At 65.3% G+C, this 57,671-nt stretch carries 44 protein-coding genes and 1 tRNA gene; 21 read left to right on the forward strand and 24 right to left on the reverse strand.

All coding sequences use genetic code 11. From position 1 onward, the window contains the following. Window positions 1–1,721, reverse strand: a 1,721-nt coding sequence (locus R2834_19770) for a protein kinase (protein ID MEZ4702582.1), incomplete at its 3' end; no start/stop codon positions are given. Between the two features lie 380 nt (window positions 1,722–2,101). Next, window positions 2,102–3,895 carry an arylsulfatase gene (locus tag R2834_19775; GenBank protein ID MEZ4702583.1) on the reverse strand — a complete coding sequence of 598 codons (1,794 nt, stop codon included), beginning with the start codon at window positions 3,893–3,895 and terminating at the stop codon, window positions 2,102–2,104. Window positions 3,896–3,996: 101 nt separating this feature from the next. On the opposite strand from R2834_19775, the gene soxC reads away from it, so the two are divergent. The 4 genes from soxC (at window position 3,997) to R2834_19795 (ending at window position 6,598) form a co-directional block, all read left to right on the forward strand. Next, window positions 3,997–5,205, forward strand: coding sequence for a sulfite dehydrogenase (soxC, locus tag R2834_19780; GenBank protein MEZ4702584.1), 1,209 nt, complete (start codon window positions 3,997–3,999; stop codon window positions 5,203–5,205). A gap of 1 nt (window position 5,206) precedes the next feature. Next, window positions 5,207–5,824, forward strand: coding sequence for a c-type cytochrome (locus R2834_19785; protein ID MEZ4702585.1), 618 nt, complete (start codon window positions 5,207–5,209; stop codon window positions 5,822–5,824). 59 nt (window positions 5,825–5,883) lie between these two features. Continuing rightward, complete coding sequence (locus R2834_19790) at window positions 5,884–6,213, forward strand: amino acid permease (GenBank protein MEZ4702586.1); 330 nt, start codon at window positions 5,884–5,886, stop codon at window positions 6,211–6,213. A gap of 97 nt (window positions 6,214–6,310) precedes the next feature. Continuing rightward, window positions 6,311–6,598 (forward strand): TrkA C-terminal domain-containing protein, encoded by a 288-nt coding sequence (locus R2834_19795; protein MEZ4702587.1) that lies wholly within the window; start codon window positions 6,311–6,313, stop codon window positions 6,596–6,598. Between the two features lie 55 nt (window positions 6,599–6,653). Here the strand turns inward: R2834_19795 and R2834_19800 are convergent, their stop codons facing one another. From R2834_19800 to thiO, 7 genes are all read right to left on the reverse strand, one after another. Beyond that, window positions 6,654–6,902 (reverse strand): ATP-binding protein, encoded by a 249-nt coding sequence (locus R2834_19800; protein ID MEZ4702588.1) that lies wholly within the window; start codon window positions 6,900–6,902, stop codon window positions 6,654–6,656. A gap of 451 nt (window positions 6,903–7,353) precedes the next feature. After that, window positions 7,354–7,427 (reverse strand) — tRNA-Arg (locus tag R2834_19805). Window positions 7,428–7,558: 131 nt separating this feature from the next. Further along, window positions 7,559–8,395, reverse strand: coding sequence for a bifunctional hydroxymethylpyrimidine kinase/phosphomethylpyrimidine kinase (thiD, locus tag R2834_19810; GenBank protein MEZ4702589.1), 837 nt, complete (start codon window positions 8,393–8,395; stop codon window positions 7,559–7,561). Between the two features lie 61 nt (window positions 8,396–8,456). Next, window positions 8,457–9,086 (reverse strand): thiamine phosphate synthase, encoded by a 630-nt coding sequence (locus R2834_19815; protein ID MEZ4702590.1) that lies wholly within the window; start codon window positions 9,084–9,086, stop codon window positions 8,457–8,459. Continuing rightward, the gene (locus R2834_19820; GenBank protein ID MEZ4702591.1) at window positions 9,083–9,928 is read right to left on the reverse strand and encodes a thiazole synthase; all 846 of its coding nucleotides are present in this window, start codon (window positions 9,926–9,928) and stop codon (window positions 9,083–9,085) included. Before R2834_19820 ends, R2834_19815 begins: the two co-directional genes overlap by 4 nt. Window positions 9,929–9,969: 41 nt before the next feature. Beyond that, on the reverse strand, window positions 9,970–10,191 hold the full coding sequence (gene thiS / locus R2834_19825) for a sulfur carrier protein ThiS (GenBank protein MEZ4702592.1): 222 nt from the start codon (window positions 10,189–10,191) through the stop codon (window positions 9,970–9,972). A gap of 49 nt (window positions 10,192–10,240) precedes the next feature. After that, window positions 10,241–11,359 carry a glycine oxidase ThiO gene (gene thiO, locus R2834_19830; protein MEZ4702593.1) on the reverse strand — a complete coding sequence of 373 codons (1,119 nt, stop codon included), beginning with the start codon at window positions 11,357–11,359 and terminating at the stop codon, window positions 10,241–10,243. 334 nt (window positions 11,360–11,693) lie between these two features. Here thiO and R2834_19835 point away from each other — a divergent pair, with 334 nt between their 5' ends. The 10 genes from R2834_19835 (at window position 11,694) to R2834_19880 (ending at window position 22,042) form a co-directional block, all read left to right on the forward strand. Then, window positions 11,694–12,779 carry an FAD-dependent oxidoreductase gene (locus tag R2834_19835; protein MEZ4702594.1) on the forward strand — a complete coding sequence of 362 codons (1,086 nt, stop codon included), beginning with the start codon at window positions 11,694–11,696 and terminating at the stop codon, window positions 12,777–12,779. 225 nt (window positions 12,780–13,004) lie between these two features. Then, a complete protein-coding gene (locus tag R2834_19840; GenBank protein MEZ4702595.1) occupies window positions 13,005–14,084 on the forward strand; it encodes a class I fructose-bisphosphate aldolase in 1,080 nt (359 codons plus the stop codon). Between the two features lie 284 nt (window positions 14,085–14,368). After that, a complete protein-coding gene (locus tag R2834_19845) occupies window positions 14,369–14,914 on the forward strand; it encodes a phosphatase PAP2 family protein (GenBank protein MEZ4702596.1) in 546 nt (181 codons plus the stop codon). 32 nt (window positions 14,915–14,946) lie between these two features. Then, complete coding sequence (locus R2834_19850) at window positions 14,947–15,444, forward strand: hypothetical protein (protein ID MEZ4702597.1); 498 nt, start codon at window positions 14,947–14,949, stop codon at window positions 15,442–15,444. 39 nt (window positions 15,445–15,483) lie between these two features. Beyond that, window positions 15,484–16,155, forward strand: a complete 672-nt coding sequence (locus tag R2834_19855) for a hypothetical protein (protein ID MEZ4702598.1) — start codon at window positions 15,484–15,486, stop codon at window positions 16,153–16,155. A gap of 5 nt (window positions 16,156–16,160) precedes the next feature. Further along, window positions 16,161–16,931: a hypothetical protein gene (locus R2834_19860; protein ID MEZ4702599.1), complete on the forward strand. Its 771-nt coding sequence runs from the start codon at window positions 16,161–16,163 to the stop codon at window positions 16,929–16,931. An 8-nt stretch (window positions 16,932–16,939) separates the two neighbouring features. Beyond that, window positions 16,940–18,163: a hypothetical protein gene (locus tag R2834_19865; GenBank protein ID MEZ4702600.1), complete on the forward strand. Its 1,224-nt coding sequence runs from the start codon at window positions 16,940–16,942 to the stop codon at window positions 18,161–18,163. Beyond that, on the forward strand, window positions 18,160–20,265 hold the full coding sequence (locus tag R2834_19870) for a DUF362 domain-containing protein (protein MEZ4702601.1): 2,106 nt from the start codon (window positions 18,160–18,162) through the stop codon (window positions 20,263–20,265). The genes R2834_19865 and R2834_19870 overlap by 4 nt, the downstream gene beginning before the upstream one ends. 1 nt (window position 20,266) lies before the next feature. Further along, window positions 20,267–21,301, forward strand: a complete 1,035-nt coding sequence (locus tag R2834_19875) for an NAD-dependent epimerase/dehydratase family protein (GenBank protein MEZ4702602.1) — start codon at window positions 20,267–20,269, stop codon at window positions 21,299–21,301. Window positions 21,302–21,517: 216 nt separating this feature from the next. Next, window positions 21,518–22,042, forward strand: a complete 525-nt coding sequence (locus R2834_19880; GenBank protein ID MEZ4702603.1) for a hypothetical protein — start codon at window positions 21,518–21,520, stop codon at window positions 22,040–22,042. Here R2834_19880 and R2834_19885 read toward each other — a convergent pair. Further along, window positions 22,039–26,832, reverse strand: coding sequence for a hypothetical protein (locus R2834_19885; GenBank protein MEZ4702604.1), 4,794 nt, complete (start codon window positions 26,830–26,832; stop codon window positions 22,039–22,041). The two genes, R2834_19880 and R2834_19885, sit on opposite strands and share 4 nt — an antisense overlap. 133 nt (window positions 26,833–26,965) lie before the next feature. Further along, window positions 26,966–31,753, reverse strand: a complete 4,788-nt coding sequence (locus tag R2834_19890; GenBank protein ID MEZ4702605.1) for a T9SS type A sorting domain-containing protein — start codon at window positions 31,751–31,753, stop codon at window positions 26,966–26,968. 242 nt (window positions 31,754–31,995) lie between these two features. Between R2834_19890 and R2834_19895 the strand changes: the two genes are divergently transcribed. From R2834_19895 to R2834_19910, 4 genes are all read left to right on the forward strand, one after another. Then, window positions 31,996–33,828, forward strand: coding sequence for an AAA family ATPase (locus tag R2834_19895; protein MEZ4702606.1), 1,833 nt, complete (start codon window positions 31,996–31,998; stop codon window positions 33,826–33,828). A gap of 246 nt (window positions 33,829–34,074) precedes the next feature. Next, the gene (locus R2834_19900) at window positions 34,075–35,814 is read left to right on the forward strand and encodes an amidohydrolase family protein (protein ID MEZ4702607.1); all 1,740 of its coding nucleotides are present in this window, start codon (window positions 34,075–34,077) and stop codon (window positions 35,812–35,814) included. Between the two features lie 55 nt (window positions 35,815–35,869). Continuing rightward, complete coding sequence (locus R2834_19905; GenBank protein MEZ4702608.1) at window positions 35,870–37,243, forward strand: amidohydrolase family protein; 1,374 nt, start codon at window positions 35,870–35,872, stop codon at window positions 37,241–37,243. Between the two features lie 62 nt (window positions 37,244–37,305). Continuing rightward, window positions 37,306–38,673, forward strand: coding sequence for an amidohydrolase family protein (locus tag R2834_19910; GenBank protein ID MEZ4702609.1), 1,368 nt, complete (start codon window positions 37,306–37,308; stop codon window positions 38,671–38,673). A 135-nt stretch (window positions 38,674–38,808) separates the two neighbouring features. Here R2834_19910 and R2834_19915 read toward each other — a convergent pair whose 3' ends face one another. The 7 genes from R2834_19915 to R2834_19945 all read right to left on the reverse strand — a co-directional run bounded on the left by R2834_19915 (window position 38,809) and on the right by R2834_19945 (window position 46,018). After that, on the reverse strand, window positions 38,809–39,765 hold the full coding sequence (locus tag R2834_19915) for an NAD-dependent epimerase/dehydratase family protein (protein ID MEZ4702610.1): 957 nt from the start codon (window positions 39,763–39,765) through the stop codon (window positions 38,809–38,811). A 23-nt stretch (window positions 39,766–39,788) separates the two neighbouring features. Beyond that, on the reverse strand, window positions 39,789–40,688 hold the full coding sequence (locus tag R2834_19920; protein ID MEZ4702611.1) for a hypothetical protein: 900 nt from the start codon (window positions 40,686–40,688) through the stop codon (window positions 39,789–39,791). Beyond that, entirely contained in the window at window positions 40,678–41,478 is an 801-nt protein-coding gene (locus R2834_19925) for an SDR family oxidoreductase (GenBank protein MEZ4702612.1), read from the reverse strand. The genes R2834_19920 and R2834_19925 overlap by 11 nt, the downstream gene beginning before the upstream one ends. A 130-nt stretch (window positions 41,479–41,608) precedes the next feature. Then, window positions 41,609–42,361 (reverse strand): SDR family NAD(P)-dependent oxidoreductase, encoded by a 753-nt coding sequence (locus tag R2834_19930; protein MEZ4702613.1) that lies wholly within the window; start codon window positions 42,359–42,361, stop codon window positions 41,609–41,611. A gap of 101 nt (window positions 42,362–42,462) precedes the next feature. Then, entirely contained in the window at window positions 42,463–44,184 is a 1,722-nt protein-coding gene (araD, locus tag R2834_19935) for an L-arabinonate dehydratase (GenBank protein ID MEZ4702614.1), read from the reverse strand. Window positions 44,185–44,327: 143 nt separating this feature from the next. Continuing rightward, window positions 44,328–45,107, reverse strand: coding sequence for an SDR family oxidoreductase (locus tag R2834_19940; GenBank protein ID MEZ4702615.1), 780 nt, complete (start codon window positions 45,105–45,107; stop codon window positions 44,328–44,330). Window positions 45,108–45,154: 47 nt separating this feature from the next. Beyond that, window positions 45,155–46,018 (reverse strand): SMP-30/gluconolactonase/LRE family protein, encoded by an 864-nt coding sequence (locus tag R2834_19945; protein ID MEZ4702616.1) that lies wholly within the window; start codon window positions 46,016–46,018, stop codon window positions 45,155–45,157. A gap of 145 nt (window positions 46,019–46,163) precedes the next feature. On the opposite strand from R2834_19945, the gene R2834_19950 reads away from it, so the two are divergent. Both R2834_19950 and R2834_19955 read left to right on the forward strand, forming a co-directional pair. Continuing rightward, window positions 46,164–46,607 (forward strand): PIN domain-containing protein, encoded by a 444-nt coding sequence (locus R2834_19950; protein MEZ4702617.1) that lies wholly within the window; start codon window positions 46,164–46,166, stop codon window positions 46,605–46,607. Window positions 46,608–47,210: 603 nt separating this feature from the next. Next, a complete protein-coding gene (locus tag R2834_19955) occupies window positions 47,211–47,987 on the forward strand; it encodes an SDR family oxidoreductase (GenBank protein MEZ4702618.1) in 777 nt (258 codons plus the stop codon). A gap of 117 nt (window positions 47,988–48,104) precedes the next feature. Here R2834_19955 and R2834_19960 read toward each other — a convergent pair whose 3' ends face one another. Beyond that, window positions 48,105–51,065: a S8 family serine peptidase gene (locus tag R2834_19960; GenBank protein MEZ4702619.1), complete on the reverse strand. Its 2,961-nt coding sequence runs from the start codon at window positions 51,063–51,065 to the stop codon at window positions 48,105–48,107. Between the two features lie 201 nt (window positions 51,066–51,266). After that, entirely contained in the window at window positions 51,267–52,082 is an 816-nt protein-coding gene (gene mazG, locus R2834_19965) for a nucleoside triphosphate pyrophosphohydrolase (protein ID MEZ4702620.1), read from the reverse strand. 444 nt (window positions 52,083–52,526) lie between these two features. Here mazG and R2834_19970 point away from each other — a divergent pair, with 444 nt between their 5' ends. Next, on the forward strand, window positions 52,527–53,009 hold the full coding sequence (locus R2834_19970) for a single-stranded DNA-binding protein (GenBank protein MEZ4702621.1): 483 nt from the start codon (window positions 52,527–52,529) through the stop codon (window positions 53,007–53,009). A gap of 98 nt (window positions 53,010–53,107) precedes the next feature. On the opposite strand, the gene R2834_19975 is transcribed toward R2834_19970, so the two are convergent. The 4 genes from R2834_19975 to R2834_19990 all read right to left on the reverse strand — a co-directional run bounded on the left by R2834_19975 (window position 53,108) and on the right by R2834_19990 (window position 57,494). Further along, the gene (locus R2834_19975; protein ID MEZ4702622.1) at window positions 53,108–54,040 is read right to left on the reverse strand and encodes a hypothetical protein; all 933 of its coding nucleotides are present in this window, start codon (window positions 54,038–54,040) and stop codon (window positions 53,108–53,110) included. 27 nt (window positions 54,041–54,067) lie between these two features. Then, window positions 54,068–55,138 (reverse strand): glycosyltransferase, encoded by a 1,071-nt coding sequence (locus tag R2834_19980; GenBank protein MEZ4702623.1) that lies wholly within the window; start codon window positions 55,136–55,138, stop codon window positions 54,068–54,070. A gap of 128 nt (window positions 55,139–55,266) precedes the next feature. Further along, window positions 55,267–56,559 carry a hypothetical protein gene (locus tag R2834_19985; GenBank protein MEZ4702624.1) on the reverse strand — a complete coding sequence of 431 codons (1,293 nt, stop codon included), beginning with the start codon at window positions 56,557–56,559 and terminating at the stop codon, window positions 55,267–55,269. Then, a complete protein-coding gene (locus tag R2834_19990; protein MEZ4702625.1) occupies window positions 56,556–57,494 on the reverse strand; it encodes a sulfotransferase in 939 nt (312 codons plus the stop codon). Before R2834_19990 ends, R2834_19985 begins: the two co-directional genes overlap by 4 nt. Between the last annotated feature and the right edge of the window lie 177 nt (window positions 57,495–57,671).

Below are 57,671 nucleotides of genomic sequence, written 5' to 3' on the forward strand. Positions count from 1 at the left end.
TCGAAGACGTCGTAAAACGTGCCGCTCACGTCGCGCGCCGTGGTCGTGAACGCGTAGATGCTGCACTCACGGCGCTCCGGGAACGCGACGGGCAGGATGGCTTCCTGAATCCGCCGCGCCACCTCCATCTCCTGCTGGACCGCCGCCATCTGCTGCTGCCCGTGCATCGCCTTCCGGTAGGCCTGCAGCTCCCGCCACGTTTTTTCGATCGTCACCTCGAGGTCGCTGAAGTCCACCGGCTTCGTGATGAAATCGAACGCCCCGCGGTTCATGGCCGTCCGGATGTTCTTGAGGTCGCCATAGGCCGACACGACGACCGTCTTGAGGGGGGTGCCGAGCTCGGCGAGCCGGCCGAGCAGCGTCAGCCCGTCCATGACGGGCATGTTCAGGTCAGTCAACACCAGCGCGATCGACGGATCGGCGCGGACGGTCGCGAGGGCCTCCTTGCCGTCGCCGGCGAAAGCGAAGCTCCAGGTGTTGGCGCTGAGCTGCCGGCGGAATTTCTGCCGCATCAGCAGCTCCATCTCCGGCTCGTCGTCCACGACGAGGATGCGGACCGGTCCGCCGTCGCCGCCGGATGCGGCCAGCGCCGTCTCGGCAGCCGTCTCGCCCGACAGCACAGTATGGTTGAGCGCGTACCGTTCGGCGTTCCGCTGCCGGATGGTTTTCAGATCCTGGATGAGATCCTGCATCGAGGGATACCGGGCGTCGGCAAGTTTCGAGAGAGCTTTCTCGATAACGCGCGCCAGCTGGAGGGGCACGCCAGCGCGGAGGCCAGTCACCGGCTGCGGCTCCAGGTTCAGCACGGCATAAAGCGCCGCCTGGGGATAGTCGCCCCCAAAGGCGCGCACGCCGGCGACCATCTCGTAGAGCACGGCCCCGAGGCTCCAGATATCCACCCGGTGGTCGATATTTTCGCCGCGCGCCTGCTCGGGAGCCATGTAGGACGCCGTGCCCAGCATCGTCCCCAGCCGCGTGATTTTGGAGCCGCTGGACAGCTTCGCGAGACCGAAATCCAGCAATTTGACCTGCCCTTCCTCGGTGATCATCACGTTGGCCGGCTTAACGTCCCGATGCACAATGCCGCGCGCGTGTGCATGGGCCAGCCCCTCGGCAATCTGGAGGCACAGATCGATCGCCGTATCGATCGGGAGCGGTCCTTCGTTGAGCCGCACGTCGAGCGTCATGCCGGCGTAGCAGGGCATGACGATAAAGAAGTGCCCTTCTTCCGCCTCGTTCACTTCATAGACCGTGCAGATATTCGCATGGTCCAGGGCCGACGAGGCGCGGGCCTCGCGCATAAAGCGCCGGCGCGCCTGTTCGTCCTCCTTCAACAGCGGGGGCAACAGCTTGATGGCGACCGTACGGTGCAGGCGGGTGTCTTCCGCACGGTAGACGACTCCCATCCCGCCGCTGCCGATGACCTCGATCACCTGGTAATGCGCGAGGGGCTGGCCGACCAGGAAATAGGGATCCGGCGCCGGGGTGCGCTCGCGTTCGACCCGGCCGATCTTCGGAAAACGCGGCTCGTCGAGCTTCTTGTAGTAGTTCGGGGCCTGGGTGTAGGCCGCCAGCAGGGATTCCACTTCTGCGCGAAGCGCCGTATCCCCTCCACAGGCCTCGTCGAGAAAATCGACACGCTCCTCCGGCGGCAACGCCAGCACGCTGACGATCAGCTTACCAAGGTCATTCCAGCTTCCGGAATCCATCTGTTTGCTCACGGTGTGGCGAGCGGGAGCATGATTTTTATGTCCAAATCTTCATCCACCAATGCCTGATAACCGATCTGACGCACCATAGCCTCAAGTCTTCTGATGCAGGATACAAGGATGCAGGATCACGATCAAACGTACGGTTTTTTGGTAAACATCCTGCATCTTGTATCCCGTATCCCTGGGTCGCCGCGCTAACGTGCGTAACGTCACCTGATAATATAATGCAGCCAGGCGGCACGCGCTGCCCGTTTTTTGACGGATGATGTTCGCACGCTGGCCCGCCGACCTTCCGATGCGGGATCACCGATCGATGCCAGGGCTATTCGAAAAAATCCTGCATCTTGCATCCATCCCTCGATGGGCTGAGGTGTAAAACGTCACGTACGTTAGCGGTTAAAGAACTGCTCGTACGTCCGCCGTCGGCCCGGCGGGCTTTCCAGGAGCGGCAGCGCGCCGTTTTTCTCCGCCTCGGCCCACCACAACCGCTGCATCTCCTCGACCTTCTCCGGATACCTATCCGCCAGGTCCACCGCTTCGGCGAAATCCTGCGCGACGTGGTACAGCTCCCAGCGATCGGCATCGAAATCGGTGCCCGGCGTATGGATGGCGATGGCCTTCCAGCCGGCATGATAGATCGAGCGGCTGCCCCACAACTCGAAATACTGGGTGTCGCGTGAGGCCGGCTGCCCCGGATCGTTGAAGGTGCCCAGGATGCTCCGGCCCTGCATGGGGATCTGGCACACTCCGCCGAACCGCGCGGGCGCCTCGATCCCCGTGATATCGAGCACCGTCGGCGTGATATCGATGATGTCGACGAACTGGGTGCGGATCCCCTGCTGGCGGATGCCGGCCGGCCAGGAAACGATCAACGGGGTCTGCACGCCGCCCCGATGCGGCCAGAGTTTGTAGTACTGGAACGGCGTGCTGGATACCATAGCCCAGGCGCGCTGGTACAGGGGCTGGGATCGCGGGCTGCCGAGATCGTCGAGGCGGTCGTACATCTGCTGGACGGACAGGGTGTCGCCGTAGGGCCGGGCGAAATTCCCCTCCGGGCCGGCCTCGGGCGCACCGCCGTTATCGGACAGCAGGAAGATGACCGTGTTGTCGAATTTGCCGTTGTCCTTGAGGAATTGCACCAGCCGGCCGACCTGCGCATCGGTGTGCTCGAGGAAGCCGGCGTACGCCGCCATGAAGCGGGCGTAGACGGTCTTCTCCACGTCGCTGAGGTCGTCCCACGCGGGGTCGCCCGGGTTGCGGGGAGGCAGTTTGGTGTCGGCGGGGATGATGCCGAGTTCGATCTGCCGGCGGAATCGTTCCTCACGGATCCGGTCCCACCCGCCGTCGAACGCCGCTTTGTATTTCTCGATGTAGGCGGCGTCGACCTGGATCGGAGCATGCATGGCTCCGAAGGCGAGATAGAGAAAAAACGGCTTCTCCGGCTCCGACGCGAAGTTGTCGCCCAGCATCCGGATCGAGCGATCCACGATGGCTTCGGAGAAATGGTAACCCGGCTGCACGGGCGTCGGGAGGGCGTGGTTGTCCTCGACGAGATCAGGGCTGTACTGATCCGTCCATCCCGAGAGAAACCCGTAAAATCGATCAAATCCTTTCTGCAGCGGCCAGTGCTGCCGCGAACCGCTCGGCCTGATCTCGCTACCGGGTACGAGATGCCATTTGCCGGTCGCGATCGTGCTGTAGCCTTCCGACTGCAGGACCTGGGCGATCGTCGCCGCCGCTTCGGTCACGCGCCCCCGGGAATGTGGATAGCCCTGGTCGTTGCCGGCGAGTTCTTTCATCCCCACCGCATGGCTGTTGCGGCCCGTCAGCAGCGAGGCCCGGCTGGGCGAACAGACGGCTTTCGACTGGAAGCCGGTATACTGCAAGCCGCCAGCGGCCAGGGCGTCCATGTGCGGCGTCGCCACGCGGGAGCCATACGCTCCCAGATCCGAATACCCCGTGTCGTCCAGCACGATGTAGACGATATTGGGGCTCCCGGCCGATGCCCGCTTTTCCCGCAGCGGCGCCGGCGTGGACGTGGCGGCGGTTCGGCCGATCACCCCCTCGAAACCGGTGGCAGCCGTGGTTAGCGAACAGCTTTGTTGCGCCACAGCGTTCGGGCCGGCGAGGAGTAGCATCAGCCAGATGGCCATTGGAATACGCAGTACAGGAAGACGTCGCATGGATGTGTCCGCGTTAGGTTGCCGGTACTGAAGGATGCTGCAGAACCTACGCGCATCCGCCCGAACCCGAACGGCAGCCCGGCACCTACACCCGTCGGGCCGTGTTAACCGGAGCCGTCGGAGCAATGGGCGCTACACTGCTCCCGCAGGCGGCTCCCGAAAGGCCCCAGGTGCCAGACGACCCGACGAAGGTACTCGGCAACGTGGTGAGCGCCCGCAGCGAACGGTCGCCTTTCGAACAGCCGGCCCGGCATGTGCCGCAGCAGCCTCAACACTCGTCGGCATCGTGGACCCCATTGGAGGATCTGCACGGCATCATCACGCCTTCCGATCTCCATTTCGAACGGCATCACGCCGGCATTCCGGCCATCGACCCTGAACGGTACCAGCTTCTAATACATGGCCTCGTCGAACGGCCGATGGTCTTTTCCCTCGCCGACCTGCAACGCTTGCCCGCCGTTTCTCGGCTCAACATGATAGAGTGTTCCGGCAACGGTGGGACGGCCTATCATCCGGACGAACCGCCGCCTGACCGCAAACCCGGCCAGATCGATGGACTGACCAGCACCAGCGAGTGGACCGGGGTGCCGCTAAGTCTGTTGTTCAGGGAGGTGGGCGTGCTGCCGGAAGCGACATGGTTCGTGGCCGAAGGGCAGGATGCGGCCGTGATGGCCCGTAGCATTCCCATCGAAAAAGCCTGGGAAGACGCGATGATCGCATATGGTCAAAACGGGGAAGCGCTCCGGCCGGCGCAGGGCTATCCAGCCCGTCTGGTGCTGCCGGGTTGGGAAGGCAACACGCAAATCAAATGGCTGCGCAGGATCGAACTCACGGACCAGCCGGCTATGACGCGCGAGGAAACCTCCCACTATACCGATCCGCTACCCGACGGGACCGCCCGGCAATTCAGCTTTGTGATGGATGCGAAATCGATCATCACGTCGCCGGCCTATCCCGATGTCCTCTCCGAGCCCGGCTGGTGGGAAATTCGGGGGCTGGCGTGGAGCGGGCGGGGCATGATCGAGCGGGTGGAAGTCAGCACCGATGCAGGGGCAACATGGCACCTGGCCGAATTACAGGGGCCCGTTTTGCCGAAATGCCACACCCGCTTTCGACACCTCTGGCAGTGGGACGGCAATCCGGCCACCCTGATGAGCCGGGCCACGGACGAAACAGGCTACACCCAACCGACACGCGAGGTGTTGCGCACGGTCCGTGGACCTGGGACCTCGTACCATTACAATAACATCCGCGCCTGGCATGTTGGGGCTAATGGGCGGGTCTTCTTCGGTGTAGAACGGAGGGCCTGACATGAAACGCATGATTCATTGCATTGCAATTATCCTGTTGCTGATCGCGAGTGCGTGCTCTGATCCTGCTCCTTCTGCTCCCACATCCGGCAGGACGGCTGGTGATGCTGCTCCGCCGGCGAATGGACCCGCGTCCTTCGGTATCGGCAGGCCGGCGCCGGATTCCTTGCTGGCGGCATGGGATATCGATGTGTCGCCAGATGGGCACGGCCTGCCGCCGGGTTCGGGTACCGTGAGAAAAGGAGAGCGCATCTTTGCAGAGAAGTGTCAGGTATGCCATGGTCCGACGGGCGTGGAAGGCCCGTTCGACCGGCTGGTAGGCACTGATGCCGGCGCGGATTTCGACTTTGGACGCTCGACGGGCATGGTCCGCACCATCGGCAATTACTGGCCTTATGCGACCACCCTGTACGACTACATCTCCAGAGCCATGCCACAGACGGCACCGGGTTCGCTGGAGCCGCACGAAGTGTATAGTCTGGTGGCGTATCTGCTCCATCGCAACGACATCATTCCGGCTGATGCCATCATGAATGCCGCGTCGCTGCCACGGGTCGTCATGCCGGCACACGACCGTTTCGTGCCGGACAACCGGGTGGGTGGGCCGGAAATCAGGTAAACGGGGGATATGATCGATGCCTTCTCATAGCGATCAACGGTCTGTACCCTGCACGACGTATGAACAAGCGTTCTTCCCACAATCTGGAAGCCTCCGACCCACGACCGAAACTCGAACGGCAGGTGGGACTCTGGTACATCTATGCCATCGCGACAGGCGCAACGCTCAGTTCGGGCTTCTTCCTGTTGCCTGGACTCGCGGCGGCCGGCGCCGGCGCGGCCATGCCCCCCTCGTATCTCCTCGGTGCGCTCATCCTGCTGCCAGGGCTGTTCTGCCTCGTCGAACTGACCAACGCGATGCCGAAAGCCGGCGGCATCTACTACTTCCTCGACCGCAGCCTGGGCCCGCTCGTGGGCACGGTGGGGGGTTTGGTACCTGGATCTCGATGATCCTCAAATCATCCTTTGCCCTGATCGGCGTGGGCGTCTATCTGCACCTGTTCGCGCCCGAACTCGGGATGGGACCCGTAGCCGGCTCGGAACGCCCGTGATCGGCATTGCCGTATCGGTGGCCGTGATCCTGATCGCCGTCATCTTCATCGACATCACGCTCGGCGATCACGAGGGCGAGACGGCGCTGGTAGGCCTGCGACTCAGTGAGATTTCGTTTCCCGAAGAGACGCCGGTCGCGATGATACGCCGCGGGGGCGATCTTATGGTCCCTCGAGGCGATACCGAACTCCGCCATGGCGATCGGCTGACGGTTATCGGACAACCCGAAAGCACCAAGGCCCAGCGCCTTCAATTTGCGAGTGGCTCGCATGGGTTGGAGTGAGGATGAGGCCGCCTTCGCCCGGCAGGGTCATCCATGGTGACTTTGGGGAAACTCGTCAGATTGGCAGCATGATAATAATCGTCGTCCCTCCGTGATCGCTGCTCTCAGCCTCGATGCTCCCGCCATGCCCCTGCGCCACAATGTCATAGCTCAAGCTCAATCCCAAACCAGTGCTGCGCCCGGTCGGCTTGGTGGTGAAGAACGGCTCAAAGATCCTGTCCTTGATGTCGGCTCGAATCCCCTTACCGTTGTCCGCAATACGTATCTCAAACCGCCCATTTTCCTTTTTAGTGCTAACAGACACCTTCGCAGTGTATGCGCCACCCTCGGCTTGGAAAGCAAGCTGAACCTGTTCCCCCCTACAAGGCCATCCCACCGAACTCCTATCGAGAGTCGCATCACCCAGATAAAACAAGAGCCGGGCAGGCCTCTGGCCCAACCGGCTTCTCTTTTGCGCACCCGGGAAGATTACTACGGGGCTGATGGCCCCTCCGTGTGTTCCCCCGCTTACGCGGGGGGCGGCTCGAACTCCCTGCGGAAGTCCTCATCTGCCCGGCTACAAAAGAAAAGGCGGTCCACCCGTGGGGTGAACGCATGGTCTTTAGCGCCCGGGAAGATTACTACGGGGCCGATGGCCCCTCCATCAGTCGCCCCCGCGAACGCGGGGGCTCGTGTCGAACTCCCTTCGGGACTTCGCTTCCTCCTATACGAAAGAAAAGCCTGGCAGGCCTTTGGCCCACCAGGCTTTTCTTTAGCGCGCCCGGGAAGATTCGAACTCCCGACCTTCTGATCCGTAGTCAGACGCTCTATCCAGCTGAGCTACGGGCGCGTGGCGTATATCGATCGCATCGGCTTGAGCGGGACGCAAAATAGCGTGTTTGCGTCGGCACTGCAAGCGAAGGACAGATGAAACGTGCGTGAGGAAGATCCTGTTTCCGCTGTCCGTTATTTCGCGGCGTGTCACTCCCCATCGGCGGGGAAGATCCCCGAGCCGGCTAGAAAATAGAAATGGTTGGTCGGGCCGTGCCCCTGCCCGATGGGCAGGCCGTGACGGATCGCTTCGGTCACGTACCGCTTGGCCCGCTCCACCGCATCCTGCACCGAAAAACCACGCGCCAGCAGGGCCGCGATGGCGGAGGCGTAGGTACAGCCGGTCCCGTGCGTATGCGGCGTGTCGATGCGGGGGACGGAGAAGGAGGTAAACGCGTGCCCGTCGTACAGGATGTCGATGGCTTCGGCTTCACCCTCCAGGTGACCGCCCTTCACCAGCACGTACGCCGGCCCCATGGCATGCAGCCGGCGCGCCGCCTCGCGGGCGTCGCCGGCCGTGCGGATCGCCATCCCGGTCAGATGCGCGGCCTCGTGCGCATTCGGGGTGATGAGCGTGGCCTGCGGGATAAGGTCCTCGATCAGGCTCGCCGAGGCGTCGTCGTCGAGCAGTCGGTACCCGGTGGTGGAGATCATGACGGGATCGACGACCAGCGGCCAGGCCTTGCGGGCCCGAACGGCCGCGGCGACGGTCCGGATGATGGCGCTCGACGACAGCATCCCGGTTTTGACCGCAGACACGGCGATGTCGTCGAAGACGGCGTCGAGCTGGGCCTGTATGAGGTCGATGGGCAGAGCGAAGGCCTGCGTCACCGCGACGGTGTTCTGCGCCGTGATGGCCGTCAGCACCGACGCCGCAAAGACGCCGTGAGCCTCCATCGCCTTGATATCGGCCTGGATGCCGGCCCCGCCGCCGGAGTCGCTACCGGCGATGGTGACGGCGACGGGTTTTTTGGGGTCACTGGTCATCGGGCAATGGTCATGCTTATTGAGTATCCCTCCGCAATCCCAATTCCTTGATCGCTAATCGCTAATCAAGGAACTCAACATACAAACCAACCGCCTCCGCCACATCTTCCGCCGTCAGTATCCCCGACAGCACCGCCACGCCATACGCGCCGGCCTCCAGGCACGCCGGCACGCGGTCCGGGGTGATCCCGCCGAGGGCGAAGACCGGGATATCGACGGCAGCGGCACACGCGGCGAGGGCATCCAGGCCGGCGGCGGGCGCGCCGGGTTTGCTCGTTGTGGGAAATACCGGGCTAAAAAATACGTAGTCGGCGCCCTCCATCGCGGCGATGCGCGCGGCTTCGATCGAGTGGGCCGCGTATCCGAGGACAACCCGGGGGTCGATCACCGCACGAACGGACTGGACGGACGGCCCACGGTGTCCTACATGGACGCCCTCGATCCCCGCACCGGCCAGGTCCGGCCGGCTGTTCACGGAGATGAGCACGTCGGAATCGATGCGGCGCAGCCGTCTCACCAGGTCGCCGGCCGCGGCGCCGAATGCGCACGCATCGGCTTCGTGATCGCGCAGCTGGACCCACGTTACTCCGGCCTCGACCGCCTCGCCCACGCGATCGGCCACAACGGGATCGACAAACCGGTCGGCGACGAGGACGAGTCGGGGCAGCTTCGTCGCGCGCACGCCGTTCATGGCGTGCCGTCGCCCACCTGAATCCGTCCCTCTTCCGGAGATGAGGCTCGCGCGTAATAACGCCGCGGGATCCGGCCGGCGCGACGCGCTTCGCGGCCGGCGAGGACGGCATGCCGCATCGCCGAGGCCATCTGGACCGGATGCTGGGCGTTGGAGATGGCGGTATTCAGGAGGATGCCGTCGTACCCCAGCTCCATGGCCTTCGCCGCGTCGCTCGCGGTGCCGATGCCGGCGTCCACCAGCAGCGGTACGTAGTCGATGAGTTCGCGGATGAGCGTCAGGTTATAGGGATTGACCAGCCCCATCCCGCTCCCGATGGGCGACGCCAGCGGCATGACGGCCGCGCAGCCCATGTCGGCCAGTTTGCGGCAGGTGATCGGATCGTCGTTGCTGTAGGCCATCACCGTGAAACCGTCATCGATGAGCGCTTTGGCCGCCTTCAGCAACTGCTCGACATCCGGCATCAGCGTCTCGTTGTCGCCGATGACTTCCAGCTTGACCAGCTCGGTTTCGAGCGCCTCGCGGGCCAGCTGCGCCACCAGCACGGCCTCTTTCGCCGTGTAGCAGCCGGCGGTATTCGGGAGCAGGCGGTACCCGCCCCGCCGCAGCAGATCCAGCAGGCTCTCCTCCCCCTGATCCGCCAGATTCACGCGCCGAATCGCCACCGTCACCAGCTCGGTCTCCGCCGCTGCCAGCGCGTCGAGCAACACCTTCATCGTCGGATACCCGCTGGTGCCCAGCAGGAGCCGCGAGGTAAACGTATAGGGACCGACCTGAAACGGGTCGGCTTGAACGGGAACGTCTTCGGCGGCTGTTATCACGGGTTGCAGGTCACTGGACATCGGGCACGGGTCATCGGTCATTGGACACGGGTCATCGGCACTCATCCTCCTTGCCGGGCCGTCACGATCTCGACGCGATCGCCCGCTTTGAGCGCGGTGGCGCCCCAGGCGGCGCGGCGGACGATCTCGTCGTTGATGGCCACCGCCACGCCCCGCGTCGCTTCCGGCGAGATGCCCAGATCGAGCAGGACGTCGGGAAGCCAGGTATCGGCCGCGATCGTGCGGCGCGATCCGTTGACGGTGATGGTGAGCGAGTCCGGCATGGCGGGTAGCGGGGGGTCGATGGTAGGTCTGGGCGGGTTACCTTTGCGGTCAGGCCGAGGCAAAGCGTTTCGGCGAGAACGGCACCAGCCAACGCGAGGTTTCCCCGCGGAGAATGAGGCCGGCCATCTCCTGGGCCGTGATCGGGGTGTAGAGAATGCCGTTTCGGTAGTGCCCCGTCGCGAACAGGACGCCCGGCGCGTCCGACGCGCCGAGCAGCGGCATGTGGTCCCGACTGCCCGGACGCAGGCCGGCCCAGGTCTCGGTGACCTGCAGGTCCATGATCCCCGGCACGGCTTCCCACACGCCTTCGAGCAGCTTGTGCATCCCGCCGGCCGTCACGCGGGTGTCGAAGCCCATCTCCTCCACCGTCGCCCCCACCAGCAGACGGCCCGACGATTTGGGCGCGATGTACGCGCGGGGCGACCAGACCACATGCCGCAGCCCGAACGGCGCCTCCATCTGAACCTGGATGATCTGCCCCTTGACCGGGCGCACGGCGGGGCGCGCTTCCGGGGCCAGCCCGTCGACCTGACGTGACCACGCGCCGGCGGCCAGCACGACCGTAGACCCCTCTACCCGCTCTCCGGAAGTGAGGACCACGGCCGGAGCGTTCGCGTCCGGAACGATCGTGGCGACGGGTGTGTGCTCGCGCAGCTGGCCGCCGTGCTTGAGGAAACCGGCTTTCAGCGCTTCCACCAGCAGGCGGTTGTCGACCTGATGGTCGCCGGCGGCATAGACGGCGCCCGCCAGGGCCGGCGCGAGGAACGGCTCGAGGTCCAGCGCCTCGGAGCCGGTCAGCCATTCGACCGCCAGCCCTTCGCCCTTCTGAAACTGATAGATCCGGCGTAGCGCCTCCAGACTGTCCCGATCCGGTGCGATGTGGATCGTGCCCTCGGTCCGGTAGTCGACCGGCAGCCCGGTGTCCTCCTCGAGATCGCGGGCAAAATCAGCCCAGCGCCGCATGCTTTCCTTCCCGAACACATACAGGGGCTGGTCCTCGAACCCCATCTCGGTCTGCGGCGCGAGCATGCCGGCGTTCAGCCACGAGGCGCCACGGCCGGCCGCGCCGCGTTCGAACACGAGCGTCGCCTGGCCGGCCCGCGCCAGTTCGCGCCCAAGGGAAAGCCCGATGACGCCGCCGCCGATGATGAGTACGGGTGATGACATGGGGGAGTAGGGGGGGATGGGGGAGATGGGGGGGGGAGGTTGAAGATACATACGGCAGGTTCGAAAAATCGACGGTATGCAATTGCCGGGAAGATCCCGAATCATCACCATGCGACCTCCGTTTGAGTACCGGGATTCCTATATTCGCCAGCAGATCATCTGCCCGGCGTCCCGCATCCTGTATCCAGCATCCCTTACCCAACATCCTGCATCCTGCATCCCGCATCCTGCATCCAACATCCTGCATCCAACATCCTGCATCCAACATCCTGCATCCATCATCTAACATCCCACACCCGACCTCCAGCATCCCTTACCCAGCACCCGATTCCCCTTGCCTGACATAGATACCCTCATCGTCGGAGCCGGTCTCGCCGGCGCGGCGGCCGCTTTTTCTCTTTCCCGCACGCAGCGCGTCACCCTGATCGATGCCGAGACCCCGGCTTCGGGCGCGTCCGGCATCGCGGCCGGCATGGTCAACCCCATCAGCGGGCTGCGCGCCAAGCCGGTTTGGCGCATGGAGGAAGCGATGGAGGGGCTCGAACGGATGATCGATGCGGTCGGGGCCGGAGCCGGCTACGACCGGCGCGGCGTGCTGCGGCCGGCGAAGGACGAGGAGCAGGCCGGCTTCTTCAAGGAGAGCGCCGAGCGGCTGCCGGAGGACACCACCTGGCTGGAGCCCGAGGCGGTCAAGGCCCTCCACCCGATCGCCACCGCGCCGTTCGGGGCGCTGCACGTCCATGCCGGCGGCGTCGTGGACGCGCGGCGGTTCATCGAGGCCCTGCTTGCGGGCGGCGTCGCGCAAGGGCTGACGGTCGTCAACCGCGCCCGGCTCGTGGGATGGAAGCCGATCCGAAACGGCGTCTCCGTCGAGATCTCCTACCCCGCCGAAGGGCGGCGTTCGACGATCGAGGCCGGCCGGCTCGTGCTCGCCCTCGGCGCCGGCATCTCCGGCTTCGACGCCCTGAGCAAGCTGGATCTGCACGCCATCAAGGGGCAGGTCGTGCGCCTGATCCGTCCGCCGGCGCCGCCCGGGCTGCTGCTGCCGCTCTCGGGCTATGGGTATGCGATCGACGAAGGCTCCACGATGCTCATCGGCAGCTCGTACGAACATACGTTTTCCGACCTCGCGCCGTCGCCGGCGGTGTCCCGCAAGCTCGTCCGCGAGGCGACGCGCCTCATCCCCCGGCTTTCGCATTGCCGCATCATGGAGGCCGCGACGGGCATCCGCGTCACCGTGCCCGGCACCCGCCTCCCCATGGTCGGCCCGCTCGCCGGCCAGGAGCGGGTGTGGATCGTCTCCGGACTCGGTTCAAAAGGCCTGCTGATGGCGCCGATGATCGGCTGGAATCTGCCCGATTACTTCGCCGCCCCGTCCGACATCCCGCGCGAAATCCAGATTCGGGTTAAGACCGGATGATAAAAGCGCTTCCGCCGGAATGCCTTTGAACTTTAGCCAAAAAGGGGCGTTGGGTCTCCACGATTTCGACCCGACGACGTACTTTCCAGCGCAGCGCGACCCGAATGGGCGGGACCCCAAAGCCGCCGCCCACCCGACGCCTGCACGCATCCGCGGCACCAACCGCAACGCAGCCGGGATGCCGTACCGTACGTTCCCAAACCAGAATGGAGGCAAACAAGCTCTATGGCAGACGTGACTACCGCACCGGTCGCGGACCTTCTCGGCGATGAAGCCGCTTACCTGCTCGATCACAAGTCGACCACCATCCCCCGCGAGACCCTGCATCTGCCAGGCCCTGATTTCATCGACCGCATCTGGGCGCAGTCCGACCGCACGCCGCAGGTGCTCCGTTCGATGCAGTCCCTGTTCGACCACGGCCGGCTCGGCGGCACGGGCTACGTGTCGATCCTTCCGGTGGACCAGGGCATCGAGCACTCCGCTGGCGCGTCGTTCGCGAAGAATCCGGCGTACTTCGATCCCGAGAACATCGTGAAGCTCGCCATCGAAGGCGGCTGCAACGCCGTGGCATCGACCTACGGGGTGCTGGGCGCCGTATCGCGCAAGTACGCGCACAAGATCCCCTTCATCCTGAAGATCAACCACAACGAACTCCTGACCTACCCGAATACGTTCGACCAGATCATGTTCGCGCAGATCGAGGACGCGTGGAACATGGGCTGCGTGGGCGTCGGCGCGACGATCTACTTCGGCTCCGAAGAGTCCGGCCGGCAGCTCGTCGAGGTCTCCGAGGCCTTCTCGCGCGCCCATGAACTGGGCATGACGACGATCCTCTGGTGCTACATGCGCAACAGCGGCTTCAAGGTCGACGGCGTCAACTACGAGACCGGCGCCGACCTCACCGGCCAGGCCAACCACCTGGGCGTGACGATCGAGGCCGACATCATCAAGCAGAAGCAGCCGGACTGCAACGGCGGCTTCAAGGCGCTCAACGCCGGCAACAGCAGCTACGGCAAGCTCGACGAGCGGATCTACACCAAGCTCACGTCCGATCACCCGATCGACCTGACGCGCTACCAGGTGGCGAACTGCTACATGGGCCGCGCCGGCCTCATCAACTCGGGCGGCGGCTCGGGCAAGAACGACCTCCAGGAGGCCGTTCGTACCGCGGTGATCAACAAGCGCGCCGGCGGCATGGGCCTTATCTCGGGCCGCAAGGCGTTCCAGAAGCCGATGGATGACGGTGTCGAGCTGCTCCATGCCATCCAGGACGTGTACCTCGACAAGCACGTCACGATCGCCTGACGCGATCCCGCAGCGATTGTCGCACGAGGCGGCCCGAGGCATCGGGTCGCCTCTTTTTTTTGCCGGCGCCGGCGGGGCGCCTATCGCGCGCGGCACACCGCTTGCATAGGGCGCAACCGTGCGGTACCTTGAGCTGTCGCTCAAGCCTCCTCTGGCGTCTCTCTGCCCGGTCCGCCGTCCGTTTTGCCGCTCTACTTACGCTGTACGGCTTGTCTGTAAGGACCGTATCGTACCCGGGCTCGTCACGGACGCCGTCACATCGCCTCGTTCTGCCAATGTCTTCGATGGGGGTACCTTCAACATTGCGCGCCTGGCTGCGCCGAATCGACGACCTCGATATCCGAATCGTCCGCGCCGTCGTCCTTAGCGCGCACCGGCCTTTCCAGAAACGCGCCACCGAGCTGATCTGCCGGCTCGGCAACGGATGGCTCTACCTCATCATGGGCCTCAGCGCCTGGATCGTCAAGGGCGACGCGGCGCACCGCATGATCGGCTGGTCGGCCCTCGCCGGCACCCTGGCGTTCCCGGTGTACTGGATCGTCAAGCGGTGGTCCGCCCGCGCCCGCCCCCATCACCGCGACCCGTCGCTCAACACCGGGCTCCGCACCCTGGATCTGTATTCCTTCCCGAGCGGGCACGCCATGACCGCGACCGCCGTCGGCCTCCCCTACGGCCTCACCCTCCCACACGCCTTTATTCCATTTGTCGTAGGCTGGCTCCTGATCGCCTGGTCCCGCCTCGCCTCCGGCCATCACTATCCATCCGACATCATCGCCGGCGCACTCATCGGCGTCGGCACCGCCATTACCGCCATGGCGCTGCTGCCATGATCCCACATTGATCCATCATCCATCCCACATCCATGGCTGATTATTCCCTGGACGTCGCCTCGCACGTCGATGTCGCCAATACGGGCGACAAGGCGTTCAAGACGGCATCGGGGCTGGAGGTGTCCAACAAGGACGGACAACCGTTCAAGTCGGACAGCACCCTCCGCGTCCCCGACCCGATCAAGACCGAAAGTACCTTTTCCATCCCCGACCCGATCAAAACCGAAAGTACGCTCTCCATCCCCGATCCCATTAAGACGGAGAGCACGGCGGAGATCGACCTCAAGCCGGTGGCGCTGGATCAATGCCTGCGCATCCGGCTCGACCCCGTGCCGACGACACACCTCCATCAGCCGTATCGCCAGCACATCGGGTTTTCCCTGTTCGGCATCGAGATCTTCGGCATCGATCTGCACGGTGAAATGAATGCCTTTATAGAGGGATCGGATCGTAAGCCGCACGTGGTGCCGACACGCGCCCACACCGAAGACCATCGCGGACCCGGCGTCCGCATCCGGCTGGACCGCTGACGTTCCACGCCGCCCGCTATCACCCAACCGAGTACGACCTTGGACGAGACCTACCGCTCCGCGCGCCGGCGACCCGCCGTGCGCCGCGACCGCCATCCGATGACCGACCCGAATCCGATCAACGACCTCCAGCAGGCCTGGACGGATCAGTGGGACACGTTCGTCACACCCGCCATGGACGCCTGGACCCGCCTCTGGAACGAGGCGCTCGACACCGCGCGCATGCCCCTGGAACGCAGCGCCGACCGCCCCCGGGAACGGCGTCGCCCTGAACACGACCCGTGCGGCTGCGGCTGCAAGGAGGGCGACTGCGCCTGCCGCTGCTGCATCGGACAGGCCGACATCGTTATCTATGCCTATCCCGGCGAACGGCGCATCGTCTCGATGGCGATCGAGAACCCGTTCCGCCGCCAGCGGGACGTCACGCTCGAACTGAGCGCGTTCGACGGGGAAAAAGACTGCCCCATCGACGTCAAGGGCCTCCTCGCCGGCGAGACGCAGTTTACCCTCCCCGCGTGCGACGAACGCGAAATCCTCGTCGCGATCGAGGTGGGCGACCTCCGGCAGCAAGGACGCGTCGACACCTGCTGCGTGCGACGGGCCGACCTCCGGATCACCGGCTGCGACATCCGCCCCGTGCGCATCGCCGTGGCGGTGTTGCCGTTCACGTGCGATCGCTACGTCATCGACTGCGCCTGCGGGTGCTGCTGACCATCATGGCCGACTCAAAAAATACCCTGCTCGACGACCTGATCCGCGCGGCCGGACAGGCCATCTCCCGACAGACGGACGCCGTCCGCGACGCCGCCACCCGGTGGCAGCAGAGCGCAGGCAACGCCCTGCCCGGCAACACCTCGGACTGGACGCGCGCCGCCAACGCCTACCTCGAGGCGCTCGGCACGCATTCCGCCGAATTCGCCCGCGCCCTCTGGTCCCTGAACCAGGATTACCTCCGCGACCTCGGCGCGCTCGGCAGCGACCATGCCCGCCGCTACCTGGAAGACCTCCAGCACGCCGGCCGGGGAGGCGGCAGGGGGACCCCCTCCGCACCGCGGCGCCACATCCCGATGACGCTCGAAGCGCCCATCGGCCACACCGCCGCGCGCACGTTTGTCCTCGAAAACCACCAGGACGGCGCACTGTCCATCGGCTTCGACGTGTCCGACGCCCGCGACGCGGAAGACGGCGCGACGTTTCCGCTCGCCATCGCGTTCGATCCGGACCGCTTCCAGCTCACTCCGGACGAGGAGCGCGCCGTGACCGCGCGCCTGACCCTCACCGCCGGCGTGTTTCAGGCCGGCCGGCGCTACACGGCCGACGTGCGCGTGGTCGGCTACCCCGGCCTGAGCCTCGCGCTCGACATCCGCCCCACCGAGGCGGATGAGGCGCCGCCCAAACCGCGCCGCCCCGCCGCCGCCCGAACCCGCACCACCACGCCCGGAAAGAGCCAACGCGCCGGCAGGAAAGGCACGCGCAAGAAGGAATAATCCCTCCCATGAAAACGTACCCCTACGCCTTCCACATCGCGCTGGACGGCAACGGCATCAACGGCCTGGAAGGCATGGCCGGCGTATGCAATTTCCTGTACGACCCCGCCGACCATGCCTACGCCTTCAAGATCACGTATTTCGACGGCCTCGCCGGCGGCCACGCCGTCAGCGTCAACCCGAACCGCACCCTCGGCTACCTCGGCACCACCGGGCAGCACCTCATGTTCTACGATCCCGCCACGCTCGATGAGCTGGATCGGACCTCCACCCTCACCTACGAAGCGCCCGACACCAGCGTGCGCGGAAGCACCCACATCTGCTGGCTGGACGACCAGACGTTCATCACCGCGATCGGCGACTATTTTTACCGGTTCGATGTAAACCGCCTCGCCGGCGGCGAGCGGCTCGGTCCGCACAAGACCATGATCCCCCACAGCATGAAGATCTCGGCCTCGGGCCGGTACCTGTGTTACGGCGCGATGGACAACCCCGCGCTCGGGGCGAAGGGCGAGGCGCGCAGCGTGGGCGTGCTGGATCTGGAGTCGGGCGAGACGACCATCATCCCCCTGCCGGCGACCTGCTGGCACATCGTCGGACATCCGAAAAAGGATCTGTTTTACGCCGTCTCGTTCCGGGTCATCCCGCAGGATCACGTCGACTACCACGAGTGGGCCATCGCCTTTTTCAAGGAATACGCCTTCGAGATCGACGCCGGCGAAAAACGCGTCGTCCGCCACTGGGCGTGCGGCCGCGAGATCCCGGCGCACATCAACTCGGACGTCACGATTTCCGACACCGAGCTCATCTTTTGCAACGGCGGCAGCGGCACCGTCGTCTTCATCGACCTCGCCAGCTTCTCGAAATACCGAATCATCGACGAGCGCCCCGATTTCGCCACGCGGCTGCACCACAAGCGCTCGATGGCCACCCAGGTGTACGATTCGATGGTCCGCGGTAGCGTCTTCGGCAGCGCCAACCACCTGCTCGGGGCGCTCCGCGTGAGCCGTTTTACGTTTCTCGATTCGATCCACGCCTGCCAGCTCTCAAAGGATCAGACGCTGCTGTTCACCGCCAACCGCGGCCTGAACCACATCACGATCTACGATTACCCGTCGCTGCGCCTGCGCTTCCGGGTTCCGATGCCCGAAATCCAGGAATATGTGCCCACCGTATCGCGCTACGCCGATCCCCGGCTGGGTTTCCATCATAGTTATCTGGTGAGTCCATGAAGGCAGCGCGACCTGTCCGAGCCTGCCTCCGCACGTCCGGCGACGGAGACCTCCCCGGCCTGCTCGCCGGCACGCTCGAGGCCGCCGGCTTCTGGCCGATGCTGGCGGCGCGCGGCGCCGACGCCGGCGCCGACCCGTCGGCCCTGCGCATCGTCATCAAGCCGGACCTCGACGTGTACGCCGCCGCCGGCCCCACCGGCACCGATCCGGTCCTCGTCGAAGCCCTGATCGCGCTGCTGCACGCGCGCGGCTACGCCTCCGTCGTCGTGGCGGACGGCCCCAATGCCGCCGGCATGTGGCTGGAAAACCGCGACGTGCTCGCACTCGCGGACCTCGCCGGATACCGGTTCGAGACCCCCGACGGACAGCCGTACGACATCCAGGATCTGGGGGAAGAGCTGGTCGATGCCGGCTTCCCGGCCGCCTCGGTCCTGGCCGGCACCGCGCTGGGCGCGGCCTGGCTGGATGCGCAGGTCCGCATCGCCGTCCCCAAGCTCAAGACGGACGAGGAGGAACGCTTCGCGCTCGGCCTCCACAACCTGCTCGGTGTGCTGCCGCTGCGCGACAAGGATCGGCACTACCGCTGCCGGCTCGATGCCGGCGACGTGGTGGTCGACCTCCTCCGCCAGACGCCCGTCCATTTCAGCCTGATCGACGGCCTCGTCGGCAACCACGGAAGCCAGGGCGTACGCGCCCCCAGGCCATACGAGGCCGGGCTGTTGATCGCATCGACCGATTTGCTGCTGGCCGACTGGGCCGGCGCGCTCGTGATGGGGCTCGACCCCTACGCCTCCCGGCTCAACGCCCACGCCCTGCGATCCATCGGGCTCCCCGCGGCCTACGAAATCGACGGCGACCTGACGCCGCTCGCCGGCTGGAAAAACGTGTCGCTCCTCCAGGCCGACGCCGTCCGCAAACGCAACGAAAACCCGACGCTCCGCCGGCATGTCGCCCCGTGGATCACGACCGTCAACACAGACCTCTTCCCCTTCAAGCAGCCGCTCGACAGCCAGGTCAACGCCTTCCTGGCGCCGCTCCTGAGCGACCTCGACGACCAGCCGATCGCCGCCGGCGCCTACCTCGCGCTGAACGCCTTCCTGGCTTCCGTCGAGAACGGCCTCTACGCCTGGCGCATCCTGTCCGACAAGAGCCGGCTCCGCCGCAAGGAAGTGCCCCTCGGGATCGACCTCGACCGCTACGCCGCGGCCGACTACGAGGCCGTGGCCGACTACATCCTCCCGCTCGCCGACATCGTGCGCCACGCCCCGCCCGACGCCAACGGGCTCCGCTGGCGCTACATCGACGGCTCGGTGCTTTTCGAGTACCGGCGCATCCTGCCGATTCCGTACGACCGCTTCGTCGACCGCGTCGATATCGCCGGCGCGGTCGAGATGATGTACGACAACATCGGCGGCGCGCGCGTGACGGTATCGGAGGACGACCAGCAGCGGATCGTGCACCAGGCCGAGCGCAACATCTACCTGCCCCAGCCCAACTGGATGGTCCTTTTCGGCGGCGAAGAGATCGACGTGGGCAAGATCGAGGTGGTCCGCTACGAAACGGACCGGCGGCGGATCTTCTGGCGTGCCGTGGCGAGCGCCAACCACTCGGCCGAATTCGACGACGGACTCGTCGCGTTTTCCCGGTATGGATCCGACGTGGAGGTGCTGATCGTGGCGCGGCAGAAATTCGCGCTGCCGCTGTTCTGGCAGGCCCTCAACATGGATTATCTGCCGGCGATCAAGGACCGGATGGTGTCCGATGCCTACATCGCCTTTTTCTCGCGCACGGTCGCCAACTACGAAGCCGCCTACGAAGGGCGCGACACCCGCGCCGGCCGCGTGGTGGCGCCGGCGGACGAGGAAGACGCCCGGCCGCTCGCTGTCGAGCAGCTCGACGAGTTGCTCGCGATGCTCATGAGCGTCCTGAAACGGGCCGTCCAGCCGGGCGCGACGCCGCCGGCGGCCGGCGTCGTCGACGAACAGGGCTATCGCCATGTGGCCGGCACGGCGGGCGGAACCGCCTCCGGCGCGCCGCTCTGGAGCGACATCGCCCGGGCGATGAAAAACGACATGCAACGGCTGGCCGGCCGGAGGACCTGAAATGCGTGTGCTGATCACCGGCGCGAGCGGCTTCATCGGGAGCCACATCGCCCACGCCCTCACGGGCCGGGGGCACACCGTCCGCGGCCTCGTTCGCACGACGAGCGACGTCAGAAACCTCGACGGCGCCGGCATCGAGCGGGTGATCGGGGACATCCTCGATCCAGCCTCGCTCGATGCGGCGATGGCGGGGTGCGACCTCGTGTTCCACACCGCGTCCCCCTACACGTACTGGGGCATCCCCGAAAAAGACCTGTTCGAGACGACCGTCGCCGGCGCGCAACACGCCCTCCAGGCGGCGCATCGCCAGGGCGTGAAGCGGTTTGTGCTGACGTCCTCGTCGGTGGTCGCCGGCTCGACGCACGAGGCGCGCGCGCTGGGCGAGGCGGAGACGATGCCGCTGGATGACGAGCCGGCGTACGTCCGCGCCAAGGCCGCCCAGGAGCAGGCGGTGCTCGATCTGGGCCGCGCCCTCGGCATCGAGACCGTGGCCATCCGCCCCACCGTGACCGTGGGCGGACCCGATCACGGCCCGACCGAAAGCAACCGGATGGTCGTCCGGTATCTCTCCGACCCCATGAAGGCGACCTGGATCGGCGGCGCCAACGTCGTCGGTGTCGAGGACGTCGCCGCCGGCCACCTGCTGATCGCCGAGCGGGGCGAGCCGGGCGGGTCGTATGTGCTGGGCGGCGAAAACCTCGCGTGGCCGGCGATCCATCGCCTGATTTCCGAGCTGACCGGGCTGCCCGGCCCGTGGATCACCGCCTGGGAGACCTCAGCCGTGGTCGCGGCCGCGGCGTACGAGTTCGCCAGCCGCCTCACCGGCAAGCCGCCGCCGTCGAGCCGGGAGCAGGCCCGGATGGTCGGGCGCTATTACTGGTACGACGACACGCCGGCGCGGACGCTGGGCTACCGGCCGGCCTCGACGAGGCAGGCGCTCGCCCGCGCCCTCTCCTGGCTCGTCGCCAGCGACCACATACCCAACGACCTCCGCGCCCGCCTGCGCCTCGCGCCAGAGGTGTATGCTGTGCGTTGAGCGGAGTGCGGGTCGGTGACTTGAGAGATGGGGGCGGGATGCGGGATGTTGGATGCAAGATGCAGGATGCGAGATGTTGGATGCTGAATGTTGGATGGTTAACGAAAAACGCTATCCTGCATCCTGCATCCAACATCCGACGGCCGAATCGCCTGAAGGCGTAAGCTCAGCCACGTTTTACGATCTACGATTTACATTTTTTAATCACCCCATACCATGACCGTCTCCACCACCACCATCCTCAAACATCCCTGGCCCGATGTCTGGCGGGCGTTGCGGGACGATCTTTCGGTGATAGCTGACCGGCTGGACGAGGTCGCCTCGATCGAATGCCTCCAGCGCGAGACGCTGGTCGGCGGGTCGGTCCAGATCGTCAACCGCTGGACGGCCGCGCCGCAGTTGCCGGCGTTCATCATGCAGTATGCGCGGCCCGAGATGCTCAACTGGGTCGACCACGCCGTGTGGGACGAGGACAAAGCGGTCTGCACCTGGACGATCGAGTTTCCCTATTTCCGGGACCACGTCTCCTGCGGCGGCAGCACGACCTTCCAGCCGGCGATGGGCGGGCGCGGCGCGCGCGTCATGTTCGCCGGCGAGATGGTGATCCACGGCATGCCGGGCGGGCTGGAACAGGTGGAGGGCCTGCTGACGAAAGGCACCGAGTCCATCGTCACCCGTCTGGTCGCATCCAACTTCCAGAAACTGGCGAAAGCGGCGGACGAGCACATCGCGGCCGGCTAGCGGCCCGAGGGGACGAACGTCATCAGACGCGTGGCGACCGCGCCGCCTCCGGTTGCTCGAACGATATAGAGACCGCCAGGACGGCCCGCCGGCGCAAAGGTCAGTTCGTGACGCCCGGCCGCCGTCACCCCGTCGTGCAGTACCGCAATCCGACGTCCGAGGGCGTCGAATACGTCCACCCGCACCGGCATGACGTCCGGAACGTCCAGCACCACCGTCGCCGATTCCGAAAACGGATTCGGGTAGGCCTCCGACAGCCCGAATACCTCTGGAGTACCGGCAACCACGCCGCCTTCCTCAACCGCCGTCACCCGCTCCGACGAGGTCAACGACACCGGCACCGCGTACGTCTCCTCGAAGTCGCCGAGGCGGAGCGTCAGCGGGAGCACGGTTTCCTGAACGCCCTGTCCCTGCTGCGGCAGGGCCGTCAGCTGCAGCACGACCGACCCCGGCGTGGCGCCGGCTGTAGCCGACGGCTGCACCCAGGCGGCCGTCGTGCCGAGCGACCAGCTCCACACCGCCCCGCCGACATCGGGAAACGCGATCTCGACGTCGACATCCTCGCCCGGATGCCCTTCCGCGGCGATCTCGAAGGGTTGGGGAACGGGGATGGCCGGCGGGCCGAAGGCACTCTCGGTGGATGCCGCCGGAGCTTGTTCAGCCTCGAACGTGCCGTCGCCATCCGCATCGACGCGCAAGGCTGTATCGTCATCCGTCCCGCCGGCCTCAAACGCGAACTGGATGGCATGGCCGGCGTCCAGACGGAGCGCGTTGAATAGAATGGTCTGTCGCATGTCGTCCGTCACGCTGACCCGCATCCGGGTGACCTGGACGTCGGACGCGTCGCCGGCGACGATATCGATCGTGTACGTGCTGTCGTTCGGCAGCGAAAACGTCGCGTTGCCTGCGTTCGCCCAGTAACCGACGCCGGGCACATCCTCCGTGACGACAAGCGGATTGTCCAGGGATACCGCCCCGGTCACCCGGCCGGCGGCATCGACCACGCGCGCGGCCACCGAACCGGAGAAGTTGATATATAGCAGCTCGCGGCCGGCGGCGGCTTTTTTGCCACTCCCGCCCTTCACAGGATGCTGCTCGATCACGCGGTACCCGGAGAGGAGCATTTCATTAACACGGTCGAGCGCCCGGATCGACCCGTCCGACGCGACACATCCGTTTGTAATGATCTTCGCATGCTCGCATGGAAAATGTTCGAACGGTTCGATCCAGGGCGAATCGACCCCGGAGATGTCGCGTTTCCCGACCCGCCCATCGTTCCCCATCGTGCTGCTCACCAGCGGAACGGTTTTATCGCCGTAGCCAAGGATCGGCAGCTGGCGCGCCCGGTACCGTTCGTGCTGGCGGGTATCGCCTTCCTCGTGCCGCAGTTCGGAAACAGGTACAGGTGGACCGATATACCAGCCCGTCGCGGTGTTTGCGGGCATATCGCCGACTTCGCGCAGGATCTGCGGCGGACCGTCGTACGCATTCCAGTCGTCGATCATCGCGTGAACCTGCTCGGAGACAGGGCCCAGCATGTCCAGATTGCGGCTCAGGCCGAGCGGTTTGCCGGTAAAGATGTCGATCTTCGACTTCGTCAGAAAGGTCCGTGTCTCCTCGTACGTGCGCAGCGGGGCGCCATACAGATCCTGAAGAACAAAACCGTGTTGATGCGAGGGCGATTCCAGGTCGGTGGTTTCCCAGTACATCTTGCTGGGCATCAGGCTGTACGCGCCGGCCAAATTGCGGGTCATGCCGATCATCCTTCCCCAGTCCGTTTCGAGGTGGAGCACTTTTTCGATCTCGAAGATATACCCCTTCGTATGCGCAGCGGCCGCCTGAACCGCGCCGAGATACGGTGTCGCCACGGTGATCCAGCGATGGACGTGGTCGCGAGCATGCGCCGGCTCACCGCGAACGTACAGCGAGGACACCACGCCGCCCATTGAATGGACGACGATGTCCGCCTCGCAGGCGCGCGCGATGGCGTTGTCCGCTTGAGCGGTCTGGACGGTGATCAGGTCCACGAGATCCTTCAGATCGGACGCCGGTCCTCTCGGATCGTCCCGCCAATCGTACGGAAAACGCCACAGGTCGAGGAGTCCCAATGGCGCATCGTTGCCGGTCGCGCCGACGTACCCCGCCTGCTCGAGGGCGACGAGGGCGTTGCCATAGGCGGCGTATCCCCCGAGCTCCACAATCCCGTCGATGTGGATGGGCTCCATGTCGCTGCCGTCCGCGTTTTTCGTGAGCCGCGCCAGGCGGCTGGTGGATTCATCGGACGAGACTACGTTGCGGGGGAACCAGAGCGTGGTGCCGTCCGCCGCCGATAGCCAGGATCCGCTGATCCCGGGCAGGTAGATGACCGGCCGGCGCACTTGCGCCAGCTCCGAACTGTTGCCGGCCGCATCGGAAGCCGAAGCCGTGACGTCCGCGCCAGGCGGCAGATCGACGTCGACGGAGAACGCACCCGTTCCATCCGCCGTGGTGAACCCGAACGGCTTGACGTGCCGGCTCCAGTACCGGCCTCGCTGCGTGCCGCTGTCGAGCACCTGGTAGATCACCACCTTCGCGCCGGGCCGCGTCATCCCACGCACGTTTGAGGCGGAGATCGACAGCAGCCGGGGCGGCGGCATGCGGCCGGCCGGATCGTCGGCCCAGGCCGCGCACGTCACGCCGTCGAGACCGATGTCGAACGGCACCCGTCCAATGCTCGCCGCGAGCTGCGTGGCATCGACCTCAAGTTCGTTCCGTAACAACGTCACACCCTGCCCGCTCGCGCCATCGACCAATACCCCGCCAAATATGCGGTTTTGAAGGTCCTCGGTGTCTCCGCCGATCGTCACGTCGGCCGCGCCGCCGGCGACGAGCACGCCACCTGCCGCATTCGGCGCCTGCGCTCCGCCGTTCGCCAGAAATCCTATGTTCGATGCCTCGACGGTGTGGCCGGCGCCCCCGTGAATCCGCAGCCCGAAGCCGCCGAAATCGGTGATCGTGAGCCCCTTGACCGAGACGTCGTTTGTGCCGGCGATGTGGATACCGTCGACCTCCCCTGTCTGCGTGCCCGACAGCCGAACGCTCCCGCCGGGCTGCGTGGTCGCGTCGATGGCCACGGGATGGGAGACCACGGGCAGAACGCTCGCCGGCGAAATGATGGGCGCCCCACCTCCGGGGATGTTGAACACGATGTGTGGGTACCCGCTCGTGACCCGGTTTGCCTCCTCGATGGCCGCGCGGAGCGTGCAATTATCCTCCGCCGGGTCGTCGTCGATGTCGCACCGTTTGTCGTTCGCGTCGTTGTCGGTTTCGTCGCCCGCCTCGTTGACGACGAAGGTGATGTCGTCGCCCAGCACCACGATCGTCCCCGGTGGCTGCACATAAGCGATGGGGCCGCAGTTGGCGTCGCCGTCCACATGGATCGAGCCGACGAACTCGCCGGGCGCGATGGCCTCGTATTCGGCCGTGGCGGCGAAGCTGGCGCCAGCTTCGAGCGTCTGCGGGTAGGCCGGCGTTGGTCCCGACACCAGCCGGAAGAACTGCGACGTCTTCGGGTCCGGACTCACCAGCATGTGCTCTAGCGGCACCCTGCCGTCGTTGAATACGGTGGTCGTGAGCGTAAACCGGTCGCCCAGGTTGACGGTCGGTTTGCCGTTGATGAACTGAAGGCCCGACCCGGTTACGTTCAGCGATATCAGCGGGCAGGACGGCCGAAGCAGCAGATGCGACCACTGGATCCATTTTTCGTCGTTGACCAGCAGCGTATTGCTCCCGAGCGCCCCGGGGGTGACGTATTGCGGAATCTCGAAGTCGTCCGGGACACACTGCGTCGTAATGGCTTCGCGCAAATCGGCGACGTCCCCATCCGGTGACCACAACAGACCCGGATAGGCGCCGATGTACCCGTCCGCGTTGATCGCATTGGGGACGTAGGCGCTGATACTTCCGGCGAAGGTCTGATCGAGGGCAAAGCCGGGCAGTTCATTGCCATTTTTGTGATACCGGACCGCGTACGTGCCGTCACCATGATCGGTGACGATTCGGCCCACATAGTCTCCTCCCGTCCCCTGAATGAGGTTCTGGACGACGCACCCGCCCGAGCCTCCGCGGGAGCCGGCCGGCGGGTACTCGCCCAGGTCGTTCGCGTAGCCGCCGCAATCCGGCAGGGATACTGCCGTGAGGACGCCCTCCGGCGTCAACCGATAGAGCTGCTGCGTGTGGTTGTCCAGAACGAACATCACCCCGTCGCTCTGAATGCGAACGCCGGTCGTGCCGGCGATATCCGTCTCGATTGCGGCCACGGAGGGATACAGGTCGCTCAGAAACTGAAAACCGTCGGCGTTATAGATAAATGCACGCCGCGGGTAGCCATGCGTGGGATCGTTGTCGGATTTCCAGCCGATCATCGCGCCGGTTTCATCGGCGATGTCCAGCACGCTCGAGTAGACGCCCAGATGCTGATCGGTCCCCAGCGCCACCAGCGAGATGCCGTTTTCCGGTGAATACGCGCCCGCCGTGCCGATCCCGTAGGCGCCGGACATGTTGCCGGCGGCTGTTACGGTGGTCACAAGTTCGTGGCCGAATCCATCGTCCAGGTACGTAATCTCATTGGTGATGGCGAAAATGTCCGGTGCCAATCCACTGACTGGCGGAATCTCGAACACGTCGTATTTCGTGCCGTGTAACTCAAGGACGCACGCATTTTGAGCTGCCGCGACGCGCACAAAAACCAGCACCAATACCACGAGCCAGCAACGCGCTTCAGCCGGCCACAGACGATGTATTGTCTTCATAAAGTACAGTGTAGATGAGGGTACTGCTTACGCGCTGACGCGTAATATTGAGGGGCACAAGGGGATCTGCTCCCGGAAGATAAGGACGCCGGATCGGGCAACTCCTACACAGCGGGATGTTAAATATCGCGTCTCATCGCACGACCGTAAACCGTCGCGAACGTTCGCCGGCCGGGGTCGAAAGCCGGTACACATAGACCCCGCTGGGCAACGTCCGCGCAGGCACTTCCACGGAATGAACACCGGCTGACATCGCGCCCTCGATCAAAACCGCCACCTTGCGCCCGAGCATGTCGTACACGACCAACGATACAGACGTGGCCGCCGGCACGCCGAAAGTCACCTGAGTGGTCTGGGCGAACGGGTTGGGGAAATTCTGATCGAGGAACACCTCGGTTGGAACCGGCAGCAGCGCGGCGACGGCCGTTGAAACACCCGTGCGCAGCTCGACCGGCACCGCGAGATGCATCGAATAGCTTTCGTAGTTCAGCACGAGATCGACGACGGCCGTCTGCACGGCCTCGTTCCCCGCCGCCCGCGTCAGCGTCAGCGTGACAATGCCCGGCGTGGTGCCGAACGTGGCCGAAGGCTCGATCCAGTCGGCCGTTTCCGACAGGGTCCACCCCCATATCGGGCCGCCCAGATCGGGAAAGACGAGTCCGACCGATACCGATTCGCCGGACTCGGCCTGGGTGTAGACGGCGGAAGGAGATGGAAGGGGTACGGCCGGCGTGCCTCCGGCTCCCTCGAGCTGGGCTGCAGGCGGAATATCCGCCTCATACGTCCCGTCGCCGTCCCCGTCGCGCCCAAGAGTCACCCCATCCGGCGTGTCGCCGGCCGCAAAAACGAGCCGCAGGGCGCCGCCGGCCTTCAGCGGCTGATCGTCGAAGAGGAGGGTACGACGCAGGGCATCGGCTCCGTCGACGCGAACCCGGGTCACGCGGACGGCGGAAGCGTCGACGGACGTCTGAATCGTCACCGTATAGGCGCTATCCGTGGGCAGCGAGAGCGTCACGCCGTCGTCATCCACCACGTAACCGATCGGCGTGCGCCGCGAATCGCCCGGCTGCCAGTCCAGCGTAGGCAGCCCATAGGCGATCCGGTAGGGTTCATTCGGGGAGGTCGGCCCGGTTCGGACGCCATCGCCGTCTTCCACCCAGACCGAGATGGGACTGGAGGAGGCCACATAGAGCAATTCACGCCCGGGCAGGGCGCCGGGCTGGCCGGATGCCTTGCCGGCTAGCGCCGTCGGGACCTCGTAGCCGGAACGCAGTATGTCCACCACGCGCTCCAGTGCCGGTGGCGATCCCGGAAAACCCTGGCATCCGTCCGTTACGATGCCGGTATGCGAGCACGGGTAGTACTCGAATGGCTCGATCCAGGGAGAATCGACGCCGGAATAGTCAGTGCTGCCCACGGTGCGATCCCATCCCAGCGTCGCGCTCACCAGCGGCACCGTGCCATCGCCGGTGCCCATGATGGGCACCAGTCGGCTACGCCAATCGACGTGCCGCGGCGTGTCGCCCGGCTCCTCATACACGCTGCCATCCGCGTCACGAACCGACTCCCGGAGCCGCCAGCCCGTGACGGTGCTGCCGGCCAGGATCCCCACCTGACGGAACACCTGGGGCGGTCCGTCCCAATCAGACCAGTCGTCGATCAGGGCGTGCACGCTGGTATCCTGCACTGCCCAGATGTCCGCGTTTCGAGCCAGACCGAGCGGCCGACCGTTTGTGGGGTCGACTTTGGGCTGGGCGAAGAAGCGGGTGGTGGCGTCAAAACTCGGTAGCGACGTTCCCGCGAGGTCCTGAACGACATAGCCGTGCCGATGGGACAGCGAGGCCGGGTTGAGTGCATCCCAGTACGCGCGCGAGGGTAACAGCCCGTAGGCGCCGGGCATGTTGCGCACCATCTCGATCATGCGCCCCCATTGAATCGTGAAACCCAGCACTTCGTCGACGCCAAACACATCGCCCTTCAGATGGCCGCGCGCCGCCGCCGCCGCCCCCAGGTACGGCGTGGCCACCGTGATGTACCGGTGGAGGTGGTCCCTCGCGTGCTCAGCGTCGCGACGCACGTACACGTTCGAGACCACGCCGCCATTCGAGTGCGCCACCAGGTCCACCTCGCAGGCGCGCGCCACGTCGGGCTGTCCGCTCGTCAACGCATCGATGAGGGCGTGGAGATCGTTCGCAACATCGTACGTATTGAGGCGCCAGTCGTACGGGAACCGCCACAGGTCGTTGCCGGCGCGGTCGGCGTTCGCGCGGTCCCCGGGATAGACGGCTTCCAGCGCCGTCAACGTGCTGTTGTAGGGTAGTTGCGACTGATCGAGCACGCCGTCGAGCACCACGTTCTCCACGCTCGATCCGTCGGGATACATCGCCATTCGCGCCAGCCGGTCGTTGGCTACAGCATTTTCAGCGGTGACGGGAATCCAGATGGCGAAGCCGTCGTTGCCCACGAGCCACGAGCCGCCGATCCCGGGCGCATAGATCACGGGCCGGCGCACCTGCGCCAGCTCCGAACTGTTGCCCTGCACGTCTACGGCCGACGCCGTGACGAGCTGGCGGGGTTCGAGATCCACAACGGCGCTGAAATTTCCGGCGACGTCGGCCTTAGCCGTTCCCGCCGCCTTTACCCAGCGGCCCCAGTACCGCCCCCGCTCCGTGCCCTGCGCTGTCACCGCGTAGACTACGACCGTAGCGCCCGGCCGCGTTATGCCCGTCACCTGGGTCGGGGTCACGGAGAGCAATCGGGGCGGCGGCATGAGCGCCCCCGGCTCCCAGGGCGCGCACGTCGGCCCGTCGGCCCCGATGTCGAACGGCACGCGCGTGACGGATGAAGAGAGCCGGGAGGGGTCGACTTCGATCTCGTTGCGCAGCAGCCGGACACCCTGCCCGCTGGCCCCATCGACCACCACGCCGCCGAAGATCCGGTTCTGGAGCGCTTCCGACTCGCCGCCGATCGTCACGTCCGTCGCTCCGCCGGTTACGACAATCCCGCCGGCGACGTTGGGGGCTGCCGCGCCGCCGACCGGCAGATAGCCGATCGTGGCCGACTCGACGGTATGCCCCGCCCCACCGTCGATACGAATGCCCCATCCCCCGAAGTCGGTGATGGCGAGGCCTCGCACCGCGACATCGTTCGCGCCGGCGATGCGCAGCCCGTCCACCGCACCGAGCGCCGCGCCCGACACACGCGCGTTACCGACAGGCTGCGTCGTCGCATCGATGACCACGGCCCGACTGATGACCGGCAACGGCGAGGCCGGCGTGATGACCGGCGTACCGGGAAGATTGAAGTGGATGCGCACAAGCCCGCTCGTAACCCGCCCGGACTCCTCGATAGCAGCCCGCAGCGTGCAGTTATTCTCCGCGCTGTCGGTGTCGATGTCGCAACGACCGTCCGTCGCGTCGGCGTCCACGGCGTCGCCGATTTCGTTCACCACAAACACCGTCTCCTGCCCCTGTACTACGATCGTGCCCGGGGGCTGGACGTACGTATAGGCACCGCAATTCCCGTCGCCGGCGACGGTAACGGATCCCGTGAACGTTCCCGGGGCGATGGCTTCGTACTCCGTGGTCGAAGCGACGCGGGCTCCGGGGTCCAGCGTTTCCGGGAAGGGAGGATGGGCCGGCGAGACCACTCGGAAGAAACCCGGCGTCTTCGGGTCCGGCGAGACGAGCAGGTGCTCGAGCGGCACCCGCCCGTCGTTGGTGACCGTGGTGGTGAGCGTAAACCGATTGCCCAGTTGCACGGTCGCATTCCCGCTGGCGAAGGACAGTCCCGTGCTGGACATCGCGATAGAGACCGCCGGGCACGCCGGCCGCATCAGCAGGTTACTCCAGGCCAACCAGTTCTGATCGTTGACCAGCAGATGGTTCAGTCCGATGCCGTCGGGCAGACTGTTATACGCAAAGTCGTCAGAGGCGCACTGGCTCTGCAGTTCAGCCCGCACGTCGACCAGGTCGTTGTCCGGCGACCATAAGATGCCCGGGTAGCCGCCGATATACCCGGCGGCATTGACGGCGTCCGGGACGTAGGACGTGCTTCCGGCCCCCGTTGCGATCAGACCGGGCAACACCTCCCGGTTGCGGTGATATGTAACGGTGGTCGTGCCGTCGTCCTCCCGAGTGAGGTAGCGGCCGACATAGTCGCCGTTGGTCCCCTGCACCAGGTTTTGCACCGTGCAGCCTTCCGTCGGCACGGGCCGTTCCCCGGGAGGCGGGTATTGGCCGGCATCGTTGGGAAAGCCCCCGCAGTTCGGGATCGTGACGGGCGTGAGCACGCCATCGGCGGTCACGTGGTAATACAGCGCCGTATCGAAACCGTGGGAGATGAGCATCCCACCATCCCGCTCTACGAAAAGGCCCACCGTACCCCGAAGCCGGCCGTTGATCGGCGTGGCCGCCAGCTGCGCGACCGATTCGTAGATCGCGTCGAGATAGCGCAGTCCGTGCTCTTCATCGACGATAAAAGCGCGGGGAGGATCGCTATGGACGGGAAAATGGTCGTCCCAGCTCCAACCGATTTGAAGGCGGCCGTCCTCGGTGATGTCGTTCATCTGCGACATCATCCCGTCGTGCTGATCGGGGATCGGCAGGTAGTTGAAGCCGCTCACCGGGTTGTAGGTGACGGCGACCCCGTGATCGCGAACCCCCACCCATCCGACCGCCGTTGCCGTATTGACGCTGGAACTCAGCACCTCGTACGGCACGCTGTTGCTGATCGCGCTAAAATTCGGATACAGTCCAATTGGCGGCGCCTCGAAGACGTCGTAGGCGATGCCCAGCAGCGTGGGCCGGCAGGTGGTCTGCGCCATCGCGGGGTACGACAGCAAGCCGGCCATCAGGAGCAGAAGCGCGCGGGGGCGGATTTTTCCCCGGTCGGTAAGCCTACCCGGGAGGGTCATCAACATAACCGATGCGACGCGAGGAGGCGCCAGAAAGCATGAAGGGATGGACCGGCGATCGGACGAACGTATCCACCTGGGCTGCACCCTGCTGTATTTCGTCTCGCCGGGCCGGCACAGCGGGGACCTGGCGATGATTCAGGGATGGGACAAGGTAAGTTGTATTTGACTCCGCGATCGAGGAACTTGCAACCTTCCTGGGGGATTTCCGAACGCAGGAAGCGCACCTTACTCCGCAACGCACGCACATGGCCAAGAAGAAAGACGACACCCCAAAGAAGTCCGCCGGCGCCCCGCCCGCCGGCAGCACGGAAAACGGAAAGGCCCCGGAGCCCCTCTCGACGTTTGAGGAATACACCCGCGACTACCCCGAATGGGCCCGCGAGTTTGCGCGCAAGTACTTCACCAAGACGCTGACCCAGTTCATCCTGTACGGTAACGTCCGGGACCTCGTGCCGTTCGTCAGCGAGGAGGGCCAGACCCAGTACGTCCCGCTCCGCGCCTTCCTGCGGGAGGAGCTGTTCGCGTCCCGGGATCTCATCGTCTTCTACGATCGCTCCAGCGGCATCCACTTCAACCACGCGGAGTCGCAAAAGGACTTCAACCGGGCGCTCTCCGGCTACGACACGATCTTCGGCACCGAATACGTCAAGAACCTCCCCAAGGAGCCGGTCCGCGTCTTTTCGGTGCTCGACAACTACTTCCGCCTGCGCCTGGCCGAAGGCAAGCGTATCGCGTGTATCATCGACTATGCCGAGACCATCATCCCGATGGCCGAGGCCTCGATGTACTCGTCCGAGGACCGGAACGCGCTCGTCTACCTCCAGAAATGGGCGCACGACCCGCTGTTCCTGGAGCACGACTTCACGATCTGCCTCCTCACGGAGAACCTGACCGACCTCAACCAGCAGCTCGTCCAGAGCCCGCAGACCGCCGAGATCCGGATCGAGCTGCCGTCCGAGGCCGACCGCATCAAGTTTGTCGATCACCGCATCGCGGGCCGGGAGGCCGAATTCAAGCAGCAGTCCTCCGTCCCTTCGCGCGCCTTCGCGCAGAACACCGCCGGCCTGGGCTACGTGCAGCTTCGCACCATCCTGGCGGACGTCCTCGAGAATAAGTCGAAGATGAGCTTCGAGCGGCTGTCCGAGCTCAAGAAGGAGTTCATCGAGGCGGAGGCGTACGGGATGCTCGAGTTCGTCGAGACCGATTACAACCTGGACATGGTGGCCGGCCATGCGCAGGCGAAGGAACACCTGCGCCAGGCCGCCAACGCGCTCCGCAACGGCCGGCCGGACGTGATGCCCATGGGCTACCTCGTCAGCGGGCCGGTCGGCACCGGGAAGACGTTCATGATCACGTGTTTCGCCGGCGACATCGGCATCCCGATGGTCAAGCTCAAGAACTTCCGCTCCCAGTGGCAGGGCGTCACCGAAGGCAACCTCGAGAAGATCCTCAACCTCCTCGAAGCCATGACCCCCGTGGCGGTCATGATCGACGAGGCGGACGCCATGCTCGGCGACCGTGACTCGAGCGGCGACTCCGGCGTGTCGTCCCGCGTGTTCGGGCAGATCGCCCAGTTCATGAGCAACTCGAAACACCGCGGCCGCATCATCTTCTTCCTGCTCACCGCCCGGCCGGACCTGATGCCGATCGACCTCAAGCGGCAGGGCCGCGCCGAGGAGCACATCGCGCTCTTCTACCCCAGCGAGCGCGAGGAGCGCGAAGAGCTGCTGAAGGTGATGATGAAGCGCACGAAGGTCAAAATCCCCATCGAGGAGATGCCGGAAGCGCTCGTCAACGGCGAGCGCACCTACAGCGGCGCCGATATGGAGGCCCTCCTCACCCGCGCCAAGTTCCGCGCGGCCGCCGAGGATTCGGGCAGCGAGGTCAAGCCGGAACACGTCCAGGCCGCCGTCGACGACTTCATCCCGCCGACCTACCCCCTCGAAGTGGAGCTGCAATCCCTCGCCGCCGTCCTCGAATGCACCAACCGCGCGCTGCTCCCGCCGGAGTACCGGAAGATGGACCGGGAGGCGATCATCAAACGGGTGGATATCATCAAGCAGCTGATCGGGCGATAGCCGGGGCGTTTCCCTAGCAGTTTAGTCTTGGGGATCTATTGGGGTGGGAGTGTGGGAGTGCGGGAGTGTGGGAGTACGGGAGTTTGGGAGTACGGGGGTGCATCGCTGCCGACGCGTGCCACACATATACCCACCCCCCCATACCCCCATACCCCCAATCCGCATCCTCATCTTTTTACCCACCTATCCTTTACCGCCACATTTCCGTATTTTCCGACCGACCTTCGCCTCATCAGCCACATATCCATGATTCGATCGATCTGCACGCCGGCCAGCCATCTCGCCGCGGCGCTCGCGTTTTTGCTGATCCTGGCCACGCCGGCGGCGGCCCAGCCGGGGCAGGCCTCGAACCCGCAGGAGGCCCTGCCTCCCGTCACCCGGACGTATGCCATCGTCAACGCCCGCATCGTGCAGGCGCCGGGCCGCGAAATCCCGCGCGGGACGGTGCTCGTCCGCGACGGGCTCATCGCCGCCGTGGGCGCGAACGTCGCGGTGCCGTTTGACGCCGAGCGGATTCCCGGCGACTCCCTCGTCGTCTACGCCGGCTTCATCGACGGGCTCTCGAACGCCGGCATCCCCCAGCCTAAGCGCGAGGACAACAGCGGCCCGGTGAGCCGCGCCAACCCGCCCGACGACAAGGCGGGCATCCAGCCGGAACGGTTCGCGCACGCGATGATCGACCCGGCGGACAAATCGATCGCCGATCTGCGGAACGCCGGCTTCACCGCCGCGCACGTCGTCCCGCATGGCAACATGCTGCCCGGATCGGGCGCGGTCATCCTCCTCGCCGGCGCCTCCGCCCGCGAGATGGTGCTCGTGCCCGACGCCTCGATGTTTTTCCAGTTTGACGGCGCCCGCCGGATGTACCCCGCGACGCCGATGGGCGTCATGGCCAAATTCCGGCAGCTCTATCGCGAGGCCGAGCGCCGCAAGCAGATCGAGACGCTCTACGCCGCCAATTCCCGGGGCATCGCCCGGCCCGAATACGACCCGGTGCACTACGCCTTTTTCCCGGTCATCGACCGCGACAAGCCTGTTTTTGTCTATGCCGACAACGCCCTGGAAATCTACCGCGCCTTCCGCCTCCAGGAAGCGCTCGGCTTCCCGCTCATCCTCGGCGGCATCTACCAGGCCTTCGATGCGATGGACCAGCTCGCCGCGCACAACGTCCCGATGTTCCTGACGCTCAAGCTCCCCAAGGAAGACGACAAAAAGGGCAAGGGCGATAGCGTGAGCGTCGCCGGCTTCGACCCCGCCTTCCGCGCCGCCGGGTATGCCGACGTCGAAAAGGAAACCAAAAACCTCGAGGCGCGGCAGGAGATCTTCCGCCGGCAATACATCCGCGCCGCGGCGGATCTGCACGACGCCGGCCTCGTGTTCGGCTTCAGCACGAAGGACGTCAAGCCCGCCGATATCCACAAGAACCTGCGCAAGATGGTCGCCGCCGGCCTTCCGGAGGAGACGGCGCTCGCCGCGCTGACGACCGACGCGGCCCGGATGCTCGATCTGTCCGATAACCTCGGCACGGTCGAGACCGGCAAGATCGCCAACCTCGTCGTGGCCGACGGCCCCCTCTTCGCCGAAAAAACCGCGCTCGAGCTGGTGTTCGTCGACGGCGTCAAATACAAGGTCGAGGCCCCGAGGGCGGAGGCCAACGGCCGGCGCGGCGGCAGCGAGCGCCCGAGCGCCGTCGGCAGCTGGCGCTTCGTGGCCGAGAGTGCCAACCTGCGCGGCGTCATCGCCATCACCGGCACGGCCGACAACCTGGAGGGCACGATCGAAGCCGAAGGGCTCACCCTGCGGACCCTGCAGAACGTCACGCTCGACGGCGAGACGCTTCGTTTCGAGTTCTCCCTCGAAGACATGGGCGCGCTGAAAGCCGTCCTGACGATCGACGGGGACGCGCTCGACGGAGCCTTCGAATCCGAAACCGCCGGCTCGATGCCCGTCACCGCCACACGCCAGGCGCCCGGCCGGCAAGGCTGACGCCCCCCGAAAGCACGCCCGAACTTCGCACGAGAGCCTACCTACCGGCAACGACATGAAACGCGCCCTGATCTTTCTGCTAACCAGCATGGCCCTGCTCGGTATCACGCCGGCGAACGCCCAGGATACCGGCGACATCCTGATCAAAAACGGGACGGTCCTGACGGTCACGAACGGCACCCTGCCCAACACCGACGTCCTGATCCGCGACGGCAAGATCGCGCGGGTGGCCGCCGGCCTCAGCGCTCCGCGCGGCGTCCGCGTGGTGGACGCCACCGGGATGTACGTGATGCCCGGCATCATCGACGCGCATTCGCACAATGCGCTCAGCTCGATCAACGAAGGCACCGCGCCGGTGACCTCCGAGGTCACCATGGAGGATGTGATCGACCCGTTCGACATCGGCATCTACCGGGCCCTCGCCGGCGGCGTCACCACCATCCACGCCATGCACGGCTCGGCCAACGTCATCGGCGGCCAGTGCGAGACGCTCAAACTGCGCTACGGCCTGACCAACCCGGACCTGCTCAAGATGGAGGGCGCCCCGCGGACGATCAAGTTCGCCCTCGGCGAAAACCCCACGCGCAACCACGGCAGCGAAGGGATTCACCCCTCCTCGCGCATGGGCGTCGAGCTGGTCCTGCGCAAGGCGTTCGACGAGGCGCACCGGTACATGGAGGCATGGGACGCCTACGAGAAAGAGCGCATCACCAACCTCCGCGCCATCCCGCCGGCGTACAACCAGCGGCTGGAGGTCATCGCCGACATCATCCGCGGCGACGTGCTCGTCCAGGCCCATTCCTACCGGGCGGATGAGATCGTGATGCTCGTCAACGTCCTGCGCGACAACGGCGTCAAGAAGCTCAACCTCCAGCATGCCAACGAGGCGTTTAAAGTCGCCCCCGAGCTGGCCGAATTCGGCGCGACCGCCTCGGTGTTTGCCGACTGGTGGGCCTACAAGTTCGAGGTCTACTACTCGACCGCCTACAACGCGGCGATCCTCACGCGCAACGGCGTCACGACATCGATCAACTCGGACTCCGGCGAACTCATTCGCCACCTCTACCACGAGGCCGCGAAAACCCAGCGCTACGGCGACCTCAACGACGACGAGGCGCTGGCCCTGATCACCATCAACCCGGCCATGCAGCTCGGCATCGCGAACCGCGTCGGCTCCATCGAGGTCGGCAAGGACGGCGACATCGCCCTCTTCAACGCGCACCCGCTGTCGGTGTACGCCGTGCCCCAGCTGACCATCGTCGACGGCATCGTCCGGTTCGACATCGAAAACGACCCCGACGACATGCGCCTCACCGTCGACCCGGACGAGCCCGTCGAGCAGACCCTGCTGATGACGCGCGAGGATCACGACCGCGACATGGAGGGGGTGTTCGATCTCTACGACTTCTTCGCCGGCGAAAACGAATGACCGTCCCGCATCCGGCCATCGCGCACCTGAACCGCCACCGCTTACCCGACGCACACCGTCTCATGAAATCATCCTCTTTCTTCGCCTTCCTGCTTCTCGGGCTCCTGCTGGCGCCGGCCGCGGCCGCCCAGCCGCAGATCGACGGCGAGCCCAAAGCGCGGCGCGGCACGTTCGCCGTCACCAACGTCCGCATCGAGACCGTGTCGAGCGGCGTGATCGAGTCCGGCACGATCGTTATCGAAAACGACCTCATCGTCGCGATCGGGGCCAACGTGACGATACCTCCCGGCGCGGAGATCATCGACGGGGCCGGCCAGACGGCCTATCCGGGCATGATCGACTCGGGCACGCGGCTCGGCCTCGTCGAAGTCGGTTCGGATCCACGCACGATCGACTTCCGGGAAGTCGGCGACGTCACCCCGCACGTCGAGGCGCTCACCGCCATCAACCCCAACTCCGTCGCCATCCCCGTCACCCGCGTGAGCGGCGTTACGACGGTGATTTCCGCCCCGACCGGCGGCCTCTTCCCGGGCAAGGCGGCGCTGGTGAACCTGCACGGCTACACGCCGGAGCAGATGAGCGTCGGCGGGGTACAGCTGATGACCCTGACCTTCCCGACGTCGGCGCGCCGCGGCCGGTTCGACCAGCGGTCCGAGGAAGACGTGAAGAAAGCCTACGACGAGGCCATCCAGAAGCTCGACGGCATCTGGGAAGACGCGAAGCTGTACGCGCGGATCGACTCGGCCTACCGCGCCAACCCCGACGCCGGCCGCCGGCCGGAGTACAACCCGGAGATGACGGCGATGCTACCCGTCGTCCGCGGCCAGATGCCGCTCCTGGTGACGGTGGAGGCGGCGAAGGATATCACCGCCGCGATCGCGTGGGTGAAGAAGCAGCGCGTCGCCCGCCCGGTATTCAGCGGCGTGGCGGAAGGCTGGCGCGTGGCGGACGAACTGGCGGAAGCCGGCATCCCCTGCATCGTCGGCCCCATGCTGTCCACCCCGACACGCGACGCCGACCGGTACGACAAGGCGTATGCGAACATCGGCCTCCTGCACAAAGCGGGGGTCAAGGTAGCCATCCAGACGGGCGACGCGGAGAACGTGCGCAACCTGCCCTTCAACGCCGGCTTCGCGGCGACCTACGGGATGGGCCGGGAAGAAGCGCTGCGCGCCGTGACGCTCGCGCCGGCGGAGATCTTCGGCGTGGCCGATCAGCTGGGCTCGCTGGAAGTGGGGAAAAAAGCCAACCTCTTTATCGCCAACGGCGACCCGTTCGAGACGAAGACGAAGATCACGAAGGTCTTCATCGACGGCTACGACATCCCGCTGGAAAACCGCCAGACCCGCCTCTACGAGGAATTCCTGGAGCGCACCCCCGGCCTGGAGAAACACCCGAAAGCCCCGGAAGTGGCGGCGCCGACTGGGTGAGTGTATTGTAAATCGTAGATCGCAAATCGTAGATCGCAAATCGTAGATCGCAAATCGTAGATCGCAAATCGTAGATCGCAAATCGTAGATCGCAAATCGTAGATCGCAAATGGGTCCCTGGACAAACCCTGCGATTTATGATTTTCGATTTGCGATTTGCGATTCAAACTGTTCGATCGTAGCCCGGATGCCGTCTCGCAGGGGCGTTTCGTAGATCGTGGGGATGTGCCGGCGAAACGTGACCGTGTCGAACTCGGCCGGGAAGGGCAGGTCGTTTTGCTTGAACGTGACCTGCGCGCCGGGGCGCAGCGCCCGGATGATGTCCACCACCTCCGCAACTTCCACCGCCTTCGTGTCCAGGTTGAACACGAAGCTGCCGTCGAGCGGCCGCGTCGCGGCGTCGATGAACTGCTGCGCGACGTCGGACGCCCACTGGAACTGCATCGGGCCGCTGAAGCCGATCTCGAACGCCTCGCCCTTCGCCGCGGCGAGCATGGCCTTGGTCGGATCGCTCGTCAGCCCCTGATCCCGCCCCACGCCGTACACCGTGAACGGACGCAGCGCGATGCTGCTGATGCTGTTTTCGCGCCAGTACACCTCCGCCGTCCCCTCGTTCGCGCGTTTGTAGACGCCGTACAGCGTCCGCGGCTTGAGGGGGCTGGCGTCGTCGATGACCGTATCGGCATAATCCTCGGGCGCGCCGTAGACGGCGATGGACGAAGCATAGGCCAGATGGCGAATGCCGGCCGCCCGCGCCGCCTCGAACACGTTCACGGTCCCCACCACGTTCACCTGCGCCCCCAGCACCGGGTTGGCCCGGCAAAACGGCACCTGCAGCGCGGCCAGATGGATGATGTGCGTGACGCCCTGGCCGGTCACCGTATCCACCACCTGCGCGGTGTCCGTGAGGTCGCCCCGGACGTACGAGATGGCCTCCTGCTCGCGGCTCGACAGCAGCATGTCGACCCGGTGCCGCGTATCGCTGAGATCGAAGCTGACGACCCGGTGGCCGGCGTGGACGAGATGGCGTAGCGCCCAGGCGCCGATGCACCCCATGGCGCCGGTGACGAGAAATACGGGAGGGGGATTCAAAACGGATTGGGATAAAGGAGGAGTTAGCGATTTCCGAACGGCACCACCAGCGCCAGCCAGGGCAGGACGATCAGGCGATCGACTTCGAAGCCAAAGGGCACCATGCCGCCGTAGTCGATCGAAATCCGCGACGCAATGTAGCGGCCGCCGAACAGGGCGAGGCCCGCGCTCTCCTCGCCCGTGGAGATAATATAACTCTCAAACAGCAGGTAGCTGCGCTTCCCCTGACGGGACATCGCGCTGAGCGTGAGGGCAGGATGCCGGCCCCAGTCGCGGCCGGCAAAACCGTAGCCGAGTCCGAACGAGACGTTGGCGTCGCGCGACCCGTACGTGCCGATGCCGTAGACGATGCCGGCGGCGCCGTCTTCGCTGCCGAATCCGCCCACCAGCGTGCCAGCCAGCGCGCCGATACCCAGGTTAAATTTGTCGGGGACGATCGGGAGGGACAGCTTCGGCGTGATCCAGGCTGGAAACGCCTCGCCGCCCCATAAAAACAAGGGCACGAGACCCAGACCGATGGTCGCGTGATCCGTCACGCCGATACTGATCTGGTTGAAGAAAATCCAGACGTTCTGGTAGTACCCCTCCCCCTTTCGGAGTCCGTACCCGTTCGGCCCCCAGAAATACCGCGTCGCCTGCGGATTGCGCGCCCAGATTTCGCCGCTGTCTCGCCGGCGGGCGTCGACGACCTCCATCCGCACGATCAGCTCCTCTCGGATGGACACCACGCCGATCGTGTCGGTCTCCAGCCGGATGGCGCCGGCGACGCGCTCGACGATCTTGCCGACATACTCGTTGCCGTCCCGCGTCACGATGCGCCAGACTTGCGCGGTATCCGCCGGCGCCTGGGCCGATGCCGCACCGGCACTCGCCATCCATAATGCCAGCAGCGCGGCAACAAGGACGCGTTGGTTACTCGTCATGGGATTGTTCCACGAAGTCCAGCCGGGGCGTGGGGCTCACGGCGGACCATCCACCGTCTACCACCAGCGTCTGCCCGGTGATCTGGTCGGAGGACGGGGCGAGCAAAAAGAGCGCCGCCCGGGCGATATCCGACGGGTAGGCGGGCCGGCGGCTGGGGGAGAGCTCGGACCAGTGCGCCTCGTAGTCGGGGTCGTCCGCCAGGTTGCGCGGGGTCACCGTGGCTCCGGGCGCCACGCAGTTGACGGTAATTTTGAAGGGAGACAGCTCCACCACGAGGTTGCGGGCCAGCATCTCCAGGCCGGCCTTCGTCATGCTGTAGGCCGACAGATACTCGATCGCCTGATGGCCCGTCACCGACGACATGAAGAGGATGCGCCCACCCGTCCCCTGCTTCCGCATGTGGCGCGCGGCCGCCTGCGCGAGGAAAAAAGAGCCCCCGAGGTTGACGTTTAGGACACGCTGAAAATCTTCCGGCGTGTATTCGAGAAAGCTGTTCCACAGCGTCTGGCCGGCGTTCGCCACCGCGATGGTGATCTTGCCGCCCTCGCGCACGGCCTCGTCCACGAGCCCGCGCACCACGTTGACGTCCCCGACATCGCCCCCCATCCCGATGCAATGCCCGCCCTGCTTCTGGATCGCCGTCGCGGCATTGTGGGCGCGCGTGCTGTCCACGTCATTCAGCACCACCACGGCCCCGCTGAGCGCCAGCAGCCGCGCGATTTCGAAGCCGATGCCTTCGCCGGCGCCGGTCACTACCGCGGAATGCCCGCTGAAGACTGATTTACGCATAGGGGGATCGGATGGGTCAGGGGTGGGGTGCGGGATATGGGGTGCGGGATACGAGTTGTGGGATGCGGGATGTGAGATCCTGGATTCCGGGCGCTGGATATCGGGGATCGAGCATCCCGCTCTCTTTCCCTCAAAACGTAGCGCGCCCGCCCGACAAATCAAACACGAAACCCGTGTTGAAGCTGGCTTCCTCGGAAACGATCCAGCATGAGATCGCGGCCGCCTCGTCGACGGTGCCCAGCCGGCCCATGGGGATCTTGGAGGCCATGTATTCGAGCATCTCGGGGGCGGTATCCTCGTTCATCGGGGTGCGGATGACCGCCGGCGCGAGGCCGTTGACCGTCACGCCCGTGCCGGCGTACTCCTTCCCGATGCCCTTGACCAGGCCCATCACGCCCGACTTGCTCGCCGCGTAGCCGGCCATGCCCGGGTTGCCCTCCTTGCCGCCGATGGAGGCGATTAGCAGGATGCGCCCGTACGACCGCTTGAGCATCGGACCGATCGCGTATTTCGTCATCAGGAACGAGCCGGTCAGGTTGATGTCGACCACCTGGCGAAACGACGCCGCGTCGTAGTCGAGAATCTTGGTCGACGTCGGTCCGACCACGCCGGCGCAGTTGATCATCACGTCGAGCCGGCCGAAACGGCCGACCACATCGTCGATGGCCTCCTTCACGCCGGGCTCGCTGGTCACGTCCACCCCGTAGGTGGCGGCGTCCATCTCATCGGACCGGAAGCCCGCCGCGGCCTTGTCCAGCAGGGCCTGGTCGCGGTCGAACAAAACGACCGTAGCGCCCTCACGCGCCAGCCGGCGACCGATCGCCAGCCCGATCCCGCTCGCGCCGCCCGTCACGATGGCGACCTGGTTTTCGAATCGATTCATGGTAGGGGTTCAAGGATGGAGGTTCAATGTGCAAGGATTGGGAGGGAAGGTCCGCGAACGACGTCCTTGAACCTCAAACCTTGAACCTTGCACCGTTACCCTCAATGGTTCGGATTCGGCACGTCGCTGCCGGACTTGCCCTGGAGGAAGTCGAAGTCGGCGCCGGTGTCGGCTTGCATGACGTGGTTGAGGTACATGCTGACGTACCCGCGGTCCGTGTGGGGCGATCGGGGCGTCCAGGCGGCGCGCCGGCGGGCGATTTCGGCTTCGGGGACGTCCAGATGGAGCTTTCGCGCCGGCACGTCGAGTTCGATCATGTCGCCGTCCTGCACCAGCGCGAGCGTCCCGCCGATGGCGGACTCGGGGGCGACATGCAGCACCACGGTGCCGTATGCCGTCCCGCTCATGCGGCCGTCGGAGATGCGGACCATGTCGCGCACGCCCTCCTCCAGCACCTTTTTGGGCAGCCCCATGTTGCCCACTTCCGGCATGCCCGGATACCCTTTCGGGCCGACGTTTTTCAGGACGAGGACCGAGTCCTTCGTCACGTTGAGGTTCGGGTCGTCGATCCGGTCGTAGTCGTCGTAGTCCTCGAACACGACCGCCGGCCCGCGATGCCGCATCAGTTCGGGCGAGGCGGCGGACGGCTTGATGATGGCGCCGTCTTCGGCGAGGTTGCCGCGCAGCACGGCCAGGCCGGCGTGATCGAGCAGCGGCTCCGCCGCCGGCGTGATCACGTCCGTGTTGTAGTTCGGCGCCTCCTCATTGTTTTCGCCAAACGACTTGCCCGTCACGGTCAGCGCCCCGAGATGCAGCCGGTCCCGGATTTCGGCGACGACGGCGGGCAGGCCGCCGGCGTAGTAGAAATCCTCCATCAGGTATTTGCCCGACGGCATCAGGTTGACGAGTAGCGGCATCTCGCTGCCGAGCCGGTCGAAATCCTCCAGCGAAAGATCGATCCCGACCCGGCCGGCGATGGCCAGCAGATGGATGACGAAATTCGTGGATCCCCCCACCGCGGCGTTCACCCGGATCGCGTTCTCGAAGGCCTGCCGCGTGAGGATCTGGGAGAGCTTGAGGTCTTCGCGGACCATCTCGACGATGCGCATCCCGGTCATGTGCGCGAGCCGGCGACGGCGGGAATCCGGCGCGGGGATCGCCGCGGCGCCCGGAAGCGTCAGCCCCAGCGCCTCGACCATGCACGCCATCGTCGACGCCGTGCCCATCGTCATGCAGTGGCCGTCGCTGCGGGACATGCAGGCTTCGGCATCGAAGAATTCGTGTTCGGTGATCTTGCCGGCGCGCAGGTCCTCGCTGAATTCCCACACGCTCGTGCCCGACCCGATGTCGCGCCCCTTGTATTTGCCGTTGAGCATGGCGCCGCCCGGCAGGACGATCGTCGGGAGATCGACACTCGCCGCCCCCATGACGGTCGACGGCGTTGTCTTGTCGCACCCGGTCATCAGCACGATGCCGTCGAGCGGGTTGGCGCGGATCGACTCCTCGACGTCCATGCTGGCGAGGTTGCGGTAGAGCATCGTCGTCGGCCGCATCAGAATCTCGCCGAGCGACATGACGGGGAACTCGAACGGAAACCCGCCGGCTTCATAAACGCCACGCTTCACGTGCTCGGCCAGCATCCGGAAGTGGGCATTGCACGGCGTCAGCTCGGACCACGTGTTGCAGATGCCGATGACAGGCCGGCCGTCGAACATATGGTCCGGATGGCCCTGGTTTTTTGTCCAGCTCCGATGGACGAATCCCATCTTGTCCTTGGTGCCGAACCAGACGGCGCTTCGGAGATCGCTTTTCTTTTCTGACATAGGGGATAAAAAAGGTTGGCGGTGGGCTTCGAATGTACGGCAGAGCGGGATAGGATCAAGGATCAAGGATGAAGGATCAAGGATCAAGGACGTTTGCCTTGAACCTTGAACATCGAACCTTGAACTCCCATTAACCGTCCCGGTTAATGGGGGTACGCCCGCGTGTGCTGGCCGCCGTCGATCATGACGGTATTGCCGTTCATCGAGCCGTTCGCGTCGCTCAGGAGGTACACGGCGAAGCTGGCGATATCTTCCGGACGGGCCATGCGGCCCAGGAGGTGCGCTTCGTCGATGCGCCGGCGCTCAGCCCCGGGGTCCGGGTGGGTGTCGAACGCGTTGGTATTCAGGGGCGTCAGTGTCCATCCCGGCGCGATGGCGACGGAGAGGATGTTATCCGCCGCCCATTCCATGGCGATCGACTGGGTGAGCGCGCTCATCGCGGCCTTCGAGGCGTTGTACGGGAAGGCGCCGGGCATCGTCTGGGTGGCGTGGATGGAGGAGATGTTGACGACAATGCCCCGGCCGGCGGCCTTGAGGTAGGGATGCGCCGCCTGCGCCATCGCCCAGGCCGAGTAGAAGTTGACGCGGAAGCACCGGTCGATCTGCGCCGCGGTTGCCCCGAGCACCCCGTGGTTGAAGTTCGTGCCGGCGTTGTTGACCACCCCATCCAATCCCCCCAGAACCCCTGCCGCGCGGTCGACAAAAGCATGGCATCCCTCCAGATCCCCCACATCCAGCACCTCGAAGTAGGCGCGCCGTCCAGAGGCCTCAATGGCCATCTTAACCTCCTCCGCCCCTTCCTCCGTGAGCCCACAAAACGCCACATCCGCCCCGGCCTCCGCGCAAGCGAGAGCAATCGCCCGCCCGATGCCGCTCGTGGCGCCGGAAATGAGGATCCTTTTTTCGGCCAGGTCTATCCGCATGACGCTCTAATCACCTCACAAATCGCTATTCGCTATTCGCTTATCCTTCACCCCCCAAACTTCGTCTCCGCCATCCCCCTCACCCCCGGCTGGAGGGCAAACACCCCGCCGGCCTGGGGCTGCACCATGCGGGTCTCATCGGGGAGGTTGATGCTGGCCGAGGTGATATAGAGCGTGTCGAGGTCCGGACCGCCGAACATACAGCTTGTCGGGCGCTGTACGGGCATGCGGACTTCCAGATCGATCGAGCCGTCGGGCGCATACCGCGTGACGCGCCAGCCGTCCCACACGGCGCTCCAGATGTACCCCTCGGCGTCGACCGTCAGCCCATCCGGGTAGCCCTGGTCGACCACGGCGAAAACACGTTCGTTGGAGATCGCGCCGGCGGCGAGGTCGAAGTCGAACGCGAAGATGCGTTGCATCGACGAATCCGAATAATACATGGTCCGGTTGTCCGGGCTCCATCCGATGCCGTTGGAGATAAACGCGCCGGGGCGCATGAGCCGGCAGGAGTGGTCGGGGTCGAGCCGGTACAGGGCGCCGTTGATGACTTTTTCAGCGTTGTCCATCGTGCCGGCCCAGAACCGGCCGGCGCGGTCGCACTTGCCATCGTTAAACCGGTTGCCGGCCTTATCCGCCTCTGGATCGACGACGGGGATGACATCACCCGAGTCAAAATCCAGCATATAAAACCCGTTCTGCAGCGCCAGCACCGCCCCGTCGATGGTGCGGAGGGCAAAGCTGCCGATCTCTTCGGGTAGCGCCCACACCCGGTAGTCGCCCGTGCCGGGGGTCCACTTCTGGAGGTGGCGTTCCTTGATGTCGATCCAGTACAGCGCCTGCTCCTCGGGGTCCCACACGGGCCCTTCGCCGAGGATGTCCTGCGAGTCAAATGCACAGTAGGGTTTCATGATGATGCTCCACGGTGATGGTTCCGGGAAGCTACGATCTCGAGCCGGGGATTCATAGGGGGATTTGCGAAGCGGGCTGGATTGACTGGCGCCATGTGGTCTGCTATTTTGATCCGTAGCCCCTTAATACAAAGGATAACAGTCCGTGCCGATCATCTACCTCGACAACTGCGCCTTGCAAAGGCCATTGGACAACCGTGATCAGTTGCGAATCCGCATCGAAGCCGAAGCCATCACCGCCGTTCTGGAAGCCGTAGAATCCGATAAGGTAGAACTGGCCACTTCTGCTGCCCTTCGCGCGGAATCTTCCAGGAGCAGCCAACAGAACCGCCGTGATTTCGTTCAAAAAATACTTTCACTGGCACGACACGAAGCCCCAAAAGCTGAGACGTTCATGGCACGAATCAAGGTATATGGCGAACTGGGGATGGCACCTTTCGATGCGATGCACCTGGCGTCCGCGGTCAGCATGCGCGCTGATTTTTTCTGCAGCACCGACGACCGATTGCTCAGAAAGGCCCGCATGGCGAACACGGAGACCACTCGCGTCGTTACTCCTCTTGAACTAGCACAGGCTCTAAACCTATGAGTACACATGTTTCCCCAACCGGTCGCCCCAGAACGGCGGTAGAACTGAACGCCGCCGGCCTGGATGCGCTCATTCGGGCACTAGGTATTGCGGATGCGGCCCGATTCCTCCAACAATATGGCCCAGGTATTGGGGACTATACGGCAGAACGTGACAGCCTTTTAGGCGGCTTGAGCATGGACGACGTGCTTCGACTGACACGAGAACACGAACGGCCGTAGCATCGATATGCTACTGACAGCTGCGTTTTCATGCAAGTCAAACGTTGCATCGCACAAGATGTCACTCGTCTCCCAGGCTCCGGCATGCACTTCTCCCCACGCCAAATCCTCCAAATTTGCATGCTTGCGCTCTGTTTTATCCGACCAGTCGCCGGCCAGGATGTGCCCGACGGAGTCGTGGCCGACACACTCGACTGGCAGCGCTACTTTCCTCTGGAAATCGGGAATACGTTGGAATACGCGGGAGTTGCCAGTCGGCCAGCATCGCGTTTCGCATGACTTGAGCGGATTGGCCTCAGGGATCTATTTTATCCGCCTGACATCGGAAACGGGCCAGGAGGCTACGCGACCCTTCCTTGTGTATCATTAACGTTCTAACTCGTTGAACCTCGAACTCTCCTCCCGCGTCATCCTCGTCACCGGCGGCGCCAAAGGCATCGGCCGGGCCATCGTGCAGCATCTCGTCGAGGAAGGCGCCGTGCCGGTGCTCATCGACAAGGACCCCGCAGCGCTACGTGCCGCCATGCAGGCGCTGGCGGACGCCGGCCACGACGCGCTCTCCGTCGAGGCCGACCTCACGGATCCCGACGCCTGCCGCCGCGCCGTCGACGAAGCCGTGGCGGCGTACGGGCGCCTCGACGCGCTCGTCAACAACGCCGGCTTCAACGACAAGATCGGCCTCGACGCCGGCCCGAAAGCGTTCATGGGCTCCATCGAGCGCAACCTGCTCCACGTGTACGCCATGGCGCACTACGCCCTGCCCTACCTGAAGGCGAGCAAGGGTCCGATTGTGAATATAAGCTCCAAAACCGCGCTGACGGGCCAGGGCGGCACGTCGGGCTACATCGCGGCGAAAGGCGGGGTGCTGGCGCTCACCCGCGAATGGGCCACCGAGCTGTGCGACGACGGGATCCGGGTGAACTGCGTGGTGCCGGCGGAAGTGTGGACCCCGCTCTACGAATGGTTCATCTCCAACGAACCCGACCCCGCCGCGCGCAAGCGCGAGATCGAGGACCGCATCCCGCTCGGCCGGCGCATGACGACCCCGGACGAAATCGCCGACATGGTCCTCTTCCTCCTCTCCCCCCGCGCCAGCCACATCACCGGCCAGTGGCTATCGGTGGATGGAGGGTATGTGCATCTGGACAGGATGCGGTGAAATCGCAAATCGCAAATCGCAAATCGCAACCCCAGAATCGAAAAGGCAACCGTGTCGAACTAAACCCGATTTACGATTTAAGATTTCCGATTTACACTATCCAATGTGCCCTTCTCCTTACCTCACAAGCACCATCTTCCGCGTGGCGGTGCGCAGGCCCTGGGGCGTCTGCGCTTCGAGGGTATAGAGGTAGAGGCCGCTTGGCAGGCGCCGGCCGCTTTCGTCGGTGCCGTCCCACGTGATGCCGTGGATGCCGGCGGACTGGGAGGCGTCGACGAGGGTGCGGACTTCACGGCCGAGCACGTCGTACACCCGCAGCGCCGCCGAACCCGGGGCCGGTAGCTGGTACGAGATCGTCGTCTCGCTAGCCGTGGGGTTCGGGAAGGCCGCGTCGAGCGCGAACACGTAGCTCGGGCCGGCCGCAGGCTCCTCGATGGCCACCGGATTCGCATCCAGCACCTTCACCTTGTTCTGCCAGAAGGCCTGCGCCGCGTCGGCGTTGGCGCGGACCTCGGCGTCGGTCGAGCCGACCACCAGCGCGAAGGCAAAATCGGACAGCACGCCCGGCTGGAGGTTGAACGGGCCGGCGGACATCAGCGTCGAGACGTCCGTCGCATCGAGCGTGGTCGTCTGCACGCCGCCGCTGATGAAGTTCCACTTCTCCTGATCGGTAAAGTCGTCGTACAGCTCATCCGGGTTGTTCACGGCGCGGAAGGAGAAGCCGGACTGCGTGTTGAGCGCTTTCGTCCCGATGTACGTGCCGTCGCCGCTGGGGACGGTTTGCCAGATGCCCAGCCGGCGCGCCGCGTCGAAGCGCACGTAATCGGCGCTCGGGTCCTCGATCGAATCCCAGTCGAAAAACAGGCCCAGGTAATAATTCGATATGGGCTCCGTCGTGGTGTTTTCCACCGTGTAACGGAGGATGACGAAGTCATTCGTCGCGTCGGTGGTGTCGGCGTAGCTCGTCTGGTAGATACGCACGTTGAGCGGGTTGCCGGCGTTGGCATCCATCAGCCGCAGATACCCCTGCTCGGCCGCGACCTCCCCGTCGAAGATGCCGAACTCGGAGCCTTCCTCGCGGACGAAGTCGTCGGAGATGTCCGCCCCGATGCCGCGCACATTGTCGGATACCCGCGTCGGACCCGTCCCGGAGATGATGCCGCCCTCGAACAGCCAGTCGATATCCAGGTACCGGATGCCCTCGCCGAACGAATCGCCCTGGAATTCCTCGTAGCCGAGATTGCCCTCCTCGGTGAGCGTCACCTGCATCACCCCGGTATCGTGCACGGTGTTGTTGACGGTGATCTGAAACCCGTCGATATCCGTGTAGGGGCCGCTCGAAAAGCGGATGTTCAGCGGCGCGCGGAGGTTGAGCGGCAGGCCGTTGCCAAGCGATATCGTAAATTCGGCCTCTTTCACCTCGCCCGGGGCGAGCGTGGCGATCGTCGCCTGCGGATTCACGATCGTGATGTTGGCGTCGGTGGTCGAGAGCGTCAGATTCAGGTTGCTGACCGGCTCGAGGTAGTTGGTCACAAACACCCGGACGGTGGCCGTCTCGCCGCTTTCCACGCGACTGCTGCCCCCGCTGTCGCGGATCTCGGACCGCACGATACGCACCGACGGCGTCGTCTCGGTGACGGCGCGCAGCGCGTTGATGCGGCCCTTGCCGATGTGGCCCTGGAGCCGGACCGCCGTGTTGGACGCGCTGATGTCGTCCGCCGTGGCGCGAATCTGCTCGCGGAGCTGGTCCACTGTCCAGTCGGGGTGCAAGGTCTTTACCATGGCCGCGAGGCCGGCCACCAGCGGCGAGGAAAACGAGGTGCCCTGGGCCTGGCTGTAGGTGCCGCCCGTATTCGTCACGTCGATGCTGGTGCCGGGGGCGTAGGTATCGACCGTCATGCCGTAGTTCGAGAAGCTGGCGATGCCGTCCGAGCTTTTGAACGTGGCGCCGACGGACAGGACGTGCCGGCACGACGCCGGCGAACTCGGCGTCTCGTCGATGTTCACCCCCTCGTTGCCGGCGGAACTGACCACCAGCACGTTGTTGTCGTACGCAAAATCGATGATGTCCTGCTCGAAAAACAGGCAACTGCCCTGCCCGCCCAGGCTCACGTTGATGATGTCGGCGCCCTTCTCGACGGCGTAGAGGTAGCCGCGCAGGACATCGACGGACGAGACGAGGAAATCGGTCGTCGCGTTGGCCGTATTCAGCGCCATGAAATGGGCGTTCCAGCTCATGCCGGCGATGCCGTCGGTGTTGTTCGTAACCGCCGTCGCCGCACCGGAGACCCACGTGCCGTGCGTCCCGTTGACGGTCAGGTTCGGACCGCTGCCCGGGTCGGCCGAGTCGGACGAGAAATTCCAGCCGTTGATGTCGTCGATGAAGCCATTCTCATCGTCGTCGATGCCGTTCGCGTCGATCTCGTCCGGATTGGTCCAGACGTTGGCGCGCAGATCGGCGTGTTTCCAGTCCGTTCGGGCGTCCACAATCGCGAGCAGCACGTTGCCCTGTTCGCCTTTTACCACGTCCCAGGCCTCGGGCACGTTCATGCGTGTCAGGTGCGTCTGCTGGGAAAAGAGCCGGTCGTTGGGCGCGGCGGACATCAGAAATCCGCCTTCTTCCTGCAAAAACGACGGGGGCGCGACATCTACCCGAAGCATCCGGATCGGCCGGGCGTCGACGACTTCCGGAAGTGTCCGGAACGCCGCCGCGACGGCCGCGGGGTCGTGCATGGCGTCGAACTGCACGCGAAAGGTCTGCAGAAGCCGCTCGGTGCCCTTGATCTGGCCGCGTTTGGATGCCCGGAGCCGCTGCGCCTCGGGGAACGCCGGCTCGACGGCGTACACCCCGTAGGCCGCCCCGCGCGCCTCGAGCCGGGCGCTCTGCGTTTTGCCGGCGCCCTGCGCGAACTTTACCAGCACGACGCCCGGTTCGTACTGCTCCGCCGTCGACCGCTGCCGTTTGGCGCGATCGTCGTCCCCGGTGCCCGCCGTTACCGGACCGGCTGCAGAAAACAGGAGGAGCAGGGTCAGAACCGTGGCAAAGCCGGCTCTGGACCGGTTGGCGTCTGTGATCATGATGGCTGGTCGAAACGTGGTGAAAAGCGCGGGTGCGGTCGGGTGGCTCTCAAGATAGGGTGTCGTCACGCAACTCCCTACAGGCGGGCGCCCTAGGTATGTACTCGCAAAGCAACAATAGTACCTAACGAAGGCCTGTCGCGGTGGAGGTCCGTGGCCTTCCCTCCGCCCGCGCATCCGGCGCGTGCGCAGGCGCCATTTTCACAGGCCGGCGGCCTTCGCCTCGTCCCAATAGCGGTCCAGCGTCTCCAGATCCATGCCGGCCATGGTCTTTCCTTCGGCATCGAGTTTCTGTTCGATATACTGGACACGCCGGGCAAATTTGGCGTTGGTTCGGCGCAGGGCGTTTTCGGGCTGGAAGCCCGCGAGGCGGGCGTAGTTGACCAGCGCGAAAAGCAGGTCGCCCAGTTCGCCCTCCTGCTCGTCCGCCGGCAGGTCGCCCTCGACGGTCTTTTTGAATTCGCCCAGTTCCTCCTCCACCTTCACCCAGGCCGCCTCGGCGGTCGCGAAGTCGAACCCGACGGCCGCGGCCTTCTCCTGCATGCGGTAGGCGCGGAGCAGTCCGGGCAGTTCGGCGGGCACGCCGGCGAGCACGCCGCGTTTGTTGCGGCCCTCGGTCAGCTTGATGCGCTCCCAGTTCGCGAGCACCTCCTCCACCCCGGACACCGCCGTGTCGCCAAAGACGTGCGGGTGCCGGCGGACGAGCTTGGCCGACTCGGTTTCGATCACATCGGCCAGCGCAAACTCCTGCTCCCCTTCCGCGATGGCGCTGTGAAACACCACGTGGAGCAGCACGTCACCCAGTTCCTTCTTCAGCTCCTCCCAGTTTTGGTTGTCGATGGCTTCCACTACCTCGTAGGTCTCTTCGATGAAGAGGTGTTTGACGGAGGTGTGCGTTTGCTCGCGGTCCCACGGGCAATCCCGGCGGAGCTGGCGCACGATGGCCACGAAATCGGCGAAGGCGTCGAGCACGGCCGGCTCCGTGGCAAATACCGGGTCGTAAATCTTTTCGGACATCAGCGGTTGGGTGGTTTGCGGTGCGTGGGGAGTTGGAGGGGGATGCTGGATGCAAGATGCAGGATGCAGGATTCGGTCGTTTGTATCGGTGACGCTCTGTGCTCGTCCTGCTTGCCTATCAAGCTTCCATAATCCAGGATCCAGGATCTGGGATCCCGGATCTCTTCAGGCAACGACACGTGCATTTTTTCACGAGCCGATGACATGACGTTGTCAGCCGATCACCGTAATTTACCCGCCGAGGTTATGTTTCGACCTCGAACATCGTCTATAGAGGAAACAGGCAACCCGATCGATGGCTGTTTCATCCTCCGGGCGGATTCGTGCGACGCCGAAAGGCGCCTTATCAGGACGGCTGCGCGCCCAGACACCCACCGGGCCGCGAGCGGACTCATGCAACGCCACCGGGGATCATGTTCTTAACTCAATCAATGGAGGTTTTCTATGGCACGAGGGATCAACAAGGTTATCCTCATCGGCAACCTGGGGCAGGACCCCGAACTTCGGTACACGGGCAGCGGCACGGCCGTCTGCAACATGCGGCTCGCCACCAACGAGTCCTATAAGGATGCCGAAGGCAATATGGTCGACAAGACCGAGTGGCATACCGTGGTGGCCTGGAGCCGGCTCGCCGAAATCTGCGGCGAATACCTGAAAAAAGGCTCCCAGGTTTATTTCGAGGGCTCGCTCCAGACGCGCTCGTACGACGATAAGGACGGCAACACCAAGTTCGTCACCGAGGTCAAGGCGCGCGAGATGATGATCCTCAGCGGCAAGGGCGAAACCAACGGCTTCTCCGGAGGCCCTCCCAGCGGCGGCGGGGGCGGTGGCTACCGCAGCAACGCCGGCGCCGGCGCGGCGCGCCCGAGCGGCGGGGGCGGCGGCGGCGCGGATTCGTTCGATCCGGATGACGACCTGCCCTTCTGATCGTCGGCATACATCGCATCGTGGGGATCTGTCGGACCCAAGTCCGGCGGATCCCCTTTTTTGTTTACGGCACAGACCTACACCCGCCCGTCAGCCGTTCACCGGCCGCGGTCCTCGATCAGCAACAACAACTCGGAACTCGCCGCCCACTCGTGCTGGAGCGATCCGACCGACCCGAAAAAGCCGTAGCCGTTGTGCACGTTCGTGTACGCCGTGGGCAGCGCGAGCGCTTCGGGGTCGGCGTCCACCGGGATCACCCAGTTCGGGTCCAGCGCCTGCACGCGCACACCCATCGCGCAGAAAAACACGTTCCCGACCTCGAGCCGGTCGGAGAGGCGATCGATGTCGTCGCTGATATTGACCGTGAAACGCCATCCATCCCCGGTGCTCTGCCCCACGCGGCCATACCGCAACGGTGTCGTCACCCCACGATCCAGCGTACAGTCGCGCCCCCCCACATCGTAGCTGACCGTAATGTCCCACGGGGAGATCTGACCCGGAAACACGATGTCCTGCAGGATGGTCGTGCTGTCGTCGACCACGCGGAGGTCGGTGGGAACCGGCACCACGTTCGAGAGGAGCGGAACGGTGGTTTCGGCCCAGGCCGTGGCGCCGTCGGAGCGGAGCACCTCGAGTCGGTAGGTATGGCCGGCCTCGACATAAAACTCGGCCCTGAAAATATGGGCGAACAGCCCGTCGCTGAGCTGCTCGAGGGCATGCGTCCACTCGATCGTGGTATCCTCCTCCGCCGTCATATCCCGCGAGAACACCTTCGCATCCAGATCGGCCTGCGGATTGAGTGGACTCGTGATACGCTCGGGAAACCGCGTAACGGGGATTACCCGGATCTCATGCGGAACGCGAATCTGCCTGTTTTTGCCCTCGTCCAGATACCCGTAAACGGTGTAGTAGCGCTGTTCGTTATCGAAGGGGTCGACAAACGAATCCTCGCACCCCATCTGCAGGGCGATCGCCACCGCCGCGATGAGAGCGGTCAGGGTTCGGGTGATGATGGATCGTGCGTCGGTCACGGGCATACCGGAAGCGTGCCGGTCCGTTCAGGCGGATGGTTTGTTGGAGCGGTCCCGGAAGATACGGCGGCGGAAGCCACCATCCCCGAGCATCCACTGCAACCAGGATGCACGCCAGCGGCGCGGAACAACCACTCCGCCGGCGCCGGCGATGAGGCCGGCGAGCTTGCGTTTTTTACCATACAGATCGTCGCGCCAGAGCGTACCCGCAAACCGGGACAGCGGCATCCGCTCGGCGTCGTCGGCCAGCAGCGTACGCCAGCGCCGATGCTCCACGGCGTTGACGTGCGCCCGGGTCGACAGGCGCGCGCCGCCGGCGTCGTTCGCGTCGAGCCACGCGTTGACCGCGCGCTCGATCCGGGCGAGCCCGTCCAGATGCCGGGCGGACACGTCCGCCGAAAACGCGAGCGAGCCGGTGAGGTTACGGCCATGCAGCCGGTACAGCGACAGCACATCGGGCACCGAGGCGACTTCGGCCAGCAGCGGAGCGAGCGTCAGGATGAAGCCGTCGGCCACGCTGCGAAGGTCGGCCTCGGGCAGGGGAAACAGCGCATCGGCGAGGTCGCGCCGGAGCGACAGGCCGCTCGCCGGCGCGCTGCGCCATCGGCCGCCGCGCCGCAGCACGTCGTCCGCGATCCACCCGTTGCTCGCCGGCCCGGACGGATCGATGCGCCGCACCAGCCGCCCCGCGGCGTCGACGACATCCATTCCGTGGAGCAGCAATCCGGCTGCCGGCCGGCTGCCGGCCAGTTCCACCACGCGCTCCACCTTTCGGGGATAAAACGCGTCGTCGGCATCCAGTAGACACAGCATGTCGCCGGACGATTCCCGAAACGCGGCGTTCAGCGCCGAGGCGACGCCGCCGTTGGGTTTCGTGATGAGCCGCACCCGCGGATCGCGCGCGGCATATCGCCCCGCGACCGCCACCGACCCGTCCGTCGAACCGTCGTCGCACACGATGACTTCGATGCGCCCATACGTCTGCCCCAGCGCGCTGTCGAGCGCGCCGGCCAGATACTGCTCGTAATTGTAATTGGCCACAAGGATCGACACCAGTGGCTCATCCGGCAACGACGAAACGGAAACGGGACGCGGCATGCGGGATTGCAAAGGATCGGGGATGCACTCCGCCTCGTATGCGATGACGGGCCGCACGTTCCGGCAGGCGGATCGCTGCGCCGATCCGGCCCGTTCGGCGACCCGCATCCGACACGTCGTCGTACGCCTCAGCGCACCAGGTCCATCCCTTCCCGGATGGACGCCGCGATGCCCTGGAAGTGCCAGCGGGCATACCGGCCGATCATGTGCACGCCGGCCTCGGCGAGCGCCTTCAACGCCGCCGCGCGCCAGGTCGACCCGGGCCATTGCCAGGTGTAGGCCACCTCGATCCAGGTGGCGTCCGCGACGTCGACCTCGCCGATAAATCCCCAGCCGGTCAGTTCGTCGACGACGGATTTCGTATAGGCGGCCACGGCGTCGGCGTCGGGCCGTGCTCCGGGCAGAAAGGCGCGTTCGACATAGAGGCTGGCATGGGTGCCGGCGGCGCGCACGGACGCCGGCAGGAAGTGCGCATCCACCCGGTCGTAGAACCCCACCCGATGAAAGCCGGAGCGGCTGCGCGGAATATAGACCCAGTGGTCGTCGGGCATGCGCGGGCCGCGCCGCGCCCCCAGGTTGAGCACGAGCACCGAGGTGTACGGATCCGCCGGCATCCCGAGATCGAGGCCGGCCATCGCGACCATTTGATCGAGCGGCACCGTAGCCCACACCTGCTCGAACCGGCGCTCCGCGCCGCCGGCGAACCGTAGCGTTCGGGTCCGCAGGTCCACCCCCGCCAGCCGCTCGCCAAACCGCACGTCGCACGCCGCCGCCATGCCGCCGGCCAGCCGGTCGAGGCCGTCGACCGGGTAGACGAACTCGGCATTATAGCCCGAGGCCGGCGCCTGGCCGGCCGCTCCGAGCCGGACGAGATCACGCTCGATCGGCGTCTTGTAGTTGTCCTGCGGCGCGATGCGGGTCCACAACCCGGCCGTATAGGCTTCCTGAAACGGCGAAAAAAAGACCCGATTGAGCGTCGGGCCGAACCGCTGCACCCACTCGGCCATCGTCGCCGGCTCGCGGTCCTCCGCCGGTGCGTCGAGCTCGCTCAGCGCCGCGCGGGCCATCGCGTCGGGCAGCGCGTTCAGATGGTATTGCAGGGGATACGGTGCAAAAACCCCGGCTTCGGGCAGGAAAACGGACGAACGCCTGCCGTACCGGCGCAGCGGCGCAAAACGTTCGATGAGTCCCAGCACCGCCGGATCGCCGCCAAAGATCCAGTGCCCGCCGCCGTATTCGAACCGGTACGCTTCGCCGTCGGCCGGCGGATGCGGCCGCCGCACGGAGTCGCCCGGCGCGAGGTAATACGAGGCGCAGATGCCACCCGGCGACGAAGCCGCCTCGAAGACCGGGTAGCCCGTCCGGATGCCGGCCGAGAGCCCGGTCATGCCGGCGCCGATGATGTAACGATCCGCCCTCATGAGGCCTCGGATGGAGATGAAAACCAGTCGGACACGTCGACGCCCGTGCAGCGGGTCAGCCGTGCCGCGTCCTCGCGATAGCCGTCGAGCAGCGCGGCGCGCGTGGCCGGCGCCATCGGGGGACGGACGAGCAGCGCGTCGTCCATCGCGGCGCCGAGCTTGCCGCGCATCCCGGCCGGCACGATCGCCCGCGCCACCCGGCGCAGCGGCGGGCTCGCGAGCAGCCGGTACAGGCCGCGCATCCGCGGGACGCCGGACCGGTTCGGCCGGCGGGAGAGATCCGGCGAAAAGCCGGCGTCGAGGCCGAGAAACGCCGCCACCGCGGAGACCGCACGTCCCGGATCCCGGCAAAAATCCTCGTACCGGATCAGCTTGATCCGATCCGGATCGAACCGATCCACATACCGCGCCAGCTGTTCCCCGTACAGCCCCATGGCCCGGTAATGCCAGAGGTGCTCCCAGCCGGCGGCGATGCGTTCCGCTTCCCGCGCCAGCCCCTCCTCGAACGTCGAGGCCGGCTCGCGCCCGTCGCGCACCAGGTGCAGATAACTCGCATAGGCACGCTCGGCCGGATTGCGGAGCAGAACCACCAGCCGCGCCTCGGGCAGCCGCTCCGCGATACGGGCGGCGGCATCCGGATGGTACAGGTAGAGCGGAGAGCACTCGCCGGCCCGCTGACCGGGCTTCGCGCCGGCGAACAGCTTCAGATACGCCTCCCAGCGCGTCACGGCGCGCCGGTTCACCGCCGCGTCGTCGCCGGGACCCGAAAACGACGGGGTGGTCCCTTCGAGCGCGAAGAAGTTCGTTTCCCTCAGCGGCGACGCGAAGAGGCCCGGGTGCTGGCTGAGATAGAGGTACAGCGCCGTCGTGCCGGCCTTGGCGGCGCCGAGGATCAGAAAATCGGGCAGGCGGGGCGTCGACGTGTCGGATGCCATCGTGGAAACGCGGCACAGATGTGGTGAAGGATACGGCCTCCGGCGTACATGCGAACGCCGGCTTCGTTCCGGATCCGGGCCGTTTCCAGAGGGACCCGCCGGCGGAACGAAAAAAGGTAGATCGCGGTCTAGGTGCTGTCTGAAAAGTCTTTCAGACAGCAACGTATCCTGAACGTG

It is taken from the genome of Rhodothermales bacterium (assembly GCA_041391505.1).
Classification (GTDB): Bacteria; Bacteroidota; Rhodothermia; order Rhodothermales; family JAHQVL01; genus JAWKNW01.

Bases quoted from the DNA above. Each gene is read 5' to 3' on its own strand.
- R2834_19775 (MEZ4702583.1), bottom strand. From the start codon at position 3,895: ATGCGACGTCTTCCTGTACTGCGTATTCCAATGGCCATCTGGCTGATG.
- R2834_19785 (MEZ4702585.1), top strand. From the start codon at position 5,207: ATGAAACGCATGATTCATTGCATTGCAATTATCCTGTTGCTGATCGCG.
- R2834_19790 (MEZ4702586.1), top strand. From the start codon at position 5,884: ATGAACAAGCGTTCTTCCCACAATCTGGAAGCCTCCGACCCACGACCG.
- thiD (MEZ4702589.1), bottom strand. From the start codon at position 8,395: ATGACCAGTGACCCCAAAAAACCCGTCGCCGTCACCATCGCCGGTAGC.
- R2834_19815 (MEZ4702590.1), bottom strand. From the start codon at position 9,086: ATGAACGGCGTGCGCGCGACGAAGCTGCCCCGACTCGTCCTCGTCGCC.
- R2834_19820 (MEZ4702591.1), bottom strand. From the start codon at position 9,928: ATGTCCAGTGACCTGCAACCCGTGATAACAGCCGCCGAAGACGTTCCC.
- thiS (MEZ4702592.1), bottom strand. From the start codon at position 10,191: ATGCCGGACTCGCTCACCATCACCGTCAACGGATCGCGCCGCACGATC.
- thiO (MEZ4702593.1), bottom strand. From the start codon at position 11,359: ATGTCATCACCCGTACTCATCATCGGCGGCGGCGTCATCGGGCTTTCC.
- R2834_19840 (MEZ4702595.1), top strand. From the start codon at position 13,005: ATGGCAGACGTGACTACCGCACCGGTCGCGGACCTTCTCGGCGATGAA.
- R2834_19845 (MEZ4702596.1), top strand. From the start codon at position 14,369: ATGGGGGTACCTTCAACATTGCGCGCCTGGCTGCGCCGAATCGACGAC.
- R2834_19850 (MEZ4702597.1), top strand. From the start codon at position 14,947: ATGGCTGATTATTCCCTGGACGTCGCCTCGCACGTCGATGTCGCCAAT.
- R2834_19860 (MEZ4702599.1), top strand. From the start codon at position 16,161: ATGGCCGACTCAAAAAATACCCTGCTCGACGACCTGATCCGCGCGGCC.
- R2834_19865 (MEZ4702600.1), top strand. From the start codon at position 16,940: ATGAAAACGTACCCCTACGCCTTCCACATCGCGCTGGACGGCAACGGC.
- R2834_19870 (MEZ4702601.1), top strand. From the start codon at position 18,160: ATGAAGGCAGCGCGACCTGTCCGAGCCTGCCTCCGCACGTCCGGCGAC.
- R2834_19875 (MEZ4702602.1), top strand. From the start codon at position 20,267: ATGCGTGTGCTGATCACCGGCGCGAGCGGCTTCATCGGGAGCCACATC.
- R2834_19880 (MEZ4702603.1), top strand. From the start codon at position 21,518: ATGACCGTCTCCACCACCACCATCCTCAAACATCCCTGGCCCGATGTC.
- R2834_19885 (MEZ4702604.1), bottom strand. From the start codon at position 26,832: ATGAAGACAATACATCGTCTGTGGCCGGCTGAAGCGCGTTGCTGGCTC.
- R2834_19890 (MEZ4702605.1), bottom strand. From the start codon at position 31,753: ATGTTGATGACCCTCCCGGGTAGGCTTACCGACCGGGGAAAAATCCGC.
- R2834_19895 (MEZ4702606.1), top strand. From the start codon at position 31,996: ATGGCCAAGAAGAAAGACGACACCCCAAAGAAGTCCGCCGGCGCCCCG.
- R2834_19900 (MEZ4702607.1), top strand. From the start codon at position 34,075: ATGATTCGATCGATCTGCACGCCGGCCAGCCATCTCGCCGCGGCGCTC.
- R2834_19905 (MEZ4702608.1), top strand. From the start codon at position 35,870: ATGAAACGCGCCCTGATCTTTCTGCTAACCAGCATGGCCCTGCTCGGT.
- R2834_19910 (MEZ4702609.1), top strand. From the start codon at position 37,306: ATGAAATCATCCTCTTTCTTCGCCTTCCTGCTTCTCGGGCTCCTGCTG.
- R2834_19920 (MEZ4702611.1), bottom strand. From the start codon at position 40,688: ATGACGAGTAACCAACGCGTCCTTGTTGCCGCGCTGCTGGCATTATGG.
- R2834_19925 (MEZ4702612.1), bottom strand. From the start codon at position 41,478: ATGCGTAAATCAGTCTTCAGCGGGCATTCCGCGGTAGTGACCGGCGCC.
- R2834_19930 (MEZ4702613.1), bottom strand. From the start codon at position 42,361: ATGAATCGATTCGAAAACCAGGTCGCCATCGTGACGGGCGGCGCGAGC.
- araD (MEZ4702614.1), bottom strand. From the start codon at position 44,184: ATGTCAGAAAAGAAAAGCGATCTCCGAAGCGCCGTCTGGTTCGGCACC.
- R2834_19940 (MEZ4702615.1), bottom strand. From the start codon at position 45,107: ATGCGGATAGACCTGGCCGAAAAAAGGATCCTCATTTCCGGCGCCACG.
- R2834_19945 (MEZ4702616.1), bottom strand. From the start codon at position 46,018: ATGAAACCCTACTGTGCATTTGACTCGCAGGACATCCTCGGCGAAGGG.
- R2834_19960 (MEZ4702619.1), bottom strand. From the start codon at position 51,065: ATGATCACAGACGCCAACCGGTCCAGAGCCGGCTTTGCCACGGTTCTG.
- mazG (MEZ4702620.1), bottom strand. From the start codon at position 52,082: ATGTCCGAAAAGATTTACGACCCGGTATTTGCCACGGAGCCGGCCGTG.
- R2834_19970 (MEZ4702621.1), top strand. From the start codon at position 52,527: ATGGCACGAGGGATCAACAAGGTTATCCTCATCGGCAACCTGGGGCAG.
- R2834_19980 (MEZ4702623.1), bottom strand. From the start codon at position 55,138: ATGCCGCGTCCCGTTTCCGTTTCGTCGTTGCCGGATGAGCCACTGGTG.
- R2834_19985 (MEZ4702624.1), bottom strand. From the start codon at position 56,559: ATGAGGGCGGATCGTTACATCATCGGCGCCGGCATGACCGGGCTCTCG.
- R2834_19990 (MEZ4702625.1), bottom strand. From the start codon at position 57,494: ATGGCATCCGACACGTCGACGCCCCGCCTGCCCGATTTTCTGATCCTC.